The 57671-nt window shown below is 72.9% G+C and carries 47 protein-coding genes and 1 pseudogene (2 of these 48 cut by a window edge); 12 read left to right on the top strand and 36 right to left on the bottom strand.

Annotated features, from left to right (window positions below):
- The 5 genes from BUE44_RS28575 to BUE44_RS28555 all read right to left on the bottom strand — a co-directional run.
- Nucleotides 1-3291 carry part of the coding region annotated (locus BUE44_RS28575; protein WP_159450312.1) for a type I polyketide synthase on the bottom strand (this coding region is incomplete at its 3' end). The annotated region extends 1279 nt beyond the left edge of the window, so 3291 of the 4570 annotated nt are shown.
- A gap of 204 nt (nt 3292-3495) precedes the next feature.
- Nucleotides 3496-4029 (bottom strand): response regulator transcription factor, encoded by a 534-nt coding sequence (locus BUE44_RS28570; RefSeq protein ID WP_073501900.1) that lies wholly within the window; start codon nt 4027-4029, stop codon nt 3496-3498.
- Nucleotides 4030-4309: 280 nt separating this feature from the next.
- Nucleotides 4310-4519 carry a ferredoxin gene (locus tag BUE44_RS28565; RefSeq protein ID WP_073501899.1) on the bottom strand — a complete coding sequence of 70 codons (210 nt, stop codon included), beginning with the start codon at nt 4517-4519 and terminating at the stop codon, nt 4310-4312.
- Between the two features lie 2 nt (nt 4520-4521).
- Nucleotides 4522-5739, bottom strand: a complete 1218-nt coding sequence (locus tag BUE44_RS28560) for a cytochrome P450 (RefSeq protein ID WP_073501898.1) — start codon at nt 5737-5739, stop codon at nt 4522-4524.
- A 315-nt stretch (nt 5740-6054) separates the two neighbouring features.
- Nucleotides 6055-6990, bottom strand: coding sequence for an oxidoreductase (locus tag BUE44_RS28555; protein WP_073501897.1), 936 nt, complete (start codon nt 6988-6990; stop codon nt 6055-6057).
- A gap of 94 nt (nt 6991-7084) precedes the next feature.
- On the opposite strand from BUE44_RS28555, the gene BUE44_RS28550 reads away from it, so the two are divergent.
- Nucleotides 7085-7771: a TetR family transcriptional regulator gene (locus BUE44_RS28550; RefSeq protein WP_200804552.1), complete on the top strand. Its 687-nt coding sequence runs from the start codon at nt 7085-7087 to the stop codon at nt 7769-7771.
- Here BUE44_RS28550 and BUE44_RS28545 read toward each other — a convergent pair.
- From BUE44_RS28545 to BUE44_RS28525, 6 genes are all read right to left on the bottom strand, one after another.
- Nucleotides 7690-8694, bottom strand: coding sequence for an LLM class F420-dependent oxidoreductase (locus BUE44_RS28545; protein ID WP_107415863.1), 1005 nt, complete (start codon nt 8692-8694; stop codon nt 7690-7692). The genes BUE44_RS28550 and BUE44_RS28545 overlap by 82 nt on opposite strands.
- An 86-nt stretch (nt 8695-8780) precedes the next feature.
- Nucleotides 8781-10394, bottom strand: coding sequence for an ABC transporter substrate-binding protein (locus BUE44_RS28540; RefSeq protein WP_073501896.1), 1614 nt, complete (start codon nt 10392-10394; stop codon nt 8781-8783).
- 154 nt (nt 10395-10548) lie between these two features.
- Entirely contained in the window at nt 10549-11328 is a 780-nt protein-coding gene (locus tag BUE44_RS38880) for an ABC transporter ATP-binding protein (protein WP_107415862.1), read from the bottom strand.
- Complete coding sequence (locus BUE44_RS38875) at nt 11325-12101, bottom strand: ATP-binding cassette domain-containing protein (RefSeq protein WP_107415861.1); 777 nt, start codon at nt 12099-12101, stop codon at nt 11325-11327. The genes BUE44_RS38880 and BUE44_RS38875 overlap by 4 nt, the downstream gene beginning before the upstream one ends.
- An 8-nt stretch (nt 12102-12109) precedes the next feature.
- On the bottom strand, nt 12110-12952 hold the full coding sequence (locus tag BUE44_RS28530) for an ABC transporter permease (RefSeq protein ID WP_073501895.1): 843 nt from the start codon (nt 12950-12952) through the stop codon (nt 12110-12112).
- Nucleotides 12949-13899 carry an ABC transporter permease gene (locus BUE44_RS28525; RefSeq protein ID WP_073501894.1) on the bottom strand — a complete coding sequence of 317 codons (951 nt, stop codon included), beginning with the start codon at nt 13897-13899 and terminating at the stop codon, nt 12949-12951. The genes BUE44_RS28530 and BUE44_RS28525 overlap by 4 nt, the downstream gene beginning before the upstream one ends.
- Nucleotides 13900-14319: 420 nt before the next feature.
- Here BUE44_RS28525 and BUE44_RS28520 point away from each other — a divergent pair, with 420 nt between their 5' ends.
- Nucleotides 14320-15171: a helix-turn-helix transcriptional regulator gene (locus tag BUE44_RS28520; protein WP_073501893.1), complete on the top strand. Its 852-nt coding sequence runs from the start codon at nt 14320-14322 to the stop codon at nt 15169-15171.
- Between the two features lie 243 nt (nt 15172-15414).
- Here BUE44_RS28520 and BUE44_RS28515 read toward each other — a convergent pair whose 3' ends face one another.
- Both BUE44_RS28515 and BUE44_RS28510 read right to left on the bottom strand, forming a co-directional pair.
- Entirely contained in the window at nt 15415-16743 is a 1329-nt protein-coding gene (locus tag BUE44_RS28515) for a class I SAM-dependent RNA methyltransferase (protein ID WP_073501892.1), read from the bottom strand.
- 103 nt (nt 16744-16846) lie between these two features.
- Nucleotides 16847-18892 carry an APC family permease gene (locus BUE44_RS28510; RefSeq protein ID WP_073501891.1) on the bottom strand — a complete coding sequence of 682 codons (2046 nt, stop codon included), beginning with the start codon at nt 18890-18892 and terminating at the stop codon, nt 16847-16849.
- Nucleotides 18893-19094: 202 nt separating this feature from the next.
- Here BUE44_RS28510 and BUE44_RS28505 point away from each other — a divergent pair, with 202 nt between their 5' ends.
- Together BUE44_RS28505 and BUE44_RS28500 are read left to right on the top strand one after the other, a co-directional pair.
- The gene (locus tag BUE44_RS28505) at nt 19095-19763 is read left to right on the top strand and encodes a potassium channel family protein (protein WP_073501890.1); all 669 of its coding nucleotides are present in this window, start codon (nt 19095-19097) and stop codon (nt 19761-19763) included.
- Complete coding sequence (locus BUE44_RS28500; protein WP_073501889.1) at nt 19760-20434, top strand: potassium channel family protein; 675 nt, start codon at nt 19760-19762, stop codon at nt 20432-20434. The genes BUE44_RS28505 and BUE44_RS28500 overlap by 4 nt, the downstream gene beginning before the upstream one ends.
- Nucleotides 20435-20483: 49 nt before the next feature.
- On the opposite strand, the gene BUE44_RS28495 is transcribed toward BUE44_RS28500, so the two are convergent.
- From BUE44_RS28495 to BUE44_RS28455, 9 genes and pseudogenes are all read right to left on the bottom strand, one after another.
- Nucleotides 20484-21242, bottom strand: a complete 759-nt coding sequence (locus BUE44_RS28495; protein ID WP_079190162.1) for a DUF3159 domain-containing protein — start codon at nt 21240-21242, stop codon at nt 20484-20486.
- 3 nt (nt 21243-21245) lie between these two features.
- Nucleotides 21246-21644, bottom strand: a complete 399-nt coding sequence (locus tag BUE44_RS28490; RefSeq protein WP_073501888.1) for an OB-fold nucleic acid binding domain-containing protein — start codon at nt 21642-21644, stop codon at nt 21246-21248.
- Between the two features lie 24 nt (nt 21645-21668).
- A complete protein-coding gene (locus BUE44_RS28485; protein ID WP_073501887.1) occupies nt 21669-22352 on the bottom strand; it encodes a response regulator in 684 nt (227 codons plus the stop codon).
- A 62-nt stretch (nt 22353-22414) separates the two neighbouring features.
- Nucleotides 22415-24955: a sensor histidine kinase gene (locus BUE44_RS28480; RefSeq protein ID WP_073501886.1), complete on the bottom strand. Its 2541-nt coding sequence runs from the start codon at nt 24953-24955 to the stop codon at nt 22415-22417.
- A gap of 206 nt (nt 24956-25161) precedes the next feature.
- On the bottom strand, nt 25162-25884 hold the full coding sequence (locus BUE44_RS28475; protein ID WP_073501885.1) for an ABC transporter ATP-binding protein: 723 nt from the start codon (nt 25882-25884) through the stop codon (nt 25162-25164).
- Between the two features lie 23 nt (nt 25885-25907).
- Nucleotides 25908-26535: pseudogene (locus tag BUE44_RS28470) on the bottom strand (ABC transporter ATP-binding protein); the annotation flags it as partial.
- A 168-nt stretch (nt 26536-26703) separates the two neighbouring features.
- Nucleotides 26704-27483, bottom strand: coding sequence for a DUF3710 domain-containing protein (locus BUE44_RS28465; RefSeq protein ID WP_073501883.1), 780 nt, complete (start codon nt 27481-27483; stop codon nt 26704-26706).
- Between the two features lie 2 nt (nt 27484-27485).
- A complete protein-coding gene (gene dut, locus BUE44_RS28460; protein ID WP_073501882.1) occupies nt 27486-28010 on the bottom strand; it encodes a dUTP diphosphatase in 525 nt (174 codons plus the stop codon).
- A complete protein-coding gene (locus tag BUE44_RS28455) occupies nt 28007-28612 on the bottom strand; it encodes a PaaI family thioesterase (RefSeq protein WP_073501881.1) in 606 nt (201 codons plus the stop codon). The genes dut and BUE44_RS28455 overlap by 4 nt, the downstream gene beginning before the upstream one ends.
- Nucleotides 28613-28691: 79 nt before the next feature.
- On the opposite strand from BUE44_RS28455, the gene BUE44_RS28450 reads away from it, so the two are divergent.
- A complete protein-coding gene (locus BUE44_RS28450) occupies nt 28692-29147 on the top strand; it encodes a DUF3093 domain-containing protein (protein WP_073501880.1) in 456 nt (151 codons plus the stop codon).
- Between the two features lie 45 nt (nt 29148-29192).
- Here BUE44_RS28450 and BUE44_RS38045 read toward each other — a convergent pair whose 3' ends face one another.
- From BUE44_RS38045 to BUE44_RS28430, 4 genes are all read right to left on the bottom strand, one after another.
- Nucleotides 29193-30017 carry a hypothetical protein gene (locus tag BUE44_RS38045; RefSeq protein WP_200804551.1) on the bottom strand — a complete coding sequence of 275 codons (825 nt, stop codon included), beginning with the start codon at nt 30015-30017 and terminating at the stop codon, nt 29193-29195.
- Nucleotides 30018-30085: 68 nt separating this feature from the next.
- On the bottom strand, nt 30086-30385 hold the full coding sequence (locus tag BUE44_RS28440) for a DUF4193 domain-containing protein (protein ID WP_033173914.1): 300 nt from the start codon (nt 30383-30385) through the stop codon (nt 30086-30088).
- A 417-nt stretch (nt 30386-30802) separates the two neighbouring features.
- Nucleotides 30803-32062 carry a sensor histidine kinase gene (locus tag BUE44_RS28435; RefSeq protein WP_073501878.1) on the bottom strand — a complete coding sequence of 420 codons (1260 nt, stop codon included), beginning with the start codon at nt 32060-32062 and terminating at the stop codon, nt 30803-30805.
- 4 nt (nt 32063-32066) lie between these two features.
- A complete protein-coding gene (locus tag BUE44_RS28430) occupies nt 32067-32720 on the bottom strand; it encodes a response regulator transcription factor (RefSeq protein ID WP_073501877.1) in 654 nt (217 codons plus the stop codon).
- Nucleotides 32721-32953: 233 nt separating this feature from the next.
- Here BUE44_RS28430 and BUE44_RS38040 point away from each other — a divergent pair, with 233 nt between their 5' ends.
- Nucleotides 32954-33127, top strand: a complete 174-nt coding sequence (locus tag BUE44_RS38040; protein WP_200804550.1) for a hypothetical protein — start codon at nt 32954-32956, stop codon at nt 33125-33127.
- A gap of 267 nt (nt 33128-33394) precedes the next feature.
- Here the strand turns inward: BUE44_RS38040 and BUE44_RS28425 are convergent, their stop codons facing one another.
- Complete coding sequence (locus tag BUE44_RS28425) at nt 33395-34219, bottom strand: inositol monophosphatase family protein (RefSeq protein ID WP_073501876.1); 825 nt, start codon at nt 34217-34219, stop codon at nt 33395-33397.
- An 8-nt stretch (nt 34220-34227) separates the two neighbouring features.
- A complete protein-coding gene (locus BUE44_RS28420) occupies nt 34228-35388 on the bottom strand; it encodes a ferrochelatase (protein ID WP_073501875.1) in 1161 nt (386 codons plus the stop codon).
- Between the two features lie 126 nt (nt 35389-35514).
- Here BUE44_RS28420 and BUE44_RS28415 point away from each other — a divergent pair, with 126 nt between their 5' ends.
- The 3 genes from BUE44_RS28415 to sepH all read left to right on the top strand — a co-directional run bounded on the left by BUE44_RS28415 (nt 35515) and on the right by sepH (nt 39547).
- The gene (locus BUE44_RS28415; protein ID WP_073501874.1) at nt 35515-36804 is read left to right on the top strand and encodes an MFS transporter; all 1290 of its coding nucleotides are present in this window, start codon (nt 35515-35517) and stop codon (nt 36802-36804) included.
- Between the two features lie 37 nt (nt 36805-36841).
- On the top strand, nt 36842-38083 hold the full coding sequence (locus BUE44_RS28410) for a D-arabinono-1,4-lactone oxidase (protein ID WP_235002544.1): 1242 nt from the start codon (nt 36842-36844) through the stop codon (nt 38081-38083).
- 384 nt (nt 38084-38467) lie between these two features.
- Entirely contained in the window at nt 38468-39547 is a 1080-nt protein-coding gene (gene sepH, locus BUE44_RS28405) for a septation protein SepH (RefSeq protein ID WP_073501872.1), read from the top strand.
- Between the two features lie 549 nt (nt 39548-40096).
- On the opposite strand, the gene BUE44_RS28400 is transcribed toward sepH, so the two are convergent.
- Complete coding sequence (locus tag BUE44_RS28400; protein WP_073501871.1) at nt 40097-40924, bottom strand: sulfurtransferase; 828 nt, start codon at nt 40922-40924, stop codon at nt 40097-40099.
- 137 nt (nt 40925-41061) lie between these two features.
- On the opposite strand from BUE44_RS28400, the gene BUE44_RS28395 reads away from it, so the two are divergent.
- Entirely contained in the window at nt 41062-41946 is an 885-nt protein-coding gene (locus BUE44_RS28395; protein ID WP_073501870.1) for a VOC family protein, read from the top strand.
- On the opposite strand, the gene BUE44_RS28390 is transcribed toward BUE44_RS28395, so the two are convergent.
- Complete coding sequence (locus BUE44_RS28390; RefSeq protein WP_159450311.1) at nt 41840-43060, bottom strand: ROK family transcriptional regulator; 1221 nt, start codon at nt 43058-43060, stop codon at nt 41840-41842. The two genes, BUE44_RS28395 and BUE44_RS28390, sit on opposite strands and share 107 nt — an antisense overlap.
- Before the next feature lie 216 nt (nt 43061-43276).
- Here BUE44_RS28390 and BUE44_RS28385 point away from each other — a divergent pair, with 216 nt between their 5' ends.
- Both BUE44_RS28385 and BUE44_RS28380 read left to right on the top strand, forming a co-directional pair.
- Nucleotides 43277-44437, top strand: a complete 1161-nt coding sequence (locus tag BUE44_RS28385) for a Gfo/Idh/MocA family protein (protein ID WP_073501909.1) — start codon at nt 43277-43279, stop codon at nt 44435-44437.
- 85 nt (nt 44438-44522) lie between these two features.
- Nucleotides 44523-45530 carry a sugar phosphate isomerase/epimerase family protein gene (locus tag BUE44_RS28380; protein WP_073501869.1) on the top strand — a complete coding sequence of 336 codons (1008 nt, stop codon included), beginning with the start codon at nt 44523-44525 and terminating at the stop codon, nt 45528-45530.
- Between the two features lie 131 nt (nt 45531-45661).
- On the opposite strand, the gene BUE44_RS28375 is transcribed toward BUE44_RS28380, so the two are convergent.
- From BUE44_RS28375 to BUE44_RS28350, 6 genes are all read right to left on the bottom strand, one after another.
- Nucleotides 45662-49306, bottom strand: coding sequence for a glycoside hydrolase family 3 C-terminal domain-containing protein (locus tag BUE44_RS28375; RefSeq protein ID WP_073501868.1), 3645 nt, complete (start codon nt 49304-49306; stop codon nt 45662-45664).
- 185 nt (nt 49307-49491) lie between these two features.
- Nucleotides 49492-51759, bottom strand: coding sequence for an ROK family protein (locus tag BUE44_RS28370; protein ID WP_073501867.1), 2268 nt, complete (start codon nt 51757-51759; stop codon nt 49492-49494).
- Nucleotides 51752-54880 carry an alpha-mannosidase gene (locus BUE44_RS28365; protein WP_073501866.1) on the bottom strand — a complete coding sequence of 1043 codons (3129 nt, stop codon included), beginning with the start codon at nt 54878-54880 and terminating at the stop codon, nt 51752-51754. The genes BUE44_RS28370 and BUE44_RS28365 overlap by 8 nt, the downstream gene beginning before the upstream one ends.
- Before the next feature lie 242 nt (nt 54881-55122).
- Complete coding sequence (locus BUE44_RS28360; protein WP_073501865.1) at nt 55123-56202, bottom strand: Gfo/Idh/MocA family protein; 1080 nt, start codon at nt 56200-56202, stop codon at nt 55123-55125.
- Nucleotides 56187-56840 (bottom strand): ThuA domain-containing protein, encoded by a 654-nt coding sequence (locus BUE44_RS28355; RefSeq protein WP_073501864.1) that lies wholly within the window; start codon nt 56838-56840, stop codon nt 56187-56189. The genes BUE44_RS28360 and BUE44_RS28355 overlap by 16 nt, the downstream gene beginning before the upstream one ends.
- Nucleotides 56837-57671 carry the 3' portion of an enolase C-terminal domain-like protein gene (locus BUE44_RS28350; protein ID WP_073501863.1) on the bottom strand. 452 nt of this gene lie beyond the right edge of the window, so the window shows 835 of its 1287 coding nt (coding positions 453-1287); its start codon lies off the right edge, out of view; its stop codon occupies nt 56837-56839. The genes BUE44_RS28355 and BUE44_RS28350 overlap by 4 nt, the downstream gene beginning before the upstream one ends.

Here is a 57671-nt window from a genome sequence, read left to right as displayed (position 1 = left end):
CAGTGACGTCGGGTCGATGCCGGCGCGTTCCAGGGACTCCCACGCGGTCTCCAGCAGCAGCCGCTGCTGCGGGTCCATCGCCGCCGCCTCACGCGGACTGATCCCGAAGAACTCGGCGTCGAACTCGCCCGCGCCGGACAGGAACCCGCCCCGCCGGGAGTAACTGGTTCCGACGTGGTCCGGGTCGGGATCGTAGAGCCTCGCCAGGTCCCAGCCCCGGTCGGTGGGGAAGTCGGAGGTGGCGTCCACGTCGTCCATGAGCGCCTGCCACAGCTCCTGCGGCGAGTTGATGCCGCCGGGCAGGTGGCAGGCCATGCCGACGATGGCGATCGGCTCGTCGGCGGGACCGGCCGTCGTGGCGGCGGCCGGGGCGTCGTCCGCGGCGGCCGGGTCCGCGACGCCCGAGATCCGGCCGCGCAGATGGGCGGCGAGCGCGTTCGGTGTCGGGTAGTCGAAGAGCACGCTCGCCGGCATCCGCAGGCCGGTCGCCGAGACGAGCCGGTTGCGCAGCCGCACGGACAGGACGGAGTCCAGGCCGAGGTCGCGGAAGGTCGCGTCGGTGTCCGCCGGGGCGGTGCCGGTGGTCTCCGCCATGTGATCCGCCAGCCAGCGGACCAGGAAACCGTCCGGCTCGCTGTGGAGACGGTCGCGCAGGGCGAGCGTCGCGGAACTGAGCTGCTCCTCGGGCTCGGCGGCGACCGGGCGTTCGTCCGGCCAGTGGCGTCGGCGCTGGAAGGCGTAGGTGGGCAGGTCCACGATCCGGGCCTCACCGACCGTCGCCGTCCAGTCGACGGGGACACCGGCGACCCATGCCTCGGCCAGCCCGCTGAGCAGCGCCTGCGGTTCGGGCCGCTCACTGTGCTGCAACGCCACCGCGAGATCCGTCTCGGACGTCGCGACGAGCGGGGTCAGCACGCTGCCCGGTCCGAGTTCGAGGAATCGGGTCACTCCCTGCGCGCGGCAGGCGGTGATCGCGTCGTGGAAGCGGACGGTGGCGCTGAGGTGCTCGATCCAGTACTCCTCCGTCATCTCCTCCCCGGTGCGTCCGGTGACGGTGGAGACGATGGGGATGCGCGCTGCGGAGACGTCGAGGCCGTGGATCCTGCGGGCGAACTCGTCCAGCATGGGTGCCATCAGCGGCGAGTGGGCGGCGAGGCGGACCCGCACCCGGCTGGTGCGGTGGCCGCGGGAGCGGAACCCCTCGGCGATCCGGGTGACGGACTCGTCCGCGCCGGAGAGCACGACAGCTCGCGGCCCGTTGACGGCACCGATGGAGACGTCGCCGACCTCGTGGAGGACCGCGAGGATCTCGTCCTCGGTCGCCTCGACGGCGACCATGGCGCCGCCGGGCGGCAGCCGCGACATCAGCTCGCCGCGGGCGGCGACGAGGGCCGCCGCATGGGCCAGAGGCAGAGCACCGGACACGTGTGCGGCGACGATCTCGCCGAACGAGTGGCCGACGAGCAGGTCCGGTGCGACGCCCCAGGAGGCGACCAGGCGGTAGAGGGCGACCTGGAAGGCGAACAGCGCGGGCTGCATGTGCCGCATGCCGTCGAGGGCATCGGCTGCGGCGGCGTCGTCGATGTCGCCCAGCAGCACCTCGCGCAGGTCGAGCCCGGGGACGAAATGGCCGAGTACCTCGTCCAGGGCTTCGGCGAACACCGGGTAGGTCTCGTAGAGTTCGCGCCCCATCCCGACGCGGTGCGAGCCGCCGCCGGGGAAGAGGAAGGCCGTCCTGCCGGGGGTGACGACGCCGCCCACCCCCTCGTCGTGCAGGCGCGCCAGGCTCGCCATGAGCTCGTCCCTGGTCGTGCCGGTGACGACGGCCCGGTGCTCGAACACCGACCGGCCGGCCGCCAACGACCGGGCGACGTCGGCGGGGTGCGTGTCCGGCCGGTCTTCGAGATGGGTGAGCAGGCGTGTGGCCTGGGCCTCCAAGGCGCGACCGGTGCGGGCGGACAGGACCCACGGCACGGGCCGGTTCCCGGAGGTGTCGGGCCGTACGGTGGGCGGAGCTTCGGTGAGGACGACGTGGCAGTTGGTGCCGCCGACGCCGAACGAGCTGACGCCGGCGACGAGCGGCACGTCGGGTGCGGGCCACGCGTCCAGCCCGGTCTGCACCCGGAGGTTCAACTCGCCAAGGGGGATAGCCGGGTTCGGCCGGGCGAAGTGCAGGCTGGGCGGCAGCCGGCGGTGGTGCAGGGCCAGCGCGGCCTTGAGTAGGCCGACGATGCCGGCGGCGGCCTCCAGATGGCCGACGTTCGTCTTCGCCGAGCCCACCCGCAGCGGCTCTCGGTCCGCGGTGCTCCGGCCGATGACGTCGGAGAGGGCGGTGGCCTCGACGGGGTCGCCGACCGGGGTGCCGGTGCCGTGGAGTTCCACGTACTGGACGGCTTCCGGGCTGATCCGGGCGTCGGCGTAGGCCTGGCGCAGCACGTCCCGCTGGCCCTCGACATCGGGGTCGGTGAGGCGGTCGCCGCCGCCGTCGTTGTTGACGGCACTGCCCTGGATGACGCAGTAGACGCGGTCGCCGTCGGCGAGCGCGCGGGCGAGCGGCTTGAGCAGGACGACGCCCGCGCCCTCGCCGCGAACGAACCCGTCGGCGCTCTCGTCGAAGGTGGCGCAGCGGCCCTTGGTGGACAGTGCGCCGAGAGCGGCCGTGGCGCGCATGCTCTCGGGGGACAGGATCAGGTTGACGCCGGCGGCGAAGGCGAGTTCGCTGTCGCCGCGGCGGAGGCTCTCGCAGGCCATGTGCACGGCCACCAGCGAGGATGCCTGCGCCGCGTCGACGGCGACGCTCGGCCCCCGCAGCCCGAGGAACCAGGAGACCCGGTTGGCGGCGATGGCGCGGTGCCGGCCGGTGAAGTCGTGCAGTTCACCGGTGGCCGCCTGGTCGCCGCGGGCGGCGAGGGTGGCGAAGTCGTCGGACGAGACGCCGACGAACACGCCGGTGTGGGAACCGCGCAGCCGGTCGTCGCGGACGCCGGCGTCCTCCATCGCCTCCCAGACCAGCTCCATGACGAGCCGTTGCTGCGGGTCCATGGCGGCCGCTTCCTCGGGCGACACGCCGAAGAAGCCGGCGTCGAAGGTGCCGACCTCGTCGAGGAAGCCACCACGCCAGGACGCGTTGCCGGGCCCGCGCTCCGCCGGCCAGGGTGAGACGGCGTCGGTTCCCTCCGACAGCAGGCGCCAGAACTCCGCCGGGCCGGACGCCGAGGGGAGCCGGCAGGATACTCCGATCACCGCGACAGCGGTGTCGCGGGCCTCGCCGATCCCATGGTCACCTGACATCGATGGCTTCATCCATCGAGTATCTGTTTCCGGCCCCAGCCAGACTTCGGCCAGAGGATGGGGCTCAGCAGCCGGGCTTCGGTCCAGGAGTGGGACCGGGGGCACCTGGACTTTCGACCAGGCAGTGACCCGGGCATGGCAGCGGGTGCCCATGCGCGGGCCGCCCGTGCGCAGGCTTCCCGCCAGACCGCCGCGCGCGTGATCTCACATGGCCGCGGCCGAGGCGATCAGCTGGGCCCGGGAGGCCATGTGAGCCTTCGCGAGCACGTTGGAGACGTGGAATTTGATGGTCTTCTCGCTCAGGCCGAGCCGGCGGGCGATCTCCTTGTTGGCCATTCCCCTGCGTACCAGTTGCAGCACCTCGGACTCCCGCGAGGTCAGCGGGACGTCCATGGGCACGGCCGAGAGGTGGCGCGGCAGTATGGCGCGGGTGAACTTCAGTAACGCCCCGCTGAGGCCCGGGGAGACGTAGCCGGTGCCGTCGGTCGCCCGGCGGACCGCCTGTACCAGTTCCTCCTCCGGGTCGTCGCAGTGGACGAGGGAGTACACCTTCGCCTGGGTGAAGCGAATCCAGTGCGTGGTGGAGTCCACATCGCCGAGGACGACCAAGGCGGCGGCGATGTCGGTGAGCTCCTGCACATGGTCCAGCTGTGACCGCCCTTCCAATACCACGACATCTGGTTCGTGGGAGTCGACCGCCGTGAGGAGCTCGACGATGTCGCCCGCCTCCGCGACCACAACGAGTCCGGAGTCCTGCTCGAGTACTCGACGTATCCCGAGACGTGCGTAGGGGTGCGGATCGCACACGACAACTCGTGCCTGAATTTCACTGTTCAATTACGAAGCCCCCGTTGATCTGTCCGCCACCCCTGTCGCGTGCCGTCACGCAGGGGTGGCGGAGGCGTGTCGATACCGCACTCGACGACCTCGTGAATGCCCCGTCCTCGCGATTGCTGACCGCATGCGCGAAAGGCGGACGAGAATCGAGAATCGGTGTACTGCTCGGAGGGTTATGCCGTCAACGTGCGGTTGTGCGACGCTCTGCTTCGATCGCACCCACAGGGCACAACTGCACAGCCTTTTCGACCAGTTCTCGGAGGCTTTCCGGCGGCTCCGCCACCCGCAGCCACACCAGTCCGTCCCTGTCGTCCTGGTCGAAGACCTCCTGGAGGGTGGCCACGCAGTTCCCGGAACCGACGCACAGCTCTCTGTTCACCGTGACGCGCATGCTCACCACGTCACCGGAAGCTCGGCCACACCGAACGTCACCGCCATGGGGCGCTGCGGGACGTCGGCCAGGGCGGTTTCGGACCGCAGCCCGGGGAAGCGGCGGGCCAGTTCGACGAGCGCGACCCGCAGCTCGGCCCGGGCCAGCGGCTGGCCGATGCACTGGTGGAGGCCGAAACCGAACGCCATGTGCCGGTGCGCCTCGCGCCGTTCGGGGTCGAACTGCTCCGGTTCGGGGAAGACCACGCCGTCCCGGTTGGACATCGCCAGCATGGCCACTACGCCCTCGCCCGCGCGGATCGTCTGGCCCCCGATCTCCGCGTCCTCCAGGGCGAGGCGAGGCAGCCCGGTGCGCACCACCGTGAGGTACCGCAGCAGCTCCTCGACCATGCCCGGCGCCAGGTCGGGGTTTTCCCGCAGGGCGGCGAGGTGTTCGGGGTGCTCCAGGAGCACGAGGGCGGACAGCCCGATCATGTTGGCGGTCGTCTCGTGGCCCGCCACCAGCAGAAGCATGGCCATGCTCACGAGTTCGTCGATGCGCAGTTCGCCGGGCACCACGCGCTCGATCATGAGCCGGCTGAGCAGGTCGTCCTCAGGTGCGGTCCGCTTGGCCTCGGCCAGCTTCCCGATGAGTCCCGCCAGGGCGCCCAGAGCCTCCTCGATCTGCGCCGGGCCGGAGTTCCGGTCCATGATCACGCGGCTGTGGTGCTGGAAGAAGTCGTGGTCGGAGTACGGGACCCCGAGCAGGTGACAGACAGTCATCGACGGAACGGGCAGGGCGAACTCGGCCATCAGGTCCGCGGGGGCGCCGAGGGAGCGCATGCGCTCCAGAGCCTCGATCACCGTCTCCTCGATCAGCGGCTCGATACGCCGAATGTTCTTGATCATGAACTCGGCGGTCAGCATCCGCCTCAGCCTGCCGTGCGCCTCGCCGTCCATGAAGATGAACAGCCCCGAGGCGTCATCCTGCTTGGGTGGAATCGGGTTCAGTACCGGAAATCCCGGCCGGTACTGGTCGGAGCTGAACCCCGGATGCCGCAGCAGCTGCCGTACGTCCTCGTGCCGGGTGATCAGCCAGGCCCAGCCCCCGAAGGGTAACCGGACTTTACCGACGGATCCGTCGAGTCGCTCCAGATCGGAACTCTTGACGGGGATGAAGGGATTGTCCTCCGGACCGATGAACGGATACGCCGGAAGTGTACTGATATCTATGTTTGGCATGTCCCCCACGCCTCTCAACACCTTGGTGCCAGGCATTTAAAATGCTCTCGCAGCCTAACAAGGAGTCCCGGCGCGGCGCTCAAAAGTGATCCAGCTCACATGGCGAAGCCTCTCGCAATAGGGTGGTAAATCTGACAGAAGGTCTCATCGCGGCGGCGGTGTCGCGAGCCCGAGATGCTTTGGTAACAATAGTTCCTGGCCGGCCTGTCAGAGGGAAATGGCGTGCGCGTGGAGGTGCGCCGCCAGGAGGCTGCGCGCGTCCGGCCGGGGGCTGCCGCACGCGTCCTCGCGAGGGCTACCGCGTCTCGCAGTCGCTCAGGCGGCGGTGCGGAAGGCGTAGCGCACGCCGGTCAGTTCCTCCGACAGCTCCCACAGGCGGCGGCCGGTCTCGGCGTCGGCGCCCCTGGGAGCCAGCTTCACCAGAGTCGGTGCGCCGCGCAACTCGGCCATGCCGCCGGGGCCGACGAACTGCCCGCCCTGCACATCGGCCGCGGTCGCCGCGTAGAGCGTGGTCAACGCGCCCTGGTCGGGGGACTGGGCGAGCGGGAGGAGGAGGCGGCCGAAGACGAACTTCACCATCGCGACCGGCGCGCCGGTCTGCAGGTTGGTGGAGGTGTAGCCGGGGTGGGCCAGCAGGCTGCGCACCGGGCTGCCGGCCGTGGTCAGTCGCTGGTGGAGCTGCCAGCCGAAGACGGCGTTGGCCAGCTTCGACTGGTTGTAGTACCCCATGGGCGAGTACTTGCGCTCGCCGGAGATGTCGTCGAAGAAGATCTTCCCCTGCCGGTGGTTGGACGAGCTGACCGTGACCACGCGCGGGTCGTCACCCGCCTCCAGCAGGTCCAGCAGCAGGCCGGTGAGCGCGAAGTGGCCGAGGTGGTTGGCCGCGAACTGCACCTCGTGCCCTTGAGGGCTGAGCGTCCGCGGCGGTGCCATCAGGCCGGCGTTGTTGACGAGTACGTCCAGGCGGGGGCGTTCGGCGCGCAGTTGTCCGGCGAAGGCGCGCACCGAGTCCAGGTCCGCCAGGTCGAGGCGGCGCACCTCAAGATCGGCGCCCGGGTGCTCGGCGGTGAGCTGCGCGACCGCCCGGCGCCCCTTGGCCTCGTCGCGCACGGCCATGATCACCTTCGCGCCCTTGCGCGCTAGCGCCCGCGTGGTGGCGAGGCCGAGACCGCTGTTGGCCCCGGTGACGAGGAAGACGCGCTTGCTCTGATCGGGGATCTCCGCGGTGGTCCAGCGCTCCTGATTGCTCATGCGACATAAGTTGCCCGACATGGCATTAAGTGTCAAGGGAGCTACTTAGTGCCACCGAGGGCATTATCTGTAGCGAGGTCTGTACGCTGGAAAGGTGCCCCTCCGCCCTGAACTGAGCCTCGCCCAACGCAAGCGTCAGCTCGTGTCCGACGAACTGACCGGCGCCGCGCTGAAGCTACTGGCCCGGAAGGGGTTCGACGCGGTCACGATCGACGAGATCGTCCTGGCCGCCGGTGTCTCCAAGCGGACGTTCTTCCGGTACTTCGCGTCCAAGGAGGACGTGGTCATCCAGTTCCTGTCCGAGATGGGCGCCAGCATGCGCGCGGAGCTGGCGGGCCGCCCCGCGCATGAGCCGCCGTCGGTGGCGCTGCGCCACGCCGTCTGGGTCTCCATCGACGCCTGCGCAGGCCACGCCGACGGGGCACTGCGCGTGGTCCAGCTGATCCTCGGCACGCCGCCCCTCCTCGCGCGCTTCCTGGAACGCCAGGCGCAGTGGCGCGACGGACTCGCCCAGGAGCTGGCCCACCGGTTGGAACGGGACCCGGAGACGGATCTGTACCCGCAGTTGGCCGCCGGTATGGCGCTGACGGCGTACGGCACGGTGCTCCAGCGCTTGAGCGACAGCGACGGCGCCGAGGACCCCGCCACGCTGACGGACCGGGCCTTCGCCGTGATCGCGCCGGCCCTGGACACGCCCGTTCAGGCTCCGGGACCCAGCCGGGCGAGGGTGTCGAGCAGCGCTGCGGGGGAGGCGAGGATCTCCCGGGTCGCGGAGACGTAGAGCTGCACGGTGGTGACCCCGGGCAGGTGGTAGCTCAGGATGCGCTCGCGGCACTCCTCCGGGGAGCCGCTGACGAAGAGGGCGTCGACCACCTCGTCCGGGAGTGCGCGCTGGGCGCCCTCCCGGTCGCCGGCCGCCCAGCGTTCGTGGCTGTCCCGCAGCAGCTCGCCGTGGCCCAGCCACTCGTGGAACTTCCGGTACGGCTCGCGGTTGAGTATCCAGGCCAGGAAAGGGCGGGCGGCCCGCCGGGCGTACACCCGGTCCTCGGTCGGGCAGACGAAGACCTTCACCACGAGTTCCTTGCCGGGCGGCTGCGGTCCCACCGCCGCCAGCACCTTGGGCACGTCCTGCGGGAAGAGCAGGTTGGTGATCGCGCCGTCCCCTTCGGTGAAGCCCAGCCGGAGCATGCCCGGCCGCAGCGCGCCCAGGATCACCTTCACCGGTGCCGCGGGGGGCTCGGGCAGCCGGTAGCCGGCGATGGAGAAGGTGTCGAAGTCGCCGGCGACGTACTCGCCGCGCAGCGCCCGGGTGACGAACCGCAGCACGTCACGGGTGCGCTTGTACGGCTCGTCGAACGGGATGCCGTTGATGTCGGTGACATGGGCGGGGACCGACGCGCCGAGGCCCAGCAGCACCCGGCCCGGGGCGAGTTGGGCCAGCGTCGCGGCGGTCTGCGCGAGTACGGCGGGACCGCGGGTGTGCACCGGCACGATGCCGGTGGCGATCCGCAGGCTGTCGGACCAGGCGGCGGTGGCGGCCAGCGGGGTGAAGGCGTCGGTGCCGCCGCCCTCCGCGGTCCACACGTCGCCGTAGCCGAGCCCCGGCAGGGCCTCGACGACGAAGCGGTGGGCGCCCAGGGGCAGGCCGGGCAGCGGCAGGGTGACACCCCAGCGCAGCCGACTGCCGGAGTCGTCGAGCGGCACGGGGGTCCCTTCTGCGGGCTTCGGTACGGAAGAGGTGGACGGCGCGGGCGGTACGGACGGCACGGGCGCCGTGGGCCGGCCGGCGTTCACTTGCCGACCCGTACGGTGGTCAGGTCGAGGAACCACGACTGGGGCTGCACCAGCCCGTGCACGTCGGGGGCCAGTGCACGCGGGTTGCGGTCGTTGACCACGAACAGCCAGGGCGCGTCGGCGGTGACCTGGGCGAGCGCGCGACGGTAGTCGTCCTGCCGAGTGGCCAGGACAGGTGAGGCCGCCGCGGCGGCGAGCAGCCGGTCGACGTTCTTGTTGGCGTAGTGCCCGGTCCAGAAGGGACTTCCGCTGCCGACGAACAGCGGCAGCAGTGCCTCGGACTGGAAGAGCGTGGTGGACTGGGCGATGGCGTCCGAGCCGAGCGCGACGGTCCCCTTGGCCTCGTCGCCGATCAGGGTGGACCAGTCGGTGGTGCGGATGGTCACCTTGATGCCGACGTCCGCCAGGTCCCGCTGCAGAGCCTCGGTGATCGGTACCGGCAGCAGGTTCCCCGACCCGCCGGTCGGTACGGTCACGGAGGTGCTGAAACCGTTGGGGTAGCCGGCCTCGGCCAGCAGCTGCCGGGCCTTGGCCGGGTCGTGCGTGTACGTGTCGCCCTTCGGGTCGTAGGCGAAGGTGGCCCTGGGCGCCGCCTGGTACGCCGGGTCGGCGGTGCCGTGCAGCAGGGACTCGGCGACGGCCTTCCGGTCGATGGCGTAGTTGGCCGCCCGCCGCACCCTGACGTCCCGCCACGGGCCCTTCGCGGTGTCCAGGATCCAGTACCAGAGGTGGTCGTAGGAGTTGGTGACGATCTGCGCGCCGGCCGACTTCAGGCTGTCGATGTCGTCGGGGTTGGGGTACTCGATCCAGTTCACCCGGCCCGAGCGCAGCGCGGCGGTGCGGGCGGCGGCGTCCGGGATCGCCTCGATGACCAGCCGGTCCAGCTTCGGCGCGCCGCGCCAGTAGCGCTTGTTGGCGGCCAGTTCGATCCGCTGGCCGGTGGTCTGCGACACGAAGGCGAAGGGCCCGGTACCCACGGGGTGGGTGGCGAACCGGGCCGTCCCGGACTTGCGCAGCGCGGTGGGACTGGCGATCAGGACATGCGCCAGGTCTTCGGGGAAGTGCCCGTTGGCCGCCTTGGTGACGAGGGTGACGCGGCCGGAGCCCGCGGCGCGGTACGCGGCGATGTCTCCGGCGTACTCGCTCGCGGCGGCGCCCAGGGCGGTGGTGTAGTACGGGCTCTTCGGGTTGAGGTAGCGGTCCAGGTTGAAGATCACCGCCGCGGTGTCGAAGGCCGTGCCGTCCTGGAAGGTGACGCCCTTGCGCAGGGTGAACGTCCAGGTCCGGTGGTCGGGGGCGACCGTCCAGGAGGTGGCCAGGGCGCCGGTGACCCTTGACGGCCCGTCGGTCTTCGACAGGTCGTAGCGGGTCAGGCCCTCGTAGAGCTGGAAGGCGACCAGCCGCTTTCCCTCGAAGCCGTCGCCGCCCATCATCGTGTCGGGATTGGGCAGTTTGCCGGTCGCGCCGATGACCAGCGTGCCGCCGTGGCCGGAAGTACCGCCGCCGGCCCGCCCGGTGCCGGCGTGCGAACCGCATCCGGCGACGGCCGTCATCAGCAGGGCCGCGGAGGTCAGCGCGGTGGATCGGAACAGGCGATGGCGTATCGGCATGGTGGTTCCTGTCGGTCGGTGAGGCGGAGCTTGGTGCCGGTGGGGCGGAGCTTGATGTCGGTGGGTCGCGATGCCGGGCCGGGGCGGTGCGGTGCGGTGGGCCGGGATGGTGCAGTGGGCCGGGTAGGGGAACAGGACGGCGGGACGGGAGTGGTCATGGGCGGGCGGTAGGAGGTGGCGCGAGCGGTTCCGCCGCGTCCAGCAGCGCCCGCGTGTACGGGTGGCCGGGCCGCGCCCACAGGGCCTCGACCGGGCCCTGTTCGACGACCGCTCCGTCGCGCAGCACCACGACCCGGTCCGCGAGGCTCCGCACGACCGCCAGGTCGTGGGAGATGAACAGGCAGGCCAAGCCCATGCGTTCGCGCAGGCCGGCGAGCAGGTCGAGCACCTGCGCCTGTGCCCGCGGGTCCAGGGCCGAGGTGGGCTCGTCGCACACCAGCAGGTCGGGGCCGGTCGCCAGGGCGCGGGCGACGGCCACCCGCTGCACCTGTCCGCCCGACAGCTCACGCGGGTGGCGGCGGGCCAGCGCCGGGTCGAGGCCGACCTGCCGCAGGAGTTCCGCGGTGCGCTCGGCGCGCTCGGCGCGCGGAACACCCTGCGCACGCAGAGCGAACTCCACCGCCCGCCCGGCCCGCAGGGCCGGATTGAGCGAACCGCGCGGGTGCTGGGGCACGAACTGCAGCCGCCCGCGGGCCGCGCGCCGGGTCCGGCCGCGCCACCGGTACGGGTCCAGGCCCGCGAACCGCACGGTCCCGGAGTCCGGGGCGAGCAGACCCAGCGCCAGCCGCGCGAGGGTGGACTTGCCGGAGCCGGATTCGCCGACCAGTCCCACGGTCTCACCGGGTGCGACGGTCATGCTGACGCCGCCGACCCCGAGCCGTCCGCCCGGGTGGTGTTTGACGACCTGGTCGAGTACGAGCAGCGGCGCGGTCATCGGCGTGCTCCGGGCCGGGCGGCCGGCACGTCCACGGGGTGCGGGTAGCCGGCCAGGACCTCCGCAGCCGGTCCTGTCCTGACCAGCCGGCCGTCGCGCAGCACGGCGACCCGCCCGCCGATCCGGTGGGCGGCGGCCAGGTCGTGGGTGACCAGGAGCAACGCGAGGTCCCGCTCCGCGCACAGCGCCCGGAGCAGGTCCAGCACCTGGGCGCGTACCAGGGCGTCCAGTGCCGTCGTCGGCTCGTCCGCCACCAGCAGCCGCGGACCGCACGAGACGGCCAGGGCGACAGCCGCGCGCTGCCGCAGGCCGCCGGACAGTTCGTGCGGGAAGGCGCGGGCCACCCGTTCCGGGTCGGGGACGCCGGCCGCCGCCAGCAGGCCCGGCACGGCCGCCGCCGCGGCACGCCGGCCGGCCGCGGCCCGGTGCCGGCGCAGCATCCCGGCGATCTGGGGGCCGATCCGGCGCAGCGGGTCCAGGTATCCGGACGGGTCCTGCGGTACGTAGCCGATCCGGCGGCCGCGGATCCGCGACAGCGTCCGCTCGTCGGCGGTGAGCAGGTCGTCACCGTCCAGCAGCACCCGCCCACGGGTGCGGGCGCCGCGGCCGGCCATGCCGAGGCAGGCCCGCGCCACCGTCGACTTGCCGCTGCCGGACTCGCCCAGCAGCACCAGGGCCTCGCCGCTCGCGAGCGTGAAGGAGACCTCGTCCACCGCGCGCAGCGGGCCGTCCGGCAGGGCGTACTCCACCGAGAGTGCTTCCACCGTCAGCATGGGCGCGTTCACCGGTGGCCCGCCGGTCTCGGGCCGCCGGTGCCCGCCACGCGCCGGGCGAGCGCGTCGCCCAGCACGTTGAACAGCACCGAGACGGCCAGCACCGTCAGGGCGGGCACCAGCGCCAGCGTCGGGTGGGTGAACAGTGCGGGCCGCAACTCGTCCAGCATCGCGCCCCATTCGGGCGCGGGCGGGGCCACGCCCAGGCCGAGGAAGGACAGCCCCGCGGCGTACACCACGGACAGCCCCACCAGGGACGAGGCGTAGGCCAGCACCACGGGGCCGATCACCGGAAGCACCTGGAAGACGCCGACACCGAACCGGCTCTGGCCGCTCACCCGGGCCGCCTCCAGGTACTCGGCGGAGCGGACCCGCCGCACCTCGCCGAAGACGACCCTTGCCACCGCGGGGGTCAGCACCACCGACAGCGCCAGCACGGTCGCCGTCAGGCCCGGGGTGCACAGGGAGCAGACGGCGATGGCCAGCAGCACCCCGGGGAAGGCGTACAGCACGTCCAGCGTGCGCAGCAGCAACTGGGCCGCCACCCGCCCGCCCAGCCCGGCGACAGTGCCGAGGACGGTGCCCGCCACGGTGGCGACGACGACCGGCAGCAGTCCGCCCGCCAGCGACGGCCGGGCGCCCAGGACGATGCGGCTGAGTACGTCGCGGCCCTGTCCGTCGGTGCCCAGAAGATGCCCGGGGCTGCCCGGATCGAGCAGCCGCTGGCGCAGTGAGCCGGCCGTCGCCGAGCCGGGTGCCAGCAGCGGCCCCGCCACGGCCACCGCCAGCAGCGCGGTGGCCAGTACCAGTGGCACCAGCAGGCCGGGGTCGCGGCGCGACGGCCGGGTCACGACGTGCTCCTGACCCGCGGGTCGATCAGCGCATGGGCGGCGTCGACCAGGATGTTGATGCCGATGAAGGCGACGGCGACCACGAGCACCCCGCCCTGCACGACCGGGAAGTCACGGGCGGCCAGGGCGTCGTACAGCAGACGGCCGAGGCCCGGCCAGTCGAACAGGGTCTCCACGAAGACCACCCCTTCCAGTAGGTAGGCCAGTTGCAGGCCGCCGATGGTCAGCAGCGCCGGCGCGGCGTTGTGCGCGCAGTGGCACAGCACCACCGCCCTGGTCGTGCCGCGGGCCCGCAGGCCGTCGGCGAGGTCGGACTCCAGCACCCCGGCGAGCGCGGTACGGAAGACACGCGCGGTCAGGCCCAGCGGCACCAGCGCCGCCGCCACGGCCGGCAGTACGAGGTGGCGCAGCAGGTCCGCGGTGCCGCCAGGACCGAACGCGTCGTGCGTGCCGCCGGCCGGCAGCCAGCGCAGCCGGACCGCGAAGACGGAGATGAGCAGCAGGGCGACGGAGAACTGCGGCGCGGACACCGACAGCGTGCTCAGCGCCCCGGCCAGCCGGCCGGCCGGTCCACGCGGCCGCAGGGCGCCGACCGCACCGAGCAGCACCCCGCCGGCGACGACGAGCGCGAAGGCGGCCGCGGTCACCACCAGGGTCTGCTGGAGCGCCGGCCACAGCACCTCGGTCACCGGCCGCTGCGCGGACACCGAGGTGCCCAGGTCGCCGCGGACCGCGTGCCCCAGCCAATGGGCGTAGCGCACCGGCAGCGGGCGGCCGAGGCCGAGCCGGGCCGCCAGCTCCCGCCGGGCGCCGGGGGAAGCACCCGGGCCGAGGAACGCGCTGACCGGGTCGCCGGGAACGAGGGCGACCGTCGCGTACACGACGGCCGTCACGCCCAGCAGGCTCGGCACCGCGAGCAGCAGACGCCGGGTCAGGAAGCGTCTCACGCCGCCGCTCCCGGTCCGGTGACGGCGAGTGAGGAGGCGCGTGAGGGGGCGGACGGCGTACGCGCGGGGAATGGGGCGTACGGCCGGGCAGCGGGCGGTTCCGGTGGACCGGCCATCGGTGTGCGTTCCTTCCAGGTGCTGGTGCGGCGGGGCGGCCGCCAACAGGAAGGGTGCGGGGACCGCGCGGCCCGGACCAGACAGGCGTTCGTGCTGCTACTCCTGATCACAGGACCGGCGGCCGCCAGCGGGGTATTGACCGGTCGCAAAACCGCCCATTAGGCTCCACATATGGTCTCTCGGCGAACCGGCGTGTCCCCGACCGGTTTCGGCGGCTTCGGGCTCCGCGGACGCCGCGGCGGGTCGTGTTGCGGGCACCGCCCGCGCTGACCGCCCGCACCTTGCCCAGGAGTTCCGCACCTCATGACCGTCCCTGTGACCACCCCTGTGTCCACCGCTGCCCCGAGCCCGCAGCTCGGCGCCTTCCTGCGGGCGCACCGCGAACTGCTCCGTCCCGGCGATGTCGGCCTCACGGCCACCGCCCGCCGCCGCACTCCGGGACTGCGTCGCGAGGAGGTGGCGTCGCTGTCCGGAGTGGGACTGGCCTGGTACACCTGGCTGGAGCAGGGCCGGGTGACCGCGTCACGGCAGGTACTCGCCGCGCTCGCGCGGACTCTCAGGCTCGATCCGGTGGAAGTACGGCACGCCATGCGGCTGGCCGGGCACCACGAGCCCGCCTCCCCGGCGGGGGACGGGGACGCGGCGCTGGCTCCGGTCGTCCAGCCGGTCCTGGACGCGTGGCCGGCCAGCCCGGCGGTGCTGCTCGACCGGCATTTCGACGTACTGGCCTGGAACAGCGCGTGGGCGGCGCTGTGGGGTTCGCCGGGCGAGGTGGCGCCCTGCCGCCGCAACCTGCTGTGGCTGATGGCGGCGGACGAGCGTCTGCACACTGTGCTGCCCGACTGGGTGCCGCTGGCGATGAACGTCTTCCAGCACTTCCGCGCCCAGGCCGGGGCGGCGCTGTCGGAGGACCGCACGGCGCAGGTGTACCGCGCGCTGGAGGAGGACGTGCCCGAACTCAGCCACTGGTGGGGGTGCCGGTCCGTGGCCGAACTCACCGCCCGCACCCTGACCGTACGGCCGCCCGGCGGTGGCGCGATGGACCTGTCGCTGTCGTCCTTCCACCCCGTGGACGACCCCTCGGCGCTGATCCTGCTGTTCACGCCGCCCACGGCCGCCGACCGGGCACGGATGAACGACCTCGTGGCGGGGTAGTCCGCGCACGCGCGTGAGACCGCCGCGGGTCGGCCCTCGTCTCGTCATCTCGTCCGACATCCCCGGCCGACCTGGTCTTCAGGACCGCCTTCCGTGCCCGCCGTGCCGGCAAGCCGCGTCCCCGCGCGGTGCGCGACGCCGGGCAGCAGGGACAGATCGCCGACGTCCACAGCCGATCAGGGGGAACTCACGGCGCTCCGCGGACCCGTGTGCTGTGCTCCGGAGGGAGGGCGCCGGCTGCGGTCAGGCGCCCTTCCCCTGGGGCACGAGCACCGCCACGCACTCGACGTGGTGGGTCATCGGGAAGAGGTCGAAGGCGCGCAGGCTCGCCGGGCGGTAGCCCTCCTCGGCGAAGTAGGCGAGGTCGCGGGCGAGGGCGGCGGGGTCGCAGGCGACGTAGGCGATGCGGCGGGCGCCGAGGGAGGCGAGGTGGCGGACGAGGGGGCGGCGGGCGCCGGTGCGGGGCGGGTCGAGGACGATCAGGTCGACCTCGGTGATGCCGGTGCGGGGCAGGACGTGGTCGACCTTGCCCTGCTCGATGCGGACCCGGTCGAGGTCCTGGAGGTTGTGCCGGGCGTCCTGGACGGCACGCTTGCCGGACTCGATGCCGAGCACGGCGCCGCGTTCGCCGACGCGCTCGGCCAGCGCGCCGGCGAAGAGGCCGGCGCCGCAGAAGAGGTCGAGTGCCATGTCCCCCTTGCGGGGCATCAGGCCCTGCATGACGGCCTCGACCAGCAGGTCGGCGGCCTTCGGGTGGACCTGCCAGAAGCCGCCGTCGCCGACCCGCCAGGTGCGGCCCGCGGCGCGCTCGCGGACGAAGTCGCGGCCGTGGACGCGGTGGACGGCCTTGTCCCGCTCGCCGATCCGCAGCACCGAGACCGGGCGGTCCAGCTCCACGATGGGCAGCCGGCCGCCGGGCCGCGGGGTGAGGACGACCTGGCGGTCGCTCGACCCGGTGGCGGCGATCGCCTCGACCTGCGCGATCTGCGGCCAGCTGCGGGCCTCGACGCCCAGCTCGCTGACCTCGGGCGCGGCGATCATGCAGTGGTCGATGACCTCGACGTCGTGCGAGCGGTGCCGGCGCAGGCCCGCGCGCCCCTCGTCGTCCACGGCGTACTGCACGCGGGTGCGCCAGGCGGGCACCTCGCCCTTGGCGACCTTGTCGCCGGGGGCGGGCTGCACCGTGCCGTCCCAGCCGGCCTCCTCGGGGGTGAGCCCGGCGAGCCTTTCCAGCTGCTCGGTGATGACCGCGGCCTTGAGGCGCCGCTGGGCGCCGGGGGCGGCGTGCTGCCAGTCGCAGCCGCCGCAGCGGCCGGGGCCGGAGAAGGGGCAGGGCGCCTCGACCCGGTCCTTGGACGCGGTCAGCACGCGGACGGCGTCGGCCCGCAGGAAGCTCGCGCCGACCTCGCCGTGGGTGACGCGGGCGACGACCCGCTCGCCCGGCAGGGTGTGCCGGACGAAGAGGACCTGGCCCTGCGCGGTGCGCGCGAGGCAGTGGCCGCCGTGCGCCACCGGGCCGATCTCTACCTCGTACTCCTGGCCGACCAGTGACGGGGCGGGCTCGGTCTGCATGAAGGTGGTGCTCCTGGGCTCTTCTCGGGATGCGCGGCAACCCCTTCCCCGGGGTGCGCGACAGTCCAGTCTACGGGTCGGCGGCCCGGCCCTGCCCCCGCCGTCAGTGCTCGCGCTGCTGCTCCCGCTGGTGCGGGCCGACCGGGCCGCGGCGGATGGAGCCGGGCGCGCTCCAGTCGGCGCGGCGGCGGGCGCGGGCGCGGGCGGCCTCGGAGGACTCCAGCTGGTAGGGCACGGAGGTGACCATCACGCCGGGGGTGAAGAGCAGCCGGCCCTTGAGCCGCAGTGCGCTCTGGTTGTGCAGCAGGTGCTCGTACCAGTGGCCGACGACGTATTCGGGGATGTAGACGCTGACCACGTCCCGCGGGCTGTTGCGGCGCAGCCCCTTGACGTAGTCGATGATCGGGCGGGTGATCTCGCGGTAGGGCGAGTCGAGGACCTTGAGCGGTACGTCGATGCCGCGCCGCTGCCAGTCGGCCTGCAGGGCCTTGGTGTCGTCGGGGTCGACGTTGATGCTGAGGGCCTCGAGGGTGTCGGAGCGCATCAGCTTGGCGTAGGACAGCGCCCGCAGGGTGGGCTTGTGCAGCTTGGAGACCAGCACGATGGAGTGCACACGGGAGGGGCGTACGTAGTCGTCGCTCGGTTGGTCCTCGGCGGCGATCTCGTCGGAGACCCGGGTGTAGTGGCGGCGGATCGCGGTCATGGTGGCGTAGAAGACGACCATGCCGAGCACCGCGACCCAGGCGCCGTGGGTGAACTTGGTGAGCAGCACGATGACCAGGACCAGGCCGGTCAGGAAGGCGCCGAAGGTGTTGATGGCCCGGGAGCGGAGCATGTGGCGGCGCTTGGCCTGGTCGGTCTCGGTGCGCAGGTGGCGGTTCCAGTGCCTGACCATGCCGGTCTGGCTGAGGGTGAAGGAGACGAACACGCCGACGATGTAGAGCTGGATCAGCCGGGTGGAGTCGGCGCCGTAGATGTAGACCAGGACGCAGGCGAAGCCGGCCAGCACCACGATGCCGTTGGAGAAGGCCAGCCGGTCGCCGCGGGTGTGCAGCTGGCGCGGCAGGTAGCGGTCCTGGGCGAGGATCGAGCCGAGCACCGGGAAGCCGTTGTAGGCGGTGTTGGCGGCCAGGAAGAGCACCAGGGCGGTGACGGCGGCCAGGAAGACGAACGGGATCGAGCCGTGGCCGAAGACCGCTTCCGCGACCTGGGCGATGACCGGGTCCTGGGTGAAGCCGGAGCCGACGGGGACGCCGTGGTTGAGCAGGTCGGTCGCGGGGTTCTCGGCCATCCGCACGTGGGTGTTCATCGCCAGCGCGATGATGCCGCAGAACATGGTGACGGCGAGCAGGCCCATCGCGGCCAGCGTGGTGGCGGCGTTCTTGGACTTGGGCTTCTTGAAGGCCGGTACGCCGTTGCTGATCGCCTCGACGCCGGTCAGAGCGGCGCAGCCGGAGGAGAAGGCGCGCAGCAGCAGGAAGATCAGCGCGAAGCCGCCGATGCCGGAGGACTCGGCGTGGATCGTGTACCCCGCCGTGGGCGCGTGCATGTCATGCCCAGTGGCGATCTTGAAGATGCCCCAGGCGATCATGCAGAAGACGCCGACGACGAAGGCGTAGGTGGGGATCGCGAAGATCGTGCCGGACTCGCGCACCCCGCGCAGGTTCATCAGCATGAGGATCACGATCATGCCGACCGCGCCGAGCACCTTGTGGGTGACGAAGAACGGCACCGCCGAGCCCAGGTTCTCGATGCCGGAGGCGACCGACACCGCCACCGTGAGCACGTAGTCGACCAGCAGCGCGCTGGCGACGGTGAGGCCCGCCTTCGGCCCCAGGTTGGTGGTGGCGACCTCGTAGTCGCCGCCACCCGAGGGGTAGGCGTGCACGTTCTGCCGGTAGGAGGCGACGACGGTGAACATCAGCACCACGACGGCGCCCGCGATCCACGGGCTGAAGTGGTAGGCCGACACTCCCGCGATCGACAGGACGAGGAGCACCTCGCCAGGCGCGTAAGCCACGGACGACAGCGGGTCGGAGGCGAAGACGGGAAGCGCGAGCCGCTTGGGGAGCAGCGTCTCGCCCAGCTTGTCGCTGCGCAGCGCCCGGCCGATGAGGATCCGTTTCGGCAGGTCGGTCAGTTTGGACACCCCGCGATGTTAAGGGATCGGCCATACGTGCGGATGCCCCAGTCCCCCATGGAGTGTGGCGAACTTGTGGCGCGGCCCGTACGCAACCTTCTGCGCCGCGGCGCGCGTGTGTAGCTTTGGCCGCGGTCTGAGACGCTTGGAACGACCTTTACGACTCAGCACACAGTCTCAGTCGAAAACGTTGACAGCCGGAAGGACGGTCGTGCACGTCGTGATTATGGGATGCGGGCGAGTGGGCTCCACTCTCGCGCACTCCCTCGAACAGCAAGGTCATACGGTCGCGGTGATCGATCAGGACCCCAAGGCGTTCCGCCGGCTGGGCTCCGGATTCGGCGGGCGCCGGGTGACCGGAGTCGGGTTCGACCAGGACACGCTGCGTGAGGCCGGTATTGAGGAGGCGGGTGCCTTCGCGGCCGTCAGCAGCGGCGACAACTCCAACATCATCGCGGCCCGGGTGGCCCGGGAGATGTTCGGCATCGAGAATGTGGCGGCCAGAATCTACGACCCGCGTCGAGCCGAGGTCTACCAGCGGCTCGGCATCCCGACCGTGGCCACCGTGCGGTGGACCGCCGACCAGATGCTGCGCAGGCTGCTGCCGTCCGGCGCGGAGCCGCTGTGGCGCGACCCCAGCGGTGGGGTGCAGCTCGCCGAGGTGCACACGTCGCCCGAGTGGATCGGGCACAAGATCAGCACGCTGCAGGAGGAGACCGGCGCCAGGGTGGCATTTCTCACCCGGCTCGGCGAGGCGATGCTGCCCACCGCGCAGACCGTGCTGCAGGAGGGCGACCTCGTCCACGTGATCCTGCGCTCCGGCGACGTCGCGGACGTCGAGGCGGCTTTCGCCAAGGGACCCGAGGAGGCCCACTCATGAGGGTGGCCATCGCCGGGGCCGGCGCGGTCGGCCGGTCCATCGCGGCCGAGCTGCTGGAGAACGGGCACGAGGTGCTGCTCGTCGACAAGAACCCCACCTCCATCTCGGTGGAGCGGGTGCCGCAGGCCGAGTGGCTGCTGGCCGACGCGTGCGAGATCACCTCGCTCGACGAGGCCGCTCTGCAGCGCTGCAACGTGGTGATCGCCGCGACCGGCGACGACAAGGTCAACCTGGTGGTGTCGCTGCTCGCCAAGACGGAGTACGGCGTGCCGCGGGTCGTCGCCCGGGTGAACAACCCGAAGAACGAGTGGCTGTTCAACGAGTCGTGGGGGGTGGACGTCGCCGTCTCCACCCCGCGGCTGATGTCGGCCCTGGTCGAGGAGGCGGTGAGCGTCGGCGACCTGGTCCGGCTGCTGCGCTTCAGCCAGGGTGACGCGAACCTGGTCGAGTTGACGCTGCCCGAGGAGGCCGCGCTGGTCGGCACCCGGGTCGGTGACGTGGAGTGGCCGCAGGACACCTCGCTGGTCACCATCATCCGCGGCAACCGGGTGCTCACCCCGTCCAAGGACGACGCGCTGGAGGCCGGCGACGAGCTGCTGTTCGTGGCGGCGCCGCACCGGGAGGAGCAGCTGGAGGACCTGCTGTCCCTCCAGGACGGCAACGGCGGCTGACCTCGGCCGCACCGGGCAGGCGGAGCGCGACCCGACCGCCTGTCCGGTCCTACTTGACCGCCTGCTCCGTCTCCGCGTCCTCGGCCCGCTCCTTGCCGGCCTTGCGCTCCTGCTCGGCCGCCTCCATCTCCGCGATCACGTCGATCGGGGCCGGCGCCTTCACCAGGAAGATCCAGGTCAGGTAGACCGACAGCAGGAACGGCGGGATGCCGAGCGCGACCTTGACCCAGCCCAGCTGGGTGGCGTTGCCCCACCAGTACAGCGGGAAGAGGATCGCCGACTTCGCCAGCAGGATCAGGCCCCAGGCCCAGCTCGCCTTGGTGTACGCGCGCAGCCGCCCCGGGTTGCGGGTGCGCCAGGACAGGTTCTCCTTGAACACCGGCCCGAGGATCAGTCCGAGCAGCGGGAACCGGGCCAGCGCCGAGACCACGTAGGCGATGCCCAGGCCGAGCGTGTAGAGCATGCCGGGCAGGTAGAAGTTCTTGGCGTTGCCCGACATCATCGCGAACAGCGCGCCGAAGGCGATGCCGAAGACGCCGCTGAAGGCGTGCTTGAGGGTGTCCTTGCGGGCCAGCCGGGCGGTGCCCAGCACCACCGACAGGGCCAGTGCGGCGAGCGCGGACGACTTGATGTCGTGGTTGACCGTGTAGATCACCACGAAGACCAGGCCGGGCACGGTGGTCTCCACCATGCCGAGGACGCCGCCGAAGGCGTCCAGCAGCGCGGCCTCGGTGGCCGCCCTGACCTCCGCTTCCTCGCTCCGCGGGCCGTCCGTGTTGTCGTGGTCCTTCTTGTCGATCGACGCCACCAGCTACTCCTGTCCGACCGGACGCAGTTCGTACTTGGGGTTGAACAGCACCGGACGGCCACGGTTCATGGAGATCCGGCCGGAGGCGATGATCCGGCGGCCGGGTTCTATACCGGCGATACTGCGGCGGCCGAGCCAGACCACGTCCAGCGCGGCGGACCCGTCGAACAGCTCCGCCTCCAGTGCGGGCACGCCCGCCCGGGGACGCAGCGTGACCGTACGCAGCGTACCGGTGACCGACACTATCTGGCGGTCGGAGCAGTCCTTGATCCGGGTACAGCCGACAGCCCGGGTCTCCTGCTGCAACTCCTCGGAGTGCAGTTCCTCCTGGGAGGAGGAGAGCCGGTCGAGCATGCGGCGGAAACGGCCCGCGGGCCGCTCAGAACGGATGGCACCACTCATACGACCCAGCGTACCGGCCCGGCCTCACGCCTCGAAGCGGTAACCCATGCCGGGTTCGGTGATGAAGTGCCGCGGCCGGGCCGGATCGGCCTCCAGCTTCCGCCGCAGCTGCGCCATGTACACCCGCAGGTAGTTGCTCTCCGTGCCGTAGGCGGGGCCCCAGACCTCCTGCAGCAGCTGCTTCTGCGAGACCAGCCGGCCGGGGTTGCGCACCAGCACTTCGAGCAGGTGCCACTCGGTGGGCGTGAGGCGTACGTCGGCGCCGTCGCGGTGCACCTTGCGGGCCGCCAGGTCCACGGTGAAGCTCTCGGTCTCCACCGCCGAGACGTCGTCCTCGGGGCCGGTCGGCGTGGCGCGGCGCACCGCGGCGCGCAGCCGGGCCAGCAGCTCGTCCATCCCGAAGGGCTTGGTCACGTAGTCGTCGGCGCCCGCGTCCAGCGCCTCCACCTTCTCGTCGGAGGCGTGCCGGGCGGACAGCACGATGATCGGCACCCGGGTCCAGCCGCGCAGCCCGCGGATCACCTCGACGCCGTCCATGTCGGGCAGCCCGAGGTCGAGCAGGACCACGTCGGGGTGCCGTGCCGCGGCCACCCGCAGCGCGGAGGCGCCGTCGTGCGCCGCGTCGACCTCGTAGGAGCGCGCCCGCAGGTTGATCACCAGCGCCCTGACGATCTGCGGTTCGTCGTCCACCACCAGCACCCGGTACATCCGCCGCCCTTTCGCGTCCCCGTCCCCGCCGCCGCCCGCCGGCCGCTCCCCCGCCTGCCGGCTCACGGGGTCGCCGTCGCGGGGAGGCCGGGGCGGGCCGGCCGGCCGCCCGCCGCGGCACGCAGGGTGAGCACCATGGTCAGTCCACCGCCGGGCGTGTCCTCGGCGACCAGGGTGCCGCCCATGGCCTCGGCGAAGCCGCGGGCGACCGCGAGGCCGAGGCCCACGCCGGTGCCGCGCGGCGCGTCGCCGTACCGCTGGAAGGGCTCGAATATCTGCTCCTTGGCGCTGTCGGGCACGCCGGGGCCGCGGTCGGCCACCCGGACCTCCACCCGGTCGCCGAGGGCGCTGGCGGCCACCAGGACCGCTTCGCCGGGCGGGCTGTACTTGACGGCGTTCTCCACCACGTTGGCGACGCTGCGCTCCAGCAGGCCGGGGTCCACCGCGACCATCGGCAGCGTCTCGGGGATGTCCAGGGTGACGCTCCGCTCGGGGACGCCGCCGAGCGCCATCGGCACCACCTCGTCGAGGTCCAGCTCGCGGATCAGCGGGTTGACGGTGCCGGTCTGCAGCCGGGACATGTCCAGCAGGTTGCCCACCAGGTGGTCGAGGCGGTCGGTGCCGTCCTCGATACCGGCCAGCAGCTCCGCCTCGTCCTCCGCGGACCAGGCGACGTCGGCGGACCGCAGCGAGGACACCGACGCCTTGATGCCGGCCAGCGGGGTGCGCAGGTCGTGCGAGACGGCGGCGAGCAGCGCGGTGCGTATCCGGTTGCCCTCGGCGAGCTGCCGCGCCCTGCCCGCCTCGTCGGCGAGCCGCTTGCGGTCCAGGACCACCGCGGCCTGCGCGGCGAAGGCCGACAGCACCCGGCGGTCGGAGGCCGGCAGCACCCGGCCGAGCAGCGCCAGCGAGAGCCGGTCGTTGACGGCGACCTCCACGTCGGCGTCCTCGGGGCGCGCGCAGGGCCGGCTGCCGACCGCCGCGGCGCACTTCCACGGGGCGTGCTCGCCCTCCCGCTCCAGCAGCACCACCGACTCCATCCCGAAGGTCTCCCTGACCCGCTCCAGCAGCGCGTCCAGTGAGCTCTCGCCGCGCAGCACGCTGCCGGCCAGGTGCGAGAGGATCTCCGCCTCGGCGCGCAGCCTGGCCGCCTGCTGGGTACGCCGGGCGGCCAGGTCGACCACCGAGGCGACGGCGGCGCCGACCAGCACGAAGATCACGATCGCGACGATGTTCTCCGGCTCGGCGATGGTGAAGGAGTGGGTGGGCCGGGTGAAGTAGTAGTTCAGCAGCAGCGAGCCGACCACCGCGGACGCCAGGGCGGGCAGCAGCCCGCCGACCAGGGCCGCGGCGACCGTGAGGGTCAAGAAGAGCAGCATGTCGGTGGCCTGGCCGGGGCCCGGGTGCCAGCGGGTGAGCACCACCGCGAGCAGCACCGGGCCGAGCACGCCGGTCAGCCAGCCCGCCACCACCCGGGAGCGGCCCAGCCTGGCGCCCCGGGCGGCGGGCAGGCCGCGGCCCTTGGCGACGTGCTCGTGGCTGACGATGTGGACGTCGATGTCGCCGGCCTCGCGGGCGACGGTGGTGCCGACGCCCGGCCCGAAGGCGTACTGCCAGGTCTTGCGGCGGCTGCTGCCGAGCACGATCTGGGTGGCGTCGGCGCCGCGGGCGAAGTCCAGCAGCGCGTCGGGCACCTCGTCGCCGATGACGTGGTGGAAGGAGCCGCCGAGGTCCTCGACCAGGGTGCGCTGGACGGCCAGCTCCTTGGCGGACCCCGATACGGGCCCCTCGCTGCGCACGATGTGCACGGCCAGGATCTCGCCGCCGGAGCCCTTGGCGGCCATCCTGGCGGCCCGCCGGATCAGGGTGCGGCCCTCGGGGCCGCCGGTCAGGCCGACGACGATCCGCTCGCGGGCCTTCCAGGCGGCCGATATGCGGTGCTCGGCGCGGTATTCGCGCAGGTACTCGTCGACGCGGTCAGCGGTCCACAGCAGCGCGAGCTCGCGCAGCGCGGTCAGGTTGCCGGGTCTGAAGTAGTTGGACAGGGCCGCGTCGACCTTGTCGGGGGCGTAGATGTTGCCGTGCGCCATCCGGCGGCGCAGGGACTGCGGCGACATGTCGACCAGCTCGATCTGGTCGGCGCGCCTGACCACCTCGTCGGGCACGGTCTCGCGCTGCCGCACCCCGGTGATGGCCTCGACGACGTCGCCGAGCGACTCCAGGTGCTGGATGTTGACGTTGGAGACCACGTCGATGCCGGCCGCCAGCAGTTCCTCGACGTCCTGCCAGCGCTTGGCGTTGCGGGAGCCCGGCACGTTGGTGTGGGCCAGCTCGTCCACCAGCGCGACCTCGGGTGCCCGGCGCAGCACCGCGTCGACGTCCATCTCGGTGAAGGAGCTGCCGCGGTAGTCGTGCTCGCGGCGGGCGACCTCCTCCAGGCCGTGCATCATCACCTCGGTACGGGGCCTGTGGTGGTGCTCGACGTAGCCGATGACCAGGTCGGTGCCGCGCTCGACGCGCCGGTGGGCCTCGGAGAGCATGGCGTAGGTCTTGCCGACGCCGGGGGCGGCCCCCAGGTATATGCGCAGTGTGCCGCGTGCCATGCCTTTGACCTTAGAACGACCGAACCCGACATAAGGGACCGGGTCGACCGTCCGGGGACACCTTGACGCCGTCTTGACGGCCTCCATGGCGGCGGCGCGGCAGCAGACCGCCGGGAAGACCGGCCTCGGCACTTGCCGGTCACGGACGATCACGCGCTGTCACCGTGACCAGTGTGCAGGGGCCCGGGCCGGCTCAGGCGCCCCGCTCAGCTGTCGGAGACGATCCGGCCGTCCCGCAGTTCGAGCACCCGGTCGGCCAGCGCGAGCAGCTGGTTGTCGTGGGTGGCGACCAGCGCGGTCACGCCCTCGCTGCGCACCACGGCCCGCAGCAGCTCCATCACGGCCAGGCCGGTGTCGGCGTCGAGCTGCCCGGTGGGCTCGTCGGCGATGATCAGGTCGGGCCGGTTGGCGAGCGCCCTGGCGATTGCGACCCGCTGCTGCTGGCCGCCGGACAGCTCGCCGGGGCGCTGGGCGGCGTGGTCGGCGAGGCCGACCAGGGCCAGCAGCAGCTCGACGCGCTCCTCGCGCTCGCGCGGCGGCGTCTTGCGCAGCCGCATGGGCACCCCGACGTTCTCGGCCGCGGTGAGGATGGGGATCAGGCCGAAGGACTGGAAGACGAAGCCGATCCGGTCCCTGCGCAGCGCCAGCAGGTCGTCGTCGCCGAGCCCCGCCAGGTCCGTGCCGTCCAGCGATATGCGCCCGCCGTCGGGGCTGTCCAGGCCGCCGACCAGGTTCAGCACGGTGGTCTTGCCCGAGCCCGAGCGGCCCTTGAGCGCCACCAGTTCGCCGCGCGGCACCGCGAACGACACCCCGCGCAGGGCGTGCACGGCGGTGTCGCCGCTGCCGTAGGTGCGGCGCAGGTCCTCGACCACCACCATCTCGCCGGTCTTCGGCGACGTCGCCACGGCCGTGGCTGACTGCTCCGTCATTCCCGCTCCCCCATCCCGGTCCTTCATTCGTCGTCCCCCTCCTGCTCGTCCTTCGCCCGGCCGCCCGCGCCGGGGTCCGGGTCGTGCCCGGTCTCCCGCGCGGCCTGCCCGCGGTCCGGCCACACCCCGAGGTGGTCGGGCTCCGCGGTCAGCCGGACGCGGCGGTGCAGCCCGTAGCGCTCGGTGAATTCCCGCGGCAACTGCAGGCGCCCCACCCGGTCGAGGACGGCGTGTTCCCCCGCTTCCTGCGCGGCGCCCGCGGCCGCCCCGCCCGCGGACGGGCGCAGCACTTCGGTCGCGGTCCGGCCGTCGCGTATCCGTACCGTACGCCTGACCTGTTCGGCGACCGCGGGGTCATGGGTAACGATCAGGACGGTGACGCCCAGTTCGGCGTTGGTGCGGCGCGGGGCGGCGAAGACCTCCGCGCCGCTCGCGGTGTCCAGCTCGCCGGTGGGCTCGTCGGCGAAGAGCACCCGGTGGGGTGTTGGCGCCCGCTGCCAGTGCCCGGGGGGTGTTGGCGCCCGCCGCCGTGATGGCGGCGCGCTGCCGCTGGCCGCCGGACAGCTCGCCGGGGCGGCGGTTGCGGCAGTCCGCGACGCCGGGCCTGTCGAGCGGCTCCGCGGCCCGAGGCCTTGCAGGGCCTGGACCTCGACGCCCTCGGCGCGGTGGATGTCGAATTCCGCTCGGCGCACGTGCCTTGCCGGATTCTTGCACCGGCGTGCCCTCCCCGCTCTGCGGGAGCGCCCGGGACGCGGCGCGGCCCGGACCTGTCTGGCCAGGTCCGGGCCGGTGTGAACGCTGTGACGCGACCGCCGGGGGTCAGTGCAGCTCGGTGATCTCCGGGCCGCGGCGCATCGGGTCGATGCCGTCACCGAACTTCGACGGCTCCTGCTGCTCGGCCGCGGCGCCGTCCGGCACCATCTGGGCGTCGTTGGGCAGCTTGAGCACGATCGGGTCGCGCGGCGCCATCGGGGAGTCGCCGCGCAGCACCACGGTGTCGCGGAAGACCGACTCCAGCACTCCGGCGGCGGCGGGCTGCACCGCGCCCTGCCCCGAGATCACCCCGCGCAGGAACCAGCGCGGTCCGTCGCAGCCCACGAAGCGCACCAGCTGCACCCCGTTGGTGCCGTCCGGCAGCTGCACGGGCACCTGCGCGCGCAGCTCCCAGCCCAGCGGGCCCTCGACCTCGTCCACCACACCGCCCTGCTGGGTGATGCCGGAGGCGATCTCCTCGCGCACCTCGCCCCAGATCCCCTCGGACTTCGGTGCGGCGAACGCCTGGAGCTGGACGGCGCTGTCCCGCAGCACCACGGTGGCGGCCACGATCGACTCGCCGGCAACCTCCACCCGCAGCTCCATGCCCTCGACCCCGGGCACGAACAGCCCGCCGAGGTCCACCCGGCCGTCGCCGGGCTCCCTGACCTCGCTCACGTCCCACGGGCCGTCGGGCCGCGGCGCGGGCGGAAGGTTGTACCGGTTGGAGGCGGAGTCACCGGAGTCGTCCGACTCCTCGGCGTCTTCGGCCAGCTCGTCTTCGGCCTCGACGGCCTCATCGAGCTCGTCGAGGGCGTCTTCGCGCTCCTTGCGACGACGGAACACGGTCACTGTCCTTCCCGGTCTGCTACGACCGATGCGTATCCGTATCTGGACGTGCCAGCCGACGGCGTCTCCACCGCGGCATGACCCCCCGTGGAGCCGAAGCCCCCCGCGGCCCTGGCAGAGCCGGGCAGCTCCGCCACTTCGTGGAAGCGGACCCGCTCGACCTGCTGGACGACCAGTTGGGCGATCCGGTCGCCCTTGTCGAACCGCACGGTCTCGCGCGGATCCAGATTGACGACGATCACCTTGATCTCTCCACGGTACCCGGCATCCACCGTTCCCGGGGCATTCACCAGGGCCACTCCGCAGCGCGCGGCAAGGCCCGAGCGCGGGTGCACGAAGGCCGCGTAGCCGTCGGGCAGCGCGACGGAGATCCCGGTGGGCAGCACGGCCCGCTCCCCGGGCGCCAACTCGGCGGCCTCGGTGGTGATCAGGTCGACGCCGGCGTCCCCGGGGTGCCCGTAGGAGGGCACCGGCACGGAGTCGTCGAGGCGGCGCAGCAGCACGTCCACCGGGGGCCGGGTCACGGGTTCACCTCGAAGGCGCGGGCGACCTTGACCTGGTCCGGGTCGTCCATTGCGGCCCTGATCTCCTCGGGCCTGCCGTTGGCCGTGAAGTGGTCGAGCTTGACCTCGATGAAAAGCGCGTCGGCGCGGACCGCCACCGGCCCCTCCGGGCCGCCGATCCGGCCCTCGGCGCTGCTGTAGATCTTCCGGCCGGCGACCGCGGTGCAGCGGGCCGACAGGTGCAGGGTGGCGCCAACCGGCACCGGGCGGACGAAGTCCGTCTCCAGCCGGCCGGTGACCGCGATGACCCGCAGCAGCCAGCTCAGCGAGCCCAGCGTCTCGTCGAGGGCGGACACCAGCACCCCGCCGTGCGCGAGGCCCGGCGCCCCCTGATGGGCGGGCTGCACGGTGAACTCGGCGGTGACGCTGACGCCTTCGCCGGCCCTGGCCGCGAGGTGCAGCCCGTGCGGCTGGGAATCGCCGCAGCCGAAGCACTGGTCGTAGTGCGCGCCCAGCAGTTCGCCCGGCGCGGGGGCGTCGGGGTGCCGTACCGGGGCGGCGGCGTCGGACGGCGGCGTCAGGCCCGGGCGTCCCGCGCCCGGGGGTGTCGTGGCTGCACTCACGCCCGAGACCCTACCCTCCTGCGCTGTGCCATCCCGCCGTGCCTGCGGCAGTCTTCGCGGCACATGGCAGTCTGGTGCCATGCAGCCTTACGACGAACGCCTCACCGTCCCGCGATCCTGGTGGTTCCTGGCCATCGCCGTGGGTGTGGCGATGGCGCTGATCCTGCTCCCCTTCGGCCCGCTGCCGCTGCTGGCCGGCCTGGTCGGCGGCGCGGCGCTGTCGATGATGGCGGTCAGCTCCTACGGGTCGGCCCGGATCAGGGTGGTCGCCGGCTCGCTGGTCGCCGGCAAGGCAAAGATCCCGGTGGCGGCGCTGGGCACGGCCACCGTGCTCGGTCCGGAGGAGACGGTGGCCTGGCGCTCGTACAAGGCGGACCCGCGGGCCTTCATGCTGCTGCGCTCCTACGTGCCGACCGCGCTCAGGGTCGAGGTGACCGATCCGGCGGACCCGACGCCCTACGTCTATCTGTCGACGCGCTCGCCGCAGCGGCTCGCCGCGGCGCTGGACGCGGTCAGGACCGTGGACGCGGCGTAGCCGCCGGCTCCGGTCGGGGGCCGGGCACGGCCTGCTGCCGGGTGCTCACCGCCCGGTCGGGGGCCGGTCGTCGCCGGTGGCGGTCGGATCGTCGCCGGGCGCGGTCGGATCGTCGACGTCCAGGCCCGCGTCGATCGCCGGATACGGCCCGGGGCCGACCTCGGCTACCGGCAGCTCGGGCCAGGGGAACTGCGCGGCGCGCAGGTCGCGGCGGACGCGCTCGGCAAGCTTGCGGGTGTCCCGGCGGTTCATCACCGCCCCCACGGCAGCGCCGATCATGAACGGGGTGAGGACCGGCGCATTGCGCAGCGTCCTGCGCAGCAGCCGCTGCCGCATCTCCCGCTTCATGCTGCTGCCCAGCGCGACATTGACGGTGGACAGCTTGAGCACATCGATACCGCGCTGCTCGGTCCAGGACCACAGATAGGCGGTCGCCCGCTCGCGGGCGCCGCCGGGGACGCGCAGTCCGTAGACCTCGTGCAGCTCGGCGATGAGCTTGTACTCGATGGCCGCGACGCCGAGCGTCTCGGCCACCAGCTCGGCCGGCATCGCCGGCGGGGTGGGCAGCATCGCGGCGGCCCCGATACCGGCGCCGACGGTCATCGTGCCCTTGACCGCGGCCGCGATCAGCCGGTCCGCGATCGCTTCCGGGCCGAGCCCGGGAAACTGCCGGCGCAGGGCGGCAAGGTCCCGCACCGGAATGCGGGGTGCCACCTCGATGAGCCGCTCGGACGCCGAGCCGATCCCGGCCCGTGCGGCGCTGCCGCCTCTGCGGGCGCCGCCCAGTGCGACGCTGCCGCCTCTGCGGGCGCCGCCGCTCACACCGCTCACACCGCGCCTGACGCCCCGGCCGAGGCCGTGGGCGGTCATGGCCGCGAGCGAGGCCGCACGGCCCCGCTCAGCGCCCTCACGGCCTTCCGGCGTGCCGGTCACCTCGATCAGGCCGCGCAGTCGCGGCAGATCGGGTTCCCGTTCTTCTCCGACGCCAGCTGGCTCCTGTGGTGCACCAGGAAGCAGCTCATGCAGGTGAACTCATCCGCCTGCCGGGGCAGCACGCGGACCGACAGCTCCTCGTTGGAGAGGTCGGCGCCGGGCAGTTCGAGGGACTCGGCCTGGTCGAACTCGTCGACGTCGACCGCGGAGGTCGACTTCTCGTTCCTCCTGGCCTTCAGCTCTTCGATGCTGTCCTCGTTGACGTCATCGTCGGTCTTGCGTGGTGTGTCGTAATCAGTAGCCATATTCGCTCTCCCCCTGTGGGTGTCTGCGGTGTCTCCAGCGCACGTAACGCGCGGGAGGCCGGACTTGTGCCCGACCTGAGGCGGAGATTTTGCCTCACATCAAGGCCTGTTACTCAATCGACACCCAGTTTCGCCCCCGAAGGGGTGATCGCACGGGTGGCCGATCATGGTCTCCGTTGGCCGGGAATGCTTCCGCCGCGGCCACCAGTACCTGTACTTCCCGTGATCATGACCTGCGGAAACATGGATTTTCCGGTCTTTTCCCCAATGTCTTGATCACTGAGTGTAGGCGATGGGGAAATCGTGTGTGCGATCGATCACAACCCGTCCGGACGCGGCACAGACCACAAAATTACTCGCAAAGCGAACAGCGGTCGGGCGGGCCGCGGCGGTCCGCGACCGCCGGAGTGACGTGGTTCACACCGGGATCGCCACGTGCATGACCAGGCCGCCGCCCTCGCGCGGCTCCGCGCTGATCGTGCCGCCGTGCGCTCTGGCCACCGAGCGGGCGATGGACAGACCGAGCCCGACGCCCTTGTCGCTCCCGGTGCGCTCGGTGCGCAGCCGCCGGAAAGGCTCGAAAAGATTGTCGATCTCATATGCCGGGACGACCGGCCCGGTATTGGCCACCACGATCAGCGCGTGGCCGCCCCGTACCTCGGTGCCCACCTCGACCCATCCGTCCTCCGGCACGTTGTACCGCACCGCGTTCTGCACCAGGTTCAGCGCGATGCGCTCCAGCAGCACCCCGTTGCCCTGGACGACCGCGGGCTCCAGAGAGGCGCGCAGCTCCACGCCCTTGGCCTGGGCCTCGCCACGGGTCTGCTCCAGCGCCTGGGAGGCCGCCTCTGCGAGGTCCACCGGCTTGCGGTCGATGATCTCGTTGTCGCTGCGGGCCAGCAGCAGCAGGCCCTCCACCAGCTGCTCGCTGCGCTCGTTGGTGGCCAGCAGGGTCCTGCCCAGCTGCTGGAGGTCGGCGGACGCGTCCGGATCGGACAGCTGGACCTCCAGCAGCGTGCGGTTGATCGCCAGCGGGGTGCGCAGCTCGTGCGAGGCGTTCGCCACGAAGCGGCGCTGGGCGTCGAAGGAGCGCTCCAGCCGGTCCAGCATCTCGTCGAAGGTGTCCGCCAGCTCCTTCAGCTCGTCGTCAGGGCCGTCCAGCTCGATACGGCGCTTGAGGTCGGAGCCGACGACGCCGCGCGCGGTGCGGGTGATCCGGCCCAGCGGGGCCAGCACCCGGCCGGCCATCACGTAGCCGAAGGCGAAGGCCACCAGCGCCAGCCCGATCAGGGCCAGCAGCGAGCGCTTGAACATCGTGTTGAGCGCCAGGTCCCGCTGGTGCTGCATACAGGTGTTCACCGCGGCGGCGAACTCCTGCTGGGTGGCCTGGCCGGAGGAGGGCAGCGCGGCGCACCCGTTGTTGTGGATGTTGGCGCTGATGATCTCGAAGGGCAGGTCGCTGCCCTGCCGGATGGCCTGGGCGGCCAGCAGGTAGATGATCCACAGCAGCAGCACGCCGGCGATCAGGAACATGCCGCCGTAAAGCACGGTCAGCCGTATCCGGATGGTCGGCCGCAGCCACGGCGGCTGGCTCTCGGCCGGCTGCGGGTCCCACGGCGGACGCGGCGGGACCTGCGGGACGGGGGGCGGAGGGGAGGAGGGGGATGCGGTCGCCACGTGATCAGATCCGATAACCCGAGCCGGGCACGGTGACGATCACCGGCGGCTCGCCCAGCTTGCGGCGCAGGGTCATCACCGTGACCCGCACCACGTTGGTGAACGGGTCGGTGTTCTCGTCCCAGGCCTTCTCCAGCAGCTGCTCGGCCGAGACCACCGAGCCCTCGCTGCGCATCAGCACCTCGAGCACGGCAAACTCCTTGGGCGCCAGGTGCACCTCAGCGCCGTCCCTGGTCACCTCGCGGCGGTTCGGGTCGAGCCGGATGCCGGAGCGCTCCAGGACCGGCGGCAGGGCCGCGGTCGTACGGCGGCCCAGCGCGCGGACCCGGGCGGTCAGCTCGGTGAAGGCGAAGGGCTTGGGCAGGTAGTCGTCGGCGCCCAGCTCCAGGCCCTCGACCCGGTCGCTGACGTCGCCGGCGGCGGTGAGCATCAGCACCCGGGTGGGCAGCCCCAGCCCGACGATCTGCCGGCACACGTCGTCACCGTGCACGACGGGGAGGTCACGGTCCAGTACGACCACGTCGTAGTCGTTGACGCCGACCCGCTCCAGCGCGGCGCCGCCGTCGTAGACCACGTCGACGGCCATGGCCTCGCGGCGAAGGCCGGTGGCAACCGCGTCAGCGAGCAGTTGCTCGTCCTCGACGACCAGTACGCGCAAGGCGTTTTCCTTCCATGAGCTGTGGGAACGCTCCTCCATCCTGCACCGGGCACCGGTAAATCGGCGGTAAGTGCGGCGCCGGTGGAATTTCCCCCCGGTGGATGAGGTTTCCCCCGCTGGCGCGGCGGGGAGGACGACTGAACACCCACACACCACGCCTGCCGAGCGTTGTCGCGCGCGGCATCTGGCTTGACACATTCCCCGTGTCAACGGAGACGACGAGGGGGCGCCACATGGACGCGTTCACGACCGGAATCCTGCAGCGCATACACACCACGGAGTCCGACCTGCGGAAAGCGCGGGAGACGGGCGACGAATTCCTCGCCGAGGTCGAACAGGGCGAGCTTGACGACCTGCGCAGGCTCGCATCGGAGCACGGCGTGGACGTACGGCCCAAGGTCGCCTGACCCCCAGCCGCACGCCCCGGCCCCATGAGGGCGCCGGGGCGTTCGCATGCCCGCGCGAGCGGGCCGTCACGGGTTCTAGGGCCTGTCCGGCGGGTCTTGCCGGGCCTGCGACGCCCGGCACCGCACCCCTCCCCCTGCCTTCGGCGGGAGGTGCCCCCAGCGTTGTCGAATCATCCTTGTACGACCCGGTACGAGGATGATTCTCCGCCTTGCGATGTACGGCACCGGACGCCGCAGGCTGATCCGCCAAGATCCGCCGGACAGGCCCTAGTCGTGCCAGGCGCCCAGCGCGTCCAGCTGCTGCTGGAGCGGCTCGAACAGGCCGGTGGGGGCGGCGACCGTCAGCTCGCCCGAGGCGCGCTCGCCCGGCCGGCCGCCGGTGAGCGCCCCGGCCTCGCGGGCGAAGAGGTCGCCCGCGGCGAGGTCCCAGGGGTTCAGGCCGCGCTCGTAGTACGCGTCGAGCCGGCCGCACCCGACGTCGACCAGGTCGATCGCGGCGGACCCGGCGCGCCGGATGTCGCGCACCTGCGGCAGCAGCGTACGCACCACTTCCGCCTGCGCGGCCCGCCGCTGCGACAGGTAGCCGAACCCGGTGCCGACCAGCGCGTGGGACAGCTCCGGCGCGGGCCTGCGGCGCGCGGGGACGCCGTTGACCAGGGCGCCGCCGCCCAGCACCGCCTGGTAGGTCTCGCCGCGCATCGGCACCTCCACGACGCCCACGACCACCTCGCCGTCCTTCTCCGCGGCGATGCTGACCGCCCAGGACGGCAGGCCGTAGAGGTAGTTCACGGTGCCGTCCAGCGGGTCGATGACCCAGCGCACCCCGCTGGTGCCCTCCCGGCTCGCACCCTCCTCGCCGAGGAGGCCGTCGTCGGGGCGGAGCCGGTCGATGCAGGTGGTGATCAGCTTCTCGGCCGCGATGTCCATCTCGGTCACGACGTCGACCTGGCTGCTCTTGGTGGCGGCGACCCCGAGGTCGGCGGGGCGGCCGTCGCGCAGCAGGGCGCCCGCCCTGCGGGCCGCGTCGAGTGCGACCTCCAGCAGCTGGGCGAACTCCGCGGTGCGGTCGGGCGGTGACGGATCGGTGCTCACGTGACTCCTCAGTCCATTCCTGCGGCGGCGGGCAGCGGTGTCCTGGCGGGACAGCAGCCCACGGGGCACACGTCGTGGCTCGGGCCGAGCGCGCCGAGCGCGCAGCGCGCGGGGGCCGCGCCGCGCTCGGTGGCGGCCCGCTCCAGCACAAGGTCGCGTACGGCCGCGGCGAACCGCGGGTCGGCCCCGACGGTGGCGGCCCTGCTGACCGGCAGGCCGAGCTCCGCGGCCTTGGCGGTCGCCTCGGTGTCCAGGTCGTACTTCACCTCCATGTGGTCGGAGACGAAGCCGATCGGCACCATGACGACGGCGGGCGCGCCGTCGGCGTGGGCCTCTTCCAGGTGGTCGCAGATGTCGGGTTCGAGCCAGGGGATCTGCGGGGCGCCGCTGCGGGACTGGTAGACCAGCTCCCAGCGGCGCTCGACGCCGTCCGCCGCCCGCACCGCGCCGGCGACCAGGGCGGCGGTCTCCAGGTGCTGCGCGACGTAGGCGCCGCCGTCGCCGTGGCTCTCCACCGGGCCCGAGGTGTCGGCGGCCGCCGTCGGGATCGAGTGGGTGGTGAAGGCGAGCCGCGCGCCGTCCCGTACCGCGGGGGGCAGGGCGGCCAGCGCCTCCAGCGTCGACTCGACCATCGGCTCGACGAAGCCGGGGTGGTTGAAGTAGTGCCGCAGCTTGTCGACCCGCGGCACCGTACGCCCCTCCGCGGCGAGCGCGGCCAGGGCGGCGGCCAGGTTCTCACGGTACTGCCGGCAGCCGGAGTAGGAGGCGTAGGCGCTGGTGGCCAGCACCAGGACGCGGCGGTGGCCCGCGTCGGACATCTCCCTCAGGGTGTCGGTCAGGTAGGGCGACCAGTTGCGGTTGCCCCAGAAGACCGGCAGGTCCAGGCCGTGCTCGGCGAAGTCCTTGCGCAGGGCGTCGAGCAGGTCGCGGTTCTGCGCGTTGATCGGGCTGACGCCGCCGAAGAGGAAGTAGTGGCTGCCGACCTCCTTGAGCCGCTCGCGCGGGATGCCGCGGCCGCGGGTCACGTTCTCCAGGAACGGCACCACGTCGTCGGGTCCCTCGGGGCCGCCGAAGGACAGCAGCAGCAGCGCGTCGTAGGGGGCCGGGTCGGTACCCGGCGCTGCGGTCGCCGGCGGGCGGGCGTCGTTGGGGGGTGACTGCTCTGGCATACCTCCGATCCTGCCACCAGGCGGCGGACGCCCCCGACCGGCCCCGGCCGAGCAGGGCGCGTTTAACCGGTTGCCATGCTTCGTAAGCTGTATGGACCCACCACAGTCCTTACCGGGAGCGCCTACGTGACCAGCCCCTACCGCGCGATATTCGCGGCGCCCGGCACCCGGGCCTTCTCCGCCGCCGGGCTGGTCGGGCGGATGCCGCTGTCGATGCTGGGCATCGGCATCGTGACGATGGTCTCGCAGGTCACCGGGCGGTACGGGCTCGCCGGCGCGCTGTCGGCCACCGTCGCGCTGTCCGGCGCGGCCTTCGGGCCGCAGGTGTCCCGGCTGGTCGACAGGTACGGCCAGGCGCGGGTGCTGCGGCCGGCGGCCGCGATCACCGTGCTGTCGGTGCTGGTGCTGCTGGCCCTGGTCAAGGGCGGGGCGCCGTCCTGGCTGCTGTTCGTGTGCGCGGCGGGCGCGGGCGTCATGCCGAGCCTGGGCGCGATGGTGCGGGCCCGCTGGTCGGCCATCCACCGGGGGACACCGGAACTTCTGCACACGGCGTATTCGTTCGAATCAGTGGTGGACGAGATCGTCTTCATCGTCGGCCCGATCCTGTCCATCGGGCTGTGCACCGTCTGGTTCGCCGAGGCGGGGCCGCTGCTGGCCGCCCTCTTCCTGGGTGCCGGCGTGCTGCTGCTGACCGGGCAGCGGCGGACCGAGCCGCGGGCGCATCCGCGTACCCACCACTCGGGCGGCTCGCCGGTGCGCGCGCCGGGCATGCCGGTGCTCATCGGGGTCTTCGTCGGGACCGGCATGGTCTTCGGCGGGGTCGACGTGATCACCCTGGCCTTCGCCGACGAGCGCGGCCACAAACCGCTGGCGAGCCTGGTGCTGGCGACATATGCCCTCGGATCGTGCCTGGCCGGGCTGACGTTCGGCCTGATGAGACCGCGCGGGACGGCGCAGGGCAGGTTCCTGCTGGGCGTCACCCTGATGGCGGTGAGTATGATCCCGCCACTACTGGTCGGAAACCTGGCGTTCCTGGCCGTGGCGCTGTTCTTCTCCGGTCTGACGATCGCACCGACAATGGTGACGTCGATGAACCTGGTCGAACGGCTGGTACCGCGGGCACAGCTGACCGAGGGCATGACGTGGACCTCCACGGGGCTCGCGATCGGGGTCGCCCTTGGGGCCGCGCTCGCCGGTCGGGTGACCGACGCGCAGGGTGCCTCGACGGCCTTCGCGGTGCCCGCCGGCGCGGCGTTGCTCGCCGCGGCGGTGGCAGGACTCGGGTATCGCCGGCTGCGTCCGGCGCCGGAGCGGAAGGAGCCGCGCGGTGGGTACGACGACGGGCACGGCACGATCGAGGCGCACGACGCGATCGAGGCGCACGACACGATCGACGGACACGGAGACATGGCGTAACTGGGCGGGCAACGTCGTCGCGCGCCCGGCGCGCACCGTGGCACCGGCCTCGGCCGAGGAACTGGCCGAGGCGCTGCGGGCGGCCGCGGCGGACGGCCTGACCGCCAAGGCGGTCGGCTCGGGCCACTCCTTCACCTCCGCGGCCGCCACCGGCGGGGTGCTGATCCGCCCCGAGCGGCTGACCGCGATCCGCTCCATCGACCGGGCCGCGGGCACCGTGACCGCCGAGGCGGGGGTGCAGCTCAGGCAGCTCAACGCGGCGCTGGCCGCGGAGGGCCTGTCGCTGACCAACATGGGCGACATCATGGAGCAGACGGTGGCCGGCGCCACCAGCACCGGCACCCACGGCACCGGACGCGACTCGGGCTCCATCGCGGCGCAGATCACCGCGCTCGAACTGGTCACCGCGGACGGCTCGGTGCTGACCTGCTCGGCCGACGAGCGGCCCGAGGTCTTCGCCGCGGCCCGGATCGGCCTCGGCGCACTCGGCGTGATCAGCGCGGTCACCTTCGCGGTGGAGCCGGTCTTCCTGCTGACCGCCCGCGAGGAGCCGATGGCCTTCGACCGGGTGATGTCCGAGTTCGACGCGCTCGCCGCGGAGAACGAGCACTTCGAGTTCTACTGGTTCCCGCACACCGACAGCTGCAACACCAAGCGCAACAACCGCAGTCAGGGGCCCGCGGCGCCGCTTCCCGCCGTGCGCGGCTGGATCGACGACGAACTGCTGTCCAACGGCGTCTTCCAGGCCGCCTGCGCGGTGGGCAGGGCGGCTCCCGCGGCCATCCCGGGCATCGCCAGGATCTCCAGCCGCGCGCTGTCGGCCCGTACGTACACCGACATCCCGTACAAGGTCTTCACCAGCCCGCGCCGGGTGCGCTTCGTGGAGATGGAGTACGCGGTGCCCCGGGAGGCGGCGGTCGACGCGATCCGGCAGCTCAAGGCGATGGTGGAGCGGTCCTCGCTGCGGATCAGCTTCCCGGTGGAGGTACGGGTCGCGCCGGCCGACGACATCGCGCTGTCGACGGCGTCCGGCCGGGACAGCGCGTACATCGCGGTGCACATGTTTCGCGGCAGCCGGTACCAGGAGTACTTCACCGCGGTCGAGAAGATCATGACCGAGCGGGGCGGCCGGCCGCACTGGGGCAAGATGCACACCCGGGACGCGGACTATTTCCGGACCGTCTACCCGCGCTTCACCGAGTTCACCGACCTGCGCGACCGGTTGGACCCGGAACGGCTGTTCGCCAACGACTACCTCCGGCGGGTGCTTGGTTCGTAGGCCTTCGCCCTTTTTGCCCCCGGCGCGTGCCACGAACGAGTGAGCCGGGTCACCCAACTCCCCGCTCCATACACCACATTCAGCGGCGCGGCAGCCGCCCCCCGCTGGCCCAAATGGAGTACCGTGACGAATCCGTGCTCCCGGCTGCCCGTCCGGTCGCCCGGACGAACGGGAGGGGAGCCTGACGGCACTCGTCCCGGTGTGCGGAGATCGGTCACACTCAGTGGCCAATCGACCACCGTCCCATAACGGCGTGTCACCAGGCAGTGCCGACACGCCGGGTAACTCTGCAAGGTTGTGGCACGCTGCACCCGGGCAGGCCACACTCGTCCAACGGGAGCAGCGACGCAACTGACGTCGGCAGGCACCACCCGGGAGGTAACCGTGCCCGAACTGCGCGTCGTGGCCGTCAGCAACGACGGCACACGACTGGTGCTCAAGGCTGCCGACAGCACGGAATACACGCTCCCCATCGACGAGCGGCTGCGTGCCGCCGTCCGCAACGACCGTGCCAGGCTCGGCCAGATCGAGATCGAGGTCGAGAGCCATCTGCGGCCCCGCGACATCCAGGCGCGGATACGCTCGGGTGCCTCCGCCGAGGAGGTCGCGCAGATGGCCGGCATCCCGGTGGAGCGGGTACGCCGGTTCGAGGGCCCCGTGCTGGCCGAGCGCGCCTTCATGGCCGAGCGGGCCAGGAAGACCCCGGTCAGGCGGCAGGGCGAGAGCACAGGCCCGCAGTTGGGCGAGGCGGTGGCCGAACGGCTGCTGCTGCGCGGCGCGGAGAAGGAGACCGTGCTGTGGGACTCCTGGCGGCGCGACGACGGCACCTGGGAGGTGCTGCTGGTCTACCGGGTCGCCGGTGAGCCGCACTCGGCGAGCTGGACCTACGACCCGCCGCGCCGGCTGGTGCAGGCCGTGGACGACGAGGCCAGGTCGCTGATCGGCGAGACCACGCAGGCCCAGTCGCAGGCGCAGGAGCCGAGCTTCCCGTTCGTGCCGAGGATCGCCCGGCTGCCCAGGGACCGCCCGCTGGACCGGGCGCTCGACCGGCAGTTGGACCGCCAGGACCGCGAACCCCGCGAAGCCCGCGAGACCAGGGAGGCGCGGGCCGACGTCGTCGCCGCCGCCGAGCCGGACGAGCGCGACTCGCTGACCAGCCTGCTGGAGGCGGTGCCGAGCTTCCGCGGCGACATGGTGGTGCCCGCACCGCCGGTCGCGCCGCCCGACCCGGTACCGGCGGAGCCGGCGGCCGAGGCCGAGCAGGAGACGGCGGCTCCGGCCGCCAGCGCGGGGTCGGCGTACGCCGACGTCCTCATGCCGCGGGCCGTCGCGGGCCACCGCGACCGGTTGGTCGGCACGACCGACCGCCAGGCCGAGGCGGACGGCGTCCGCCCGGGCCGCCGGGCGACGGTCCCCAGCTGGGACGAGATCGTCTTCGGCAGCCGCCGCAAGAAGCAGGAATAGCTTCCTGCCTCGAATCCCTCCCGGATCCCCCGGCGGGGGTCCCGCTGCCCTGCCGGGCGGGCGCCTTTCGGGGGCGCGGGTCGTCATCGGCCCGAAGGGGCTGTTCGGGCCGATCCGGGCCACGAGCGCGCCCGCGGCGTCAGCCGCAGATCAGACACAGCCCCGCGCCCCTGGATGGCACCCTCCTGCGGGGATGAGGCCCGGGCGCCCGGCGGGCCTTTTCAGGGGCGCGGGGAACTGCGCGACCAGCCCACCACCGGGGCCGCGGGTCGTCGTCGGCCCGAAGGGGCTGTTCGGGCCGATCCGGGCCACGAGCGCGCCCGCGGCGTCAGCCGCAGATCAGACACAGCCCCGCGCCCCTGGATGGCACCCTCCTGCGGGGATGAGGCCCGGGCGCCCGGCGGGCCTTTTCAGGGGCGCGGGGAACTGCGCGACCAGCCCACCACCGGGGCCGCGGGTCGTCGTCGGCCCGAAGGGGCTGTTCGGGCCGATCCGGGCCACGCGCGCGCCCGCGGCGTCAGCCGCAGATCAGACACAGCCCCGTGGGGCTCAGGGCCCGGCGGGGCCGGTGGTGACGGGGCGGGACGGGTCGGAGACCCATTCGCTCCAGGAGCCCGGGTAGAGCGCCGCGGGGATCCCGGCCTCGGCGAGGGCGAGGATCTGGTGGGCGGCGGAGACGCCGGAGCCGCAGTAGACGCCGACTTCCGTCGAGCCGTCGGCGCCCAGGGCGGTGAAGCGGGCGGCCAGCTCCGCGGCGGGCAGGAACGTGCCGTCCGGAGCGGCGTTGGCCGTGGTGGGCGCGTTGACCGCGCCGGGGATGTGGCCGGCGACCGGGTCGATGGGCTCGACCTCGCCGCGGTAGCGCTCGGGCGCGCGGGCGTCGAGCAGCAGCCCGCGGCGGGCCAGCGCGGCGGCGCCCTCCGCGTCGACCACCGGCATGCCGCCGGGCCGCGGCACGAAGTCGCCCTCGCCCGGCGGCGGTTCCTCCGTGCTCAGCGGCTGTCCGGCGGCCCGCCAGGCGGCCAGGCCGCCGTCGAGCACCCGGACCCGGCGGTGGCCGGCCCAGCGCAGCAGCCACCAGGCGCGGGCCGGGCCCCAGCCGTTCCAGTCGTCGTAGACGACGACGTCCGTGTCGGCGCCGACGCCGGCACGGCGCATGGCCGCGCCGAACTCCCCCGCGTCCGGCAGCGGATGCCGCCCCGCGGCTCCCGGCGGCGCGGCCAGCTCGGCGTCCAGGTCGACGTAACGCGCCCCGGGGATGTGGCCCTTGGCGTATTCGCCCTGCCCGTACGGCCCGCCCATCCGGTAGCGCACGTCGAGCAGGACCGGCGGAACGGGGGCGGCGGCCAGCTCGGCCGCGGAGATGAGGAATTCCATGGACCTATTGTGGACGCCCGGCAGTTGTGCCCGGCGCGGCCCACCGCCCATCGCTCCCGTCGGTGCGACCATCGGCTGTGCCAATCCCCGCGGAAAGCCGGGCAGGCAGCGGGGCTGCCCATGAGGAGAGCGTTCGCATGAACACCGAGGTACCGTCCCGGCGTCAGCCCGGCACACCCTGCTGGGCAAGTCTGATGGCGCACCGGGCCGACCTGGCCCGGGACTTCTACGGGGCGCTGTTCGGCTGGGAGTTCGTCCCGGGCCCCCAGCAGCTCGGCTGGTACGCGCTCGCGGTGGTCGGCGGTCTGCGGGTCGCCGGCATCGGGGAGGGGGCGCCGGAGGCGGACCGGCCGGTGTCGTGGACGACGATACTGACCGTCGACGACGTCGACCGCGCCGCGGAGTCGGTCCGGGAGTGCGGCGGCACGGTGGGCATCGGCCCGCTCGACATCGGCGAGGACGGCCGGCTGGCGGTCGCGGTCGACCCGTCCGGCGCCGTCTTCGGCATCTGGCAGAGCGGGGCGTTCGGCGGCGCGGACCTCACCGGCGCGCCGGGGAGCGTGGCGCGGAGCGAACTGGTGACGCACGACTCGGCGATGGTCGGCAAGTTCTACGAAATGGTCTTCGGCTTCGAGCTGGAGCGGGAGGGGCCGGGCGACGACGACCGCGCCGTGCTGACCCTGGACGGCCGCGCGGTGGCCGGCGTCCACGGCGTCGGCCCAGACCTTCCGCGGGACCGCGGCGCGCACTGGATGACGGCCTTCGCCGTCGAGGACGTCCCGGCCGCCGCCCGCCTCGCCAGCCGCGTCCTCACCCCGCCGCACTCGGGCCCGCACGGCCCCGCGGCCACGCTGGCCGGCCCCGAGGGCGCGGCCTTCGCCCTGCTGGCCCGGGTCCAGCCAGGGCTAGGGCGTGTCACGCCACCTCGACCGGCGGCGTCGTCGACAGCAGGTGCGGGGCGCCCGCGAGGACCAGGCCGGCCGCTCCGCGGACCTCGGCGCCGTCGCCGAGGCCGCCGGTGACGATCTCGACGCCCCGCGCGGCGGAGGGCAGGGTGTGGCGCCGGACGCCCGCGCGGAGGGGTTCGAGCAGGTCCTCGCCGGCCGAGGCGAGGTCGCCGCCGACCACGATGAGGCGCGGGTTGAGCAGCGTGACCAGGGTGGACAGGGCGCGGCCGACCGCGTCGCCGGCGTCGCGGACGGCCCGCAGGGCGCCGGTGTTGCGCTGCCTGATCAGTCCGGGCAGGTCGCGAGCGGCGACGTGGCGGCCCCAGCTCTGCGTCAGCAGCCGGGCGATGGCGACTGGGCTGGCCACCGTCTCCAGGCAGCCGCGGTTGCCGCACCGGCAGATGAGGCCGTCGGCGATGAGCGGCAGGTGGCCCAGCTCGCCGGCGAGACCGCGCGCGCCCAGCAGCAGTTGCCCGTTGCTGACGATGCCGGCGCCGATGCCGGCCGACAGCCGTACGTAGACCATGTCGCCGATCTGCCGTCCGGCTCCGTACATCAGCTCGGCCAGGGCGCCGGCGTTGGCGTCGTTGGTGACGCGGACCGGGAGTGCGGTGCGCTTGCGCAGCTCCTCGGTGAGGTGCAGCCCGACCCAGCCCGGCATGATGCCCTCGGCGCCGAGTTCGCCGCTGCCCTTCTCGACCGGGGAGGCGATGCCCGCGCCGATGCCGAGCACCCGGGCCCTGGCGACGCCGGTCTCCTGCAGGGCGCGGCCGACCAGGACGGCGACCAGGTCGAGGGTCTCCTCGGGCGCGCGGTCCACGTCCTTGGCCACCCAGTGCTCCCACAGCACCGTGCCGAACAGGTCGCACAGGTTCACCCGTACGTGCTGGTGGCCGATGTCCGCGCCGATCGCGTAGCCGGCGGTCGGCACCAGGGACAGCGACTGCGCGGGGCGCCCGGTGCGGCGCGGCTCCGGGTCGTCGGCGTCCGGCTCCTCCTCGGTGACCAGGCCGACCGCGATGAGATCGGCGACCAGTGACGAGACGGTGGCCCGGGACAGGCCGGTGACCCGTACCAGCTCGGGACGGCTGCTGCGCTGTGTGGCGTGCAGGGCTTCGAGAACCCGCAGCCTTCCGACCTCGCGCAGGTTGACTGGTGTGTCGATCGTTACCCCCGGGGGTGTGTGCATGTCGGCCCGCGGGTGCTGGACCCGCGTGCCGCGCCCTCTTGCGTCAGGACCGGTCAAGAGCCTTGACTTATGACGAAGTTCAGGCAGAAACTCGCGAACTGTTCTATCCAACTCCACGAGTTTCAGTCGATGCCGGATGAATAACGATTCACGGCCCAGCGCCGCCCGAGGAGGACGCACGTGACGGAGACAGCACCGCAGGCCCTGCGGATCGGCATGGTAGGCCATGCCTTCATGGGAGCGGCGCATTCGCACGCGTGGCGCACCGCGGGCCGCTTCTTCGAGCTGCCGCTGCGGGTCGAGATGACCGCGGTCTGCGGCCGGTCGGCGGAGCGCGTGAAGCAGGCCGCCGAGCGGTACGGCTGGCAGTCCGCCGAGACCGACTGGCGCGAGCTGGTGGCCCGCCCGGACATCGACGTGGTGGACATCTGTACGCCCGGGGACAGCCACGCCGAGATCGCGCTGGCCGCGCTGGCCGCGGGCAAGCACGTGCTGTGCGAGAAGCCGCTGGCCAACTCGGTGCGCGAGGCCGAGGAGATGGCCGCGGCGGCGCAGAAGGCCGCGGCCGACGGGGTGCGGTCCATGGTGGCCTTCAACTATCGCAGGGTGCCGGCGCTCGCGCTGGCCCGGCAGCTGGTCGAGCAGGGCAGGCTGGGCAGGATCCACCAGGTGCGGGCCCAGTATCTGCAGGACTGGCTGGTGGACCCGGAATTCCCGCTGGCGTGGCGGCTGCGCAAGGACCGGGCGGGCTCCGGCGCGCTCGGCGACCTGGGCGCGCACAGCATCGACGTGGCGCAGTACCTGACCGGGCAGCGGATCTCCTCGGTCGGCGCGGTGCTGGAGACGTTCGTGACCGAGCGCCCGCTGCCGGCCAGTTCCAGCGGCCTGTCGGGGACGGCGGGCAGCGAGCGCGGCGCGGTGACGGTGGACGACGCGGCGCTCTTCACCGCCCGCTTCGACGGCGGCGCGATCGGTGTGTTCGAGGCGACGCGCTTCGCGACCGGGCACAAGAACGCGATGCGGATCGAGATCAGCGGCTCCGCCGGCTCGCTGGCCTTCGACGCCGAGTCGATGAACGAACTGGCCTTCCACGACCGCTCGGAGGACGCCTCGACGGCCGGTTTCCGGCGCATCCTGGTGACCGAGCCGACCCACCCGTATCTGGACGCCTGGTGGCCGCCGGGCCACCTGATCGGCTACGAGCACACCTTCACCCACCAGGTGCGCGACTTCGTGACGGCCGTCGCGCAGGGGCAGGATCCGCGGCCCTCGTTCGGCGACGGGCTCCAGGTGCAGAAGGTGCTCGCGGCCGTCGAGTCCAGCGCGGCGGCGCTGGGCGTCCACATCCCGGTGCAGGGCGCCGGCGCGAGGTCCTGAAACCGCCGCGGGCACCGCCCGGCCGCGAGCCCCCGCCCGATCCCGTACTTCCCGACCGCCCACCCCCTGCCACCGGAGGACGCACATGGCACGACCCGTCACCCTCTTCACCGGCCAGTTCGCCGACCTGCCCTTCACCGAGGTGTGCCGGCTGGCCTCGCAGTGGGGCTACGACGGCCTGGAGATCGCCTGCTGGGGCGACCACTTCGACGTCGAGGCGGCGCTCAGCGACGACGGCTACCTGCCCCGGCTGCGCGACACCCTGGACAAGCACGGGCTGAAGTGCTGGACCATCTCCTGCCACCTGACCGGGCAGGCGGTCTGCGACCACCCGATCGACGAGCGGCACAAGGGCATCCTGCCGTCCAGGATCTGGGGCGACGGCGAGCCCGAGGGGGTGCGCACCCGGGCCGCCGAGGAGATCAAGAACACCGCGCGGGCCGCCGCCGCCTTCGGCGTCGACACCGTGGTGGGCTTCACCGGCTCCTCGATCTGGCACACCGTGGCGATGTTCCCCCCGGTGCCGCCGGAGATGATCGACCGCGGCTACCAGGACTTCGCCGACCGCTGGAACCCGATCCTCGACGTCTTCGACGAGGTCGGGGTGCGCTTCGCGCACGAGGTGCACCCCAGCGAGATCGCGTACGACTACTGGACGACGGTGCGCACCCTGGAGGCGATCGGCCACCGCCCCGCCTTCGGGCTGAACTTCGACCCCAGCCACTTCGTGTGGCAGGACCTGGACCCGGTCGGTTTCCTCTACGACTTCAAGGACCGCATTTACCACGTCGACTGCAAGGAGTCGGTCAAGCAGCTGAACGGGCGGAACGGGCGGCTCGGCTCGCACCTGCCGTGGGGCGACCCGCGGCGCGGCTGGGACTTCGTCTCGACCGGGCACGGCGACGTCCCGTGGGAGCCGGTCTTCCGGATGCTCAACAGCATCGGTTACGCCGGGCCGATCTCGGTGGAATGGGAGGACGCCGGCATGGACCGGCTGCTGGGGGCGCCCGCCGCGCTCGCGCACGTACGCGAACTGGCCGCGATCGAGCCGCCCGCCGCGTCCTTCGACTCGGCCTTCAGCTCGTCCTCCTGACCGCGCCGCGCACGCCTGCCGCACGGGAAGCATGCCTGTCCCACGGGAGGACCGCCCACCGCACGAGAAGACCGCCGGCCGCCCGCCCCGACCTTCCGGGGCGGGCGGCCGGCGGCCGTGGTGCCGTACGGTCAGCCGCCGATCGCGATCGAGAACAGGTGCATGCCCACCTGGTGGTCGACCTGGGTCTTGCTGACGTCGGGCAGCGTGATCGCCGAGACGGTTCTGCCCGGCAGCAGGTCCACGGTCGCCGCCGAGATGTGCACGGCCTGGGTCTGCTGCCCGCCGCCGTTGTTCAGATACGGCGTGGTGGCGGCGAAGTCGCTGCCCTGGGTGGGTGATCCGGCCCACCAGTCCGACAGGGCCAGGGCATAGGTCTGCACGGTCCCGTCGGTGTAGACGATGGTGCCGGTGCCCGAGGTGCTGCCGAAGGTGCTGGTGCCGACGAAGCCCAGCTTGCCCCCGGTGCCGGTGATCTCGACGGCCTGGCCGCCCGCGACGATGTTGTCCGGCTGCCCGGTGCCGGCGGTGGCGGGCCAGGGGAAGGACACCCCGTCGTGGTCGGTGCTCCCGCCCGCGTGCCAGCCCTGTGCGGCCAGTGCCTGGAGCGAGAAGCTGGCGCCCTCGCCGTCGATGCTCGCCGTCGTGGTGCGGGCGTCGTCGCTGATGCCGGAGTTGTTGTAGGCGGCGCTCAGCGAGGCGTACGGCACGCTGACCGGTGCCTCGGCGCTGTGGGGTCCTGCCGGGGTGGCGACGGTGGCGTCCAGGGCGTAGTTGTCCGGGGCAGCGCCGTCGGGCACGGTGACGGCCCAGGTGGTGGTGACCGACCGGCCGGGGCCGACCTGGTCGAAGGTCGCCGGGGTGGTCGCGGTCGCGGTCCAGCCGTCGGGGGCGGCGAGCGAGACCGCGATGCCCTGGACCGGTGACGCGCTGCCGTTGGTGTAGGTGGTGGTCGCGGTCAGGGTGCTGCCGGCCTTGGCGATGGGCAGCGCCTTGAGGGTCAGCGTGTTGCGGACCACGAGCGGCGCGGAGCCGGTGACCCCGCCGACGGTCGCCGACACGGTGGCGACGCCGTCGGCGACCGCGTGGACGGTGCCGTTCTTGTCGACGGTGGCCACGGCCGGGTCGCTGCTGCGGTAGGTGACCTTGGCGGTGCTCAGGTCCACGAAGGACTGGTCGTTGTCGACCGCCTCCACGACGCCGTCCGCGGTGATGGAGGTGTCGCGCTGCTCCTTGGCGTGGTCGGTGTCGTCCTTGATCCACTTGTTCTTCGCGGCGAGGCTGAAGGTGTCCCCCGCGTCGTGGACGACGTCCTGCGGCTGCACGGTGACCGTCTGCACCTTCGGCGTCAGGGTGCCGGTGACCTTGACCTTGGCGGTGCCCGCGGCGTGCGCGGAGTCCGGGCCGACCTGGAAGCGGTAGTCGCCGTCCGGCACGGCCTGCCGGGAGGCGGACGTGTCCCACGAGGACAGGTCGGCGGCCTTGACGGTCATGGTCAGGTGCTGGGTCCTGCCGGGCTTGAGGACCTTGGTCTTGGCGAAGCCGGCCAGCCGCTCCTTGGGCATCTCCACGCCCGGCACGGTGAAGGGCGTGGCCGCGTACAGCTGCGCGACGGTGGCGCCGGCGACCTTGCCGGTGTTGGTGACGTCGACCCCGATCTTCACGGTGCCGTCCGCGGTGATCTGCTGCTTGTCGGCGGTGACGCCGGCGAACGAGAAGGTGCTGTAGCTGAGCCCGTAGCCGAAGGGGTAGGTCGGGGCGCCGGTGAAGTACTGGTAGGTGCGGCCGAGTCCGCCGGTCTCACCGGGGGTCAGGCCGTAGTTCTGCTTATCGGGCAGCTGCGAGTCGTCCTTGTACCAGGTGAAGTTGAGGTGCCCGGACGGGTTCTGGTCGCCGAAGAGCACGTGGGCGAGCGCGGCGCCCTGGGCCTGGCCGTTGTAGCCGCTGAAGAGGACCGAGGAGACCTTGTCCTGCTGGTCGTCGATCTTCACCGGGCCGTCGGACTGGATGACCAGCGCCAGCTTGTCGTTGCCGAGCGCGGCGGTCTGGTCGATCAGCGAGTCGTAGTTGCCGGGCATCGCGAGGTTGTCGCGGTCGTTGCCCTCGTCGCCGTTGGCCTTGGTGGTGCCGACGAAGAGCACCACCAGGTCGGCGGCTTGGATGTCGGCCTTGGTACGGTCGCTGAGCGTCGCCGCGCCGGTGGCGGTGGACGAGGTGCCGGCCGCGTCGTAGACCACCGAGGCGGTCGGGTCGGCCGCGTGCACCTCGTTGAGGATGCCCTGCAGGGGGCTGACGGTGTGGGTCGGCTCGCCCGAGTAAAGGCCCAGCGAGGTGGTGTCGGCGAGGTCGCCGAGCACCACGATCTTTTTGGCCTTGGCCGGGTCGACCGGCAGCAGCGGCGCCTTGGCGGTCGCCGGCCTGGCGTTCTTCAGCAGCACCAGGGAGTTGTCGGCGACCTTGGCGGCCAGCGCCTGGTGAGCGGGGCTCTCGACCTGGTCCTTGGTGATGGCGGTGTACGGCACGGAGCCGGCAGGGTCGAGCTCGCCGGTGGCCATCCGTACGGTGAAGACCTTCACCAGCGCGGTGTCGATGACGCCCTCGCTCAGGGCGCCGGCCGAGATGGCGTCCGCGATGTTCGCGGTGGTGGCCTCGTCGCCGGTGCAGTTGAGGTCGGTGCCGGCCCGCAGCGCGTACGCCTGGCCGCCGGCCTGCCCGGACATCGTCTTGCCGGTGGCGGTCTCGGTCCAGGTCGGGTTGTCCTTGTGGTCGGTCGTCCAGCCGGGCGGCGCCCAGTCGTGGCCGCCGGGGAACAGCCGCCAGTTGGTGCCCACCGCGCCGCAGTCGGAGGTGATGTAGCCGCCGAAGCCGTAGGTGCGCTGGGCGAGTTCGTTGGTGGTGTAGGTGTCGGACACCGACGGGGTGCCGTTGATCGCGTTGTACGACGTCATCAGGCCCGAGACGTGCGCCTGCTCGATCAGGTCGCGGAACTGGGCGGTGTAGTAGTCGCGCAGCTCGGTGTCGTCGACGTCGGAGCTGATGCCGGTGCGGTTGTCCTCGACGTTGTTCAGCGCGTAGTGCTTGGCGGTCGCGGCGACCTTCAGGTAGCCGGTCTGCGAGCTGCCGTCCTGGTTGTTGCCCTGGTAGCCGTCGATGAACTGCCCGGCCATCTGCCCGACGAAGTACGGGTCCTCGCCGAAGGCCTCGTCGGTACGCCCCCAGCGCGGGTCGCGGTCGAGGTTGACGGTGGGCGCCCAGTAGGTGAGCGAGCCGTAGTCGTCGGCGGACGGGCCGAGGTTGTTCTGCCCCTTGTCGAAGAGCGACTTGTCGAGGAAGCCGCGCACCTCGTCGGAGATCGCGGTGCTCTCCTGGTACATCAGGTCGCGGTCCCAGGACATGGAGGAGGCGAAGTTGGTGGGGAAGCTGGTGGAGTGGACACCGCCCTGGACACCGCCGTTGTGCTGGTCGGCGCCGAGCTGGTTCACACCGTGCTGGCCCTCGCTCCAGTAGGTGTACTGCTGCACGCCCAGCCGGGGGATCGCGGGCCCGCTGTTCGTGCTGAGCTGCTGGACCTTCTCCTGCAGGGTCATCCGGGACACCAGGTCCGCGGCGCGCTCCTGGAAGGAGTAGTGGGTGTCCAGGTAGATCGGGGTGGCCGCCGCCGTCGCGCGCGGGGTGTCGGCCGCCGCCGTGGTCCCGTAGCCCGCGGTCATCGCGGCGGCGCACGCCAGGGCGCATGCTGCCGCCAGTCCCGCGCGCCGGCGCCTTCGCTGGTCCATCCTGCCTCCGTCGTCATCGAGCAGAGACCCGGACGATCGGCGGACTTCCGTGCAAGTCCGAAGAAAGACCCGGGGATTGCGGTGTCAACTGGGCAGTGTGTGGCCACCTTTGACACAGGGTCAAGAGTGGCGACCGGAATCCCCGGACGATTCGGTTCGAAGGCGGCATAATTCGGCGGCTCATCTCAGGGCCGGTCCCTGCCGCGCAGCCGTGGTGTGAAGGTGGCGTGGAAGATGGTCGAGGCCGCGCCGACCGCCGCCGCCTCCGCGCTGAGCACCGAGCGCTCCACCTCGACCCGGCGCAGCCGGCGGGCCAGCGGGAAGTCGTTGACCACCCGGCCGATCTCCTCCAGGTAGAAGGGCGCCGCGTCGTCGGTGAAGAAGGGGCCGCCCAGCACGATCAGGTCGATGTCCAGCAGGTCGACCAGGCCGAGCGCGCCCCGCCCGATCGCGCCCGCGACCTCGCGCAGCGCCCCGGCGGCCGCGGGGTCGCCGGCCGCCGCCGCCCGGCCGACCGCGCGGTAGGCGGCCGTGCTGCCGCCGGAGCCGCCGGCGGCGGGCAGGCCGCGGCGGGCGGCGAAGTCCGGTACGGAGACCGGCGGATTGCACTCGGGCAGCACCTCGGGCCTGCCGTCCGCGTCGACCCGGCCCAGCGCGATGGCGCACAGCTGGCCGAATTCGCCCGCGTTCGCGCTCACCCCGCGGTAGAGGTCGCCGTTGAGGTAGAGCCCGGAGCCGACTCCCGTACCGAGGTAGAGATACGCGAAGTCGCGGGCCCTGCGGTCGCGGCCGATCCACCGCTCCCCCGCCGCCGCGGCCAGCGAGTCCTTCTCGATGATCACCGGGCAGGGGAAGTGGTCCTGGAGCAGGTACAGCAGCGGCAGGTCGTTCCACGCCGACATCAGTGGCGGGTCGAGCACCGTGCCCGAGGCGATGTCCACCGGGCCGGGCACCGCGACGCCGATGCCGAGGAAGCCGTCCTCGCGCACCGCGCCGCGCGCCTTCTCCAGCGCCTCGCGGCCCAGCGCGACCACCTGGGCGACGAAGTCGCCGGGGTCGATGTCGGCGCTGACCGGCCGGGTGCAGGTGCACACGATCGCGCCGTCCAGGTCGATGACGACCGCGGTCAGCACCTCGGGGTCGATGTGCAGGCCCAGCGCGTGCGCGGCGGTGCCGCACAGCCGGACCGGGGTGCGCGGCTTGCCGGAGGTCGCCCGGCGCTGGGCGTCCTCGACCAGGATGCCGCGGTCCAGCAGCGAGCGGGCGATCCTGGACACCGACTGCTGGGTCAGACCGGTGCGGTGGGCGATCTCGCCGCGGGTGATCGTGCCGGACAGCCGCACCGACTCGATGACGACGCACTCGTTGAAGGAGCCGAGGTCGATCTGGTTCACCCCGCTGGAGGACGGCGGGTGCGGCGACGTGCCCGCGGCGCTCCCCTCGGGCGCGGTGCCGCGCGGCGCCCGCAGGTGGCCCGCGACGCTCTCCCGCAGCCAGCCGACAGGGCCCTGCGCCTGCTGGAGCGCGGCGATCAGGTCCAGATAGACCCGGCGGGACGACTCGGGGTGGCTGGTGCTGTCCAGCGCGACCATCGCGCGCAGGAAGCCGCGCCAGGACGACCTGGCCGGCAGCAGGTGGACGCTGGGGCCGCCGGTGGCGGCGGCCCGGTGGCGGCCGCCGTCGTCCCACAACGTGATCGCGTGCAGGGCGATGCCGGGGTGGTGCTCGGCGGCGCCGGCGAGGAAGCCGTCGAGGCCGTCGGGGGCCGGGGGCGGCGCCGCGGGTGTGCCCGGGGGTTCTGCCGCGGCCGGTCCGGCCGCGGCGAGGGATACGCCCGGTTTGCCCGGCGGGCGCCGGGCTTCGAGGGCGCGGGCCAGTCCGGCCAGCACGTCCTCGCCGATCACGGTGGCCGCCGGCGCCGCCGTGGGGGTGGCGCTGTGGCGGGTGCCCGCCAGCAGGACCGCGCGCCGGGCGTCGGCGTACAGGCCGAGCACCCAGACGTCGGGGCCCGGCAGCGGCGGCACGGTGGGTACGAGGGGGCCGGGTCCTGCGTCGGCGGTGAGCCGCCAGCGGCGGCGGATCGCGGCCACGGTGGCGTGTGACAGGCCCAGTTCGCGGGCGATGGCCCGCCCCGCGCCGCTGCCGCCGGGGGCGAGCAGGGCGCGGGTGACGACCTCGGCCTCGTCCACGGTGGCGGGTCTGCCGGTGCGCGGGCGCTGTTCGAGGCCGGGCAGCCCGGCGCTCTGCCAGCGGTGCCGCCAGGTGCCCACGGTCTGCCGGGAGATGCCGAGCCGCCGGGCGATCTCGGCGTCCCGCACGCCTTCTTCGGCGAGCAGCACGACCTGGGCGCGTACGGCCATCGGGCCGCCGCCGGTGGCCCAGCCGCGCAGCACCTCGCGGCTGCCGGCCGCGGCCTCCTCGCCGGCGCCGGGCGTGAGGTGCGCGTCAGCCACGGCTCACCCCGCCTGCCGGAGCCGCGGCCGGGGTCAGGCGCAGGGTGAGGATCTGGAAGGGGCGCAGCGTCAGCGTGACGCGGCCGGCGTCGTGCGGATGGGTGGTCAGCGGGGTCTCCAGCAGGTCGGTCTCGTGGACGCCGGTGAGGGGGAAGCCGGCCGAGAGGGTGGCGCGGGCGCGGCCGCCGCGTGATTCGTAGAGCCTGACGACGACGTCGCCGCTGCGGTCGTCGGCGAGTTTGACGGTCTCGACCAGCACGCCCGGGTGGTCGACGGCGGCCAGCGGGAGCGGGTCGGGGGTGCCGGGGCCGGGGCGCAGCGGGAGATTGAGCGCGTATCCCTCGGCGATGGCGTCGCCGGCGTCCGCGCCGGGCCGCAGGGTGTGCCGGAAGCGCTGTATACCGCGGTCGGCGTGCGGGTCGGGGCTGTGCGGGGCGCGCAGCAGGGTGCTGCGGACGACGGTGGTGGTGCCGCCGTCGGCGCGGGTGTGCCGGGTGACGTCGTAGCCGTAGGTCGCGTCGCAGGCCAGGGCGACGCCGAAGCCGTGCTCGGCGACGTGGATCCAGCGGTGGGCGACGGCCTCCTGGCGGGCGGCGTCGGCCGCGGTGTTCTCGTGGGTGGGGCGGGTGACATGGCCGAACTGGACCTCGGCGCTGCTGTTCTCGGCGTGCACGTCGAGCGGCCAGGCGGCCTTGAGTACGGTGTCCTGCTCGCGCCAGTCGACCTCGGTGTCCACCGTCAGCGCCCGGCTGCCGGCGCTCAGCGTCAGGTCCTGGACGACCGTGGAGCGGCCGGTGCCGCGGGTGACCCGTACGGCGGCGAGCAGCGGGCCGGCGGCGGTGACCTCGACGCGGTCGGCGGTGTCCAGGTCGCGGCGGGTGCTGCGGTAGCCGGGGTCCAGGTGCAGGGCGCTCCACTCGGCGGGCTCGTCGCGGTGCAGCTGCAGCAGGTTGCCCGCCTCGCCGGGGGCCAGCGCGTCGCGTCCGGTGGCCAGGTCGACCGCCGAGCGCACCAGGCCGTGCGGGTCGACGCGCACCCGCAGCAGGCCGTTGTCGAGCAGGTGCCCGCCGTCCTGCGCGGGGGTGACGGTGACCGGCGCGGTGCCGTCGAGCGGCAGTCCGGCGGGTCCGCCGCCGAGGGCGGGCGCCTGGGCCAGGACGGCGACCCGGCCGTCGGGCAGCTGCTGCCCGTTGGCGGGCGGCGATCCGGCGCCGGCCTCGGGCGGGGCCAGCACGACGACCTCGCGGCGGTCGTGGGGCCCGGAGTTGAGGACGCTGCCGCCCTCGGGGTCGCCGGCGGCCCGCCGGATCAGCCGGTCGAGGCGCCGCTGCACATCGCGGTGGGTCAGCTCGGCCTCGCCGTGCACCCAGGCGATCGAGGTGCCGGGCAGGATGTCGTGGCACTGCTGGAGCAGCACCTTCTTCCACAGCCGCTCCAACTCCTCGTAGGGGTAGGGGATGCCGTGGCGGACCGCCGCGGTAGCCGACCACAGCTCGGCCTCGTGCAGCAGCGCCTCGCTGCGCCGGTTGCCGCGTTTGGTGCGGGCCTGGCTGGTGTAGGAGCCGCCGTGCGGTGTCAGGTCGATCTCGCCGCGCCAGACCGGGGCGGCGGCGTATTCGGCCTCGGCGTCGCGGAAGAAGTGCGCCGGGGAGCGCAGCTCCACCCGGGGGGCGCCTTCGAGGTCGGCGAGGCGGCGGGCCCTTTCCAGCATGTCCCGGTCGGGGCCGCCGTCGCCGCGGCCGAAGGGCAGCAGGGAGCGGGTGGCGGCGCCCAGCTCCGCGAAGCCGGCGACCGCGCCGGTGAGGTCGGCGCCGGTCAGCGTGCTGCCTTCGGGGCCGCCGGGCGCGAGGTGGGTGAACAGCCGGGTGCCGTCGATGCCCTCCCAGCGGAAGGTGTGGTGCGCGGGCCCGGTGCCGGGGTCGGGGCGCCGGCTGAGGAACCACCTCGCGCCGGACAGCGCGGCCAGCTGCGGGAAGGCCGCCGACGCGCCGGAGGCGTCGGGCAGCCACACGCCGTCGCCCTCCACGCCCAGCTCGTCGCGGAAGAAGCGCCGCCCGTAGACGAACTGCCGCACCAGCGCCTCGCCGCCCGGCATCTCGGCGTCGGCCTCGACCCACATGCCGCCGACCGGCGCCCAGTTGCCGTGGGCGACGGCCTTGCGTATCCGCTCGAAGACGTGCGGCTGGTGGTCCTTCATCCAGGCGTAGTGCTGGGCCGCCGAGGCGGCGACGATCAGTTCGGGGTATTCGTCGGCGAGCGCGGCCATGGTGCTGAAGGTGCGGGCGCACTTGCGTACGGTCTCGCGGACCGGCCACAGCCAGGCGGAGTCGATGTGCGCGTGACCGACCGCGTCGACGCGGTGGGCGGAGTCGTGGGCGCGGCGGGCCAGCAGCGGGGCGAGTACCGTACGCGCCCGGTCCGCGGTCCTGGCGACGGCCCGCGGGTCGACGGCGGCCACCGCACGCTCCAGCGCGACACGCATCTCGTGCCTGCGGGGGGTGTCGGCGGGCAGTGCCCGCATCAGGCCGGCGAGCGTCTCGAAGTCGTGGATCAACTCCCAGACGGTGTCGTCCCGTACGGCCAGGTCGGCGCGGCGCAGGCGGTACAGCGGAGCGTCGCCGGCGGTGGCAGGGTCGCCGTAGCGGGTGCCCGCGCCGGTGCCGCCCTCGATCCGCGGGTTGGCCGCGGCTTCGACCATCAGCCTGACGCTCTCGCCGCCGGCCGCGGAGCGGTGCAGCAGGACCGCGCCGAGGTGCGGGTGCAGGCCTTGCAACGGGATGCCGTGCTCGTCATGGACCAGGCCTTCGGCCCGGCCGCCCGGTGCGCCGTCGCCCTCCGCGGAACCAAGGTCGATCAGCGCCTCGACCCGGCGCCCCGCCCACCGCTCCGGCACGGTCGCTCGGACGTCGAACCAGCTGGTCGCCCAGGGGCGGCCCCATGGCTCGCCGACGGTGAAGGGAGCGTAGTCGGCGCGCAGCGCGACCTCGGCGGGCACGGGCTCGCCCGCGATGTGCCAGGCGCCGACGTCCATGGGCAGCCGCTGCGGGTAGAGCGCGGGGCGCAGCCGTTCGGCGAGGAAGGCGGCGGTCCGCTCTTCCCCGGACGTGATCCGGTCATGCATGGGCAGCCCTTCCTGTCCAGCCAGTGACCGCCATGTAAAACCATGTGTGTTATCAAGTCAACGCTTCCGCCGAATTGGACTTTCCCGCTGGTCGTGACCTGCAAAAACGTATGTGTCAGTCGAATTTCCCGCCACAACGGGCATTCTTCGTCCGTTAATTAACGTGACAGCACGGACGCGAAAAGGCGGCGGAAAGGGACCGGCCCCCATAGCCGGTCCCTTTCCGCCGCCCGCGCGCTCCGTCAGCCCGTGAGCGGCACCGGCGCGGGCCGCTCGCATCTGCTCGCCACCGGCAGCGACCTGCCCTCGTGTGCCGCGTCGAGCAGCGTGAGCATCACGTCGAGCACGTGCTCGGCCAGCTCGGCCGACGCCAGGTGCGGGCGGTCCCCGGCCACCGCGGCGGCCAGGTCGGCAAGTCCCGTGCCGCGTCCGGCGCCCCGGTAGCCCGCCGAGACCGGCAGCGGCTGCCAGGAGCCGGCGGTGAACAGCTCGACCGGGCCGTCGAAGCCGTTGGGGTCGGGCACGCCGAGTGATCCGGCCGTGCCGTGCACCTCGATCCGCGGCAGGTGGGCGGCGTGGATGTCGAAGCTCATGATCAGCGTGGACAGCGCGCCGCCGGCGTGTTCCAGAATGCCCGTCACATGCGTGTCGACCTCGACCGCGAAGCGCTGCCCGGCCCGCCGCCCGCTGCCGATCTCCCGCTCGGCGCGCGGCGCCGCGGCGGCTCCGGTGACCTTGACGACCGGGCCGAGCAGGTGCACCAGCGCGGACAGGTAGTAGGGCCCCATGTCCAGCAGCGGGCCGCCGCCGGGCCGGTAGTAGAACTCCGGGTCCGGGTGCCAGGCCTCGTGGCCCGCGGTGGTCATGAAGGCGGTCGCCGCCACCGGGATGCCGATCAGCCCGTCGTCCACCGCCTTGCGCGCGGTCTGGGTGCCGGTGCCGAGCACGGTGTCGGGGGCGCTGCCGACGCGTACGCCCGCGGTGCGCGCCGCGGCCAGGACGGCGGCGGCCTCCTCGCGGGTGGTGGCGAGCGGCTTCTCGCCGTAGACGTGCCGGCCCGCGCCGATCGCGGCCAGCGCGACCTCGGCGTGGACGGCGGGGATCGTCAGGTTGAGCACCGCGTCCACGTCGTCCCTGGCGACCAGCTCCTCGACACCGCCCACCACGTCGGCGCCCGCCCTGTCCGCGGCCTCCTTGGCGCGGGCCGGGTCCAGGTCGGTGACCGCGGTCAGCCGCAGCCCGTCCAGCCGGGCGACGGTGTCCAGGTACTGGCCGCTTATCTTGCCCGCGCCCACCATGCCGATCCTCAACGGCTCGCCCACAGCAGCCCCCTCTCGGTGATCGCCCGCACCTCTGGCACGTCGAAGTCGTCGGCCTTGTGGCCGATCGCGGAGACGAAGACCCGCCCCGCCCCCCAGGTCCTGGTCCACACCTGTGGCATCACCACATCCCGCGCGCGGTCGCCGCCGGCCGGGAAGACCGAGGTGGCCAGCACCTCGTTCGCCGGGTCGGTGGCCACCCAGTAGTGCTCGGTGTGCACGGCGAAGTCGGCCAGCCCCGCGGTGATCCCGTGCCCGCCGGGCGCCACGTCGACGGTGTAGTCCACGAAGCCCGGCGGGTGCATCAGGAACTGGCCGCCGGTCAGCCGCTGGTAGTCCAGGTCGCCGCGGAAGGAGTCGATGACCCCGCCGTGCCAGCCGGCGAACCCGGTTCCGGCGCGGACCGCGTCGGCCAGGCCGCGGCTCTGCTCGGCGGTGATCTCGCCCATCGTCCAGCACTGGACGATCAGATCGGTCGCGGCCAGCAGCTCGGCGTCGGCGTAGACGTCCAGCGTCTGCGCGGTCTCGACGGTGAAGCCCTGGTCCTTGAGGAAGGGCAGGAACAGGTCGGTGATCTCCACCGGCGAGTGCCCCTCCCAGCCGCCGCGGACGACGAGGGCCTTCCGAATCGGATCGGTCACGGGCGTTGCACGCTCCCATCGGTGTTGCGCAGCAGGGCCCAGCGGTCGTGGGCCAGTGGTTCGGGTACCGGGTACTTCCGCGCCGCGGCCTCGTCGAAGTCGACGCCGTGGCCCGGGGTCTGGTGAGGTCGCAGTCCACCGTCCCGCACGGTGATCGTGCCGGGGAAGACCTCGTGGACTTGCGGCGCGAAGACCGCGGCCTCCTGCACCCCGAAAGCGTGGCTGGAGATGTCCATCGCCAGCGTCGCGGCCTGCGCGACCGGGCTGACGTCGGCCGGGCCGTGCGGCGCCAGGCGTACGCCGCGCAGCTCGCACAGCGCCGCGATCTTCCGCGCGGGGGTCAGCCCGCCCAGGGTGGGCACCCTGATCCGGGCGAAGTCGATGTCGGGCCCGGCCAGCAGCGCGGTGAACTGGGCCGGGTCGTGGAAGAGCTCGCCGACCGCCAGCGGTACCGGCGAGGCGTCGTGCAGCCGCTTGAAGTGCCCGGCGTCCTCGGGGGCGAGCAGGTCCTCGACGAAGTACAGCCCCGCGTCCTCGATCCGCCGCAGGAAGTCCCTGGCCTGCCGCGGGTCGAGCCGTTCGTGCACGTCGTGCAGCAACTCGACGTCGTCGCCGACGAGTTCGCGCACCCGGGTGAGCACCGGGGGCACGTGCCGCAGGTAGCCGGCGCCGTCCCAGGGCGCGCGCCGGGTGCGTACCGCCTCGGGGTCGGCGGTGCCACCGCCGGCGGCGCCGTAGGTGTCGGCGCCCGGGACCGCGGCCTGGATGCGCACGTGCCGGTAGCCGCGCTCGCGGGCGGCCAGTACCTTGTCGGCGATCTCGGCGGCGTCG

It is taken from the genome of Actinacidiphila paucisporea, from assembly GCF_900142575.1.
GTDB classification, from domain to species: Bacteria; Actinomycetota; Actinomycetes; order Streptomycetales; family Streptomycetaceae; genus Actinacidiphila; species Actinacidiphila paucisporea.
The sequence above is the reverse complement of the archived record's forward strand: the minus strand, read 5'-3'. Positions and strand labels throughout refer to the sequence as shown.

Excerpts from the sequence above, each read along its gene's own strand:
- BUE44_RS38045 (WP_200804551.1), bottom strand. The coding sequence starts at position 30,017 with ATGACCGCCCACGGCCTCGGCCGGGGCGTCAGGCGCGGTGTGAGCGGT.
- BUE44_RS28395 (WP_073501870.1), top strand. The coding sequence starts at position 41,062 with ATGAACACCGAGGTACCGTCCCGGCGTCAGCCCGGCACACCCTGCTGG.
- BUE44_RS28480 (WP_073501886.1), bottom strand. The coding sequence starts at position 24,955 with ATGGCACGCGGCACACTGCGCATATACCTGGGGGCCGCCCCCGGCGTC.
- BUE44_RS28500 (WP_073501889.1), top strand. The coding sequence starts at position 19,760 with ATGAGGGTGGCCATCGCCGGGGCCGGCGCGGTCGGCCGGTCCATCGCG.
- BUE44_RS28560 (WP_073501898.1), bottom strand. The coding sequence starts at position 5,739 with ATGCCAAACATAGATATCAGTACACTTCCGGCGTATCCGTTCATCGGT.
- BUE44_RS28520 (WP_073501893.1), top strand. The coding sequence starts at position 14,320 with ATGACCGTCCCTGTGACCACCCCTGTGTCCACCGCTGCCCCGAGCCCG.
- BUE44_RS28365 (WP_073501866.1), bottom strand. The coding sequence starts at position 54,880 with ATGCATGACCGGATCACGTCCGGGGAAGAGCGGACCGCCGCCTTCCTC.
- BUE44_RS28475 (WP_073501885.1), bottom strand. The coding sequence starts at position 25,884 with ATGACGGAGCAGTCAGCCACGGCCGTGGCGACGTCGCCGAAGACCGGC.
- BUE44_RS38875 (WP_107415861.1), bottom strand. The coding sequence starts at position 12,101 with ATGCTGACGGTGGAAGCACTCTCGGTGGAGTACGCCCTGCCGGACGGC.
- BUE44_RS28515 (WP_073501892.1), bottom strand. The coding sequence starts at position 16,743 with ATGCAGACCGAGCCCGCCCCGTCACTGGTCGGCCAGGAGTACGAGGTA.
- BUE44_RS28400 (WP_073501871.1), bottom strand. The coding sequence starts at position 40,924 with ATGGAATTCCTCATCTCCGCGGCCGAGCTGGCCGCCGCCCCCGTTCCG.
- BUE44_RS28490 (WP_073501888.1), bottom strand. The coding sequence starts at position 21,644 with ATGAGTGGTGCCATCCGTTCTGAGCGGCCCGCGGGCCGTTTCCGCCGC.
- BUE44_RS38040 (WP_200804550.1), top strand. The coding sequence starts at position 32,954 with ATGGACGCGTTCACGACCGGAATCCTGCAGCGCATACACACCACGGAG.
- BUE44_RS28375 (WP_073501868.1), bottom strand. The coding sequence starts at position 49,306 with ATGGACCAGCGAAGGCGCCGGCGCGCGGGACTGGCGGCAGCATGCGCC.
- BUE44_RS28390 (WP_159450311.1), bottom strand. The coding sequence starts at position 43,060 with ATGCACACACCCCCGGGGGTAACGATCGACACACCAGTCAACCTGCGC.
- BUE44_RS38880 (WP_107415862.1), bottom strand. The coding sequence starts at position 11,328 with ATGACCGCGCCGCTGCTCGTACTCGACCAGGTCGTCAAACACCACCCG.
- BUE44_RS28420 (WP_073501875.1), bottom strand. The coding sequence starts at position 35,388 with ATGCCAGAGCAGTCACCCCCCAACGACGCCCGCCCGCCGGCGACCGCA.
- BUE44_RS28385 (WP_073501909.1), top strand. The coding sequence starts at position 43,277 with ATGGTAGGCCATGCCTTCATGGGAGCGGCGCATTCGCACGCGTGGCGC.
- BUE44_RS28440 (WP_033173914.1), bottom strand. The coding sequence starts at position 30,385 with ATGGCTACTGATTACGACACACCACGCAAGACCGACGATGACGTCAAC.
- BUE44_RS28450 (WP_073501880.1), top strand. The coding sequence starts at position 28,692 with ATGCAGCCTTACGACGAACGCCTCACCGTCCCGCGATCCTGGTGGTTC.
- BUE44_RS28485 (WP_073501887.1), bottom strand. The coding sequence starts at position 22,352 with ATGTACCGGGTGCTGGTGGTGGACGACGAACCGCAGATCGTCAGGGCG.
- BUE44_RS28540 (WP_073501896.1), bottom strand. The coding sequence starts at position 10,394 with ATGCCGATACGCCATCGCCTGTTCCGATCCACCGCGCTGACCTCCGCG.
- BUE44_RS28380 (WP_073501869.1), top strand. The coding sequence starts at position 44,523 with ATGGCACGACCCGTCACCCTCTTCACCGGCCAGTTCGCCGACCTGCCC.
- BUE44_RS28565 (WP_073501899.1), bottom strand. The coding sequence starts at position 4,519 with ATGCGCGTCACGGTGAACAGAGAGCTGTGCGTCGGTTCCGGGAACTGC.
- BUE44_RS28555 (WP_073501897.1), bottom strand. The coding sequence starts at position 6,990 with ATGAGCAATCAGGAGCGCTGGACCACCGCGGAGATCCCCGATCAGAGC.